Below are 57,671 nucleotides of genomic sequence, written 5' to 3' on the forward strand. Positions count from 1 at the left end.
CTAATAACTTTTAAATTTTCTATATGATTTGATTGGATGGATTGTGTTTGATTTAAATTAGTAGGTTCTGGATTCATGAATTTATATTTGGAATGAAATAGTGCTGATGACTTTAAGATTATTTTTTATAAAAGTAAATAATTTAGATATTTGAATGAACCACATAATCTATCTACTAAATTTTACTAAGATAGATTATGCAGTCTTATTCAAATAAAAAAAGCTTAAGCAAACTTTGCTAAAACTTCTAAAAACGGTGCTGATTGACGTGGGAATTTAGCAATCACGTCATGAATGCGTTCGCCTTCCGGATTAGTCGCATTAATATCTCGTCCATCTGCAACAAATTTAGTTAAAAGACGTTCATAGTCATTTGGACGCATATGTTTGAAAGCATGGTAGAGCACATGGAAGTCTGCGTTCACACCATTTGGAGGAAGTTGGTTGAGGTAGGCAAAAACACGCTCATCGGACCATTCTTCATTGAAAGTTGCTGGCTGTGATAATGCCATGACAATCTCCTCATTTTAAAAAAGGCAAAATAACTTGCGTTATTTTGCCTTGATTCTGTTTTATTGAATAGTCAGAAATAGAATTATCGTTCTTCAGGTAAATTGATATTCATTTCTAACATTTCGATGTTCGCCTCAGAACGAACTTGCATTTGGATATGCTGTTCGCCTACACCGCTAACATAACGACTGACCACCTGCATGATTTCTTTCTTCATTTGGTCAATCTTGTCTTGGCTTAAACGACGGCCTAAACCTTGTTCTGATGCAACAATGACTTTTAAACGATCTTTGGCAGTTTGAGCACTTGATGGTTTTTCTTCACTGCTAAATAATTTACTCCAGAATCCTGCCATATCTACGCTCCAAATAGTCGTGCTAACCAGCCTTTAGGTTGAGCTGTGATGTGTCGATAAGGGCGGTCTTCGCCAAGAAAGCGAGCAACCAAGTCATCATACGCTTGTCCAGCTTTAGTTTCTGAATACAGAATAACTGGCTTACCTTCGTTTGATGCTTGTAATACACTTGGACATTCAGGAATAACACCTAATGTCGGTACGCGTAAAATATCTTTAGAAATATCATCAATCGTCAGCATTTCCTGACGGTCAGCACGTTCAGGGTTAAAACGTGTAATACATAAATGTTTACGTATACGTCCTTCGTTGTGTTCAACTTTTTTAGTTTTGCTATCTAACATTCCGATGATGCGGTCAGAGTCACGTACTGAAGAAATTTCAGGGTTCGTCACAATGATTGCTTCATCTGCATGGTACATTGCTAAAATTGCACCACGCTCGATCCCCGCAGGTGAGTCACAAATAATGTAATCAAATTCTTGAGAAAGCTCATCAATTACACGAGCAACACCTTCGTCGCTCAAAGCATCTTTATCACGGGTTTGGGAAGCCGGCAAAATGTAAAGGTTTTCGATATCTTTATCGCGAATAAGGGCTTGTTGCAGACGTGCTTCATTATTAATTACATTGACGAAATCATAAACAACACGACGCTCACAACCCATAATTAAATCAAGGTTACGTAAGCCTACATCAAAGTCAATCACAACAGTTTTATGACCACGAAGGGCTAAACCTGTTGCAAAAGATGCACTCGTTGTAGTTTTACCTACACCACCTTTGCCTGATGTTACGACAACAATTTTGGCCACCGAATCCACTCCTATTATGGTCATACATACACCCTTAAAAGGGCTGTTTTTTGGTGATTTGCTTAATAAACTAAAGTTCTAGAGCTTCAAATTCAAGCTCTTGCTTTTCATTTAAATAAATATGTACTGGCTTTTTTACCACATGTTTAGGGATATCATCTGCGACACAATATGTTCCGGCAATGGAAACGAGTTCAGCCTCTAAAGATTGGCAAAAAATGCGTGCAGCAGCGTGCCCACCCGCACCAGCAATGACTCTACCACGAACCGTGCCATAAATATGTATATTTCCTGAAGCAATCACTTCGGAACCACTATTCATGCCAGCTTTTAAAATAATATCGCCTTGGTCTTGTACAAGAGATTGGCCTGTACGCAAAATTTCATCATGATAAGAGGTAATATGGGCAACTGCATTATTATTTAGTGGTTTTTTTGTTTCTACTGAAGCTTGTGCAGAGGTAGGCTTCTCTACAATTGCAACTTGCTCTGCAGTTGGTTTAATACGTTGTAATGGCTGATCTGCCGGTAATACAGGGAACTGAATGGCGCGTGCTTCGTCGCCTAAAATACCGTCAATGACAGCCATAGGCTGTAAGCCTATGCTGACTAACAGCTGAATTAAAGCAATAAGCTCTTGTTCAACAGTACTATCTATAATAACGACAGTTCCCTGATAGGAACCTTCATTTAATATATTTGATAATTGCTGGCGGATCACATCATGATCATTCGTATCGAAGGTTATCCTGCTAAAATTAACCATTCTGCCGGTAATCCGGATATCAGCCATAAGTCTTCCTTCAAGGCGTTAAAACGAGCTGTAATATCGTTAAGTTTATTGTAAATAGAGCAAATGCTAGAACAAATCGTACCAATTCTCTAGCGTGATTTATAAAAAAATAAATAAATGCTTATTCTTTGATTCGATCATACTCCGCGAGTGTTTGTTGCCACTGTTTAACTTTAACTTGTTTACGGACAGCTTCTAGCGTTTCAAAAACGACAGACTCAACCAGCTGCTCAAGTTCATGGTTATCAATATTTATATGGCTAATTTTTTGAGAAATTAATTGATAAGTTGAATTAGGGTGTGCGGCTGAACCTTCAATTAACGGCTCTATTAAACCAGCACTGATATTTTCACCAAGACGTTGACCAATACTTTGAATTTGTTGCTCAATACGTCCCCCTACAAGTGGAATAAGCCTTAATAATTGTGTTAATTCAGGCGTATCTTCTATTGCCTGATCTACAATTTTTCCGACAGCTCGGGTGATTACTGGCTTTTGTTCTTTTAAAGCAGTTGCTAAAGATTCTTGTAATAGGGCAGTTAGGGTTACGGTAAATTGTTCACGATGATGATTAACCAAATCATGAATAATTTGTTTATGGCTAGAACTCGTTTCAAGTTCGTATCGAATACCGTCAATTACGGTAATCACCACGCGGTCCGACAACTCTTCCATAACCACACGGTAATAAAAGAGACCTGTCTTTCTCCAGCTTTCAGGAATAACCGGGTAACCAAGTTCGTGTAAACGGTATGCAATAATCCCGGCACGGAATAAACGTAGAAAACGTAGCTGAGGAATAATAGCTAAAATTTCATACCAGTGAATGAAAGGGAAGAAGAACCAACGCTTATGATGTTTATAAACGATAGCAATTCCCCAACGGACCAGTAGTTCAATAATTAGAAAACCAATAAACCAGGCTTCAGAGGTAATAACCCACGGGTGTAAATGGGTACGGTAGAAAGACAATACTTGGGGCAAATGGATATGTTCAAAGAACCATGCCCCAATACTGCTCATTAAAAAGAAATTGGCTGCAAGACAGAACAGATTGAAAATGATAATAAACACCATAAAGATGTCGTAGACCAAAAACAGCTTAAATGAAAGGCTGCTTGAATCTACACGGTGATATTTCGTTTGCTTTCCGGAACTGTTTTGCATAAAAGTGGATTCTTTTTAAAGATTCGTAGTCACGTATTGAGCTTTCATTTTCTCGATGAGCTGATCTTTTTCAGTCCAGAGTTCATGTACCCATTGTTGAAAACGTTCACGGTAAACTGGGTCATCTTCATAATTACCCCCGAGAACCCAGTCTGGTATTTCAATTTTTCGAAGATTGACCGCAATTTTTGAAACGTCGCCTAGCCAGAAATCGCCATAACCTGGTACGCCATCAGGATAGACAATGGTCATATCAACTAAAGCATCAATTTTATCGCCCAAAATATTTAACGCCAGAGCCAAACCACCTGCTTTAGGTTTTAATAAATGTTTATATGGTGATTTTTGTTGGTCGTGTTTTTCCTGAGTAAAACGAGTCCCTTCCAAATAATTTAATAATGTAAAAGGTTGACTTAAGAGCTGTTCACACGCTTTACGTGCTTCCATCATATCGCGGTCTTTGAGTTCAGGGTTTTTCGCGATTTGCTCTTTTGTATGACGCTTCATCATTGGGAAGCCTAAGATTTTAAAAGCTTGACCCACGAAAGGAATAAAGATGAGTTCCCACTTGGTAAAAAAGCGGGTAAGCGGCATACGGGTTAACCCGAAATATTGGTTTACCGTGGTATCAACCCAACTTTGATGGTTACAAGTCATTAAATAACGACCTTGCATATTCAGATCAAGGCCTTCGTCAATGCTAATGTCCCATTTTAAATTAGGTAAAACATGATCAATGAGCCAATTATTGACACCAAGCCAGCTATTAGTAATTTGAATATTGGTTTCATCAATTTTTGAAGACTTTTTAAATAGCTTTGTTAAACCTAAAGCTAAGACAGGTGGTCCATGAAAAAAAGTGCTACCTGTGATGACTGTACCTACAGTGAGTCCACGTGTAATTTTTTTTAGCGCAGATTGCTTATTGGGTGCAGTTGACATATAAATGGCCCCGAATATCCAAAATCCATAGAAAGTTGTTCAACTATAACTATCGTGAAATGAAATACAACGGTATCTTAGACAACAATGAAGAAATTGTGATGAGTGCACACCTTAAAGTGCATCAAAATATTACAAAAAAATAACTAAACTGTTTATTATTAACAAAATATCAATGTTTTATACTTCCTTTTTGTTTCATTATTCATTCAACAACAAAACACTCAAAGTGAGGAGGCATGCAATGCGTGCATTAGTTATTTCAACAGTGGTAGGGGCAGCAGTAGTACTTTCTGGTTGTCAAACAACAGGTAATAACCTTGGTGGCGTTGAATACGATAAAGCCGCATTAGGTACTTTGATCGGCGCAGCAGCTGGCTACGGTATTTCTAAATCAAATGCAAACTCTAGCCGTCAAAACAACCGTGCTGCGGCAATTGGTGCAGTTCTTGGTGCAGCTGGCGGTTTATATCTTGACCAAAAAGAGAAAAAATTACGCGAACAAATGGCTGGTACTGGTGTAGAAGTAGGCCGTAACCCAGATGGTTCTGTTCAATTGATCATGCCTGGTAGCATTACTTTTGATACTAACAAATCAAACATCAAGCCAAACTTCTATGCAACTTTGGACAAAGTAGCTCAAACATTGGCTGAAGATAACAAGAGCGCGATTTTAGTTACTGGTTATACAGATAACACTGGTAATGACTCTATTAACATCCCATTATCTCAAGCGCGTGCTCAGTCAGTTAAAAACTATTTAGCTGGTAAAGGTGTTCCATCTAGCCGTATCGATGCACAAGGTTATGGTTCTTCTAACCCAATCGCAGACAACTCAACTGCTTCTGGTCGTGAACAAAACCGCCGTGTAGAAATCAGCATTTATGCTAAACAATAAGATCTAGTTTATTGTTTCAAAAACCACCTTCGGGTGGTTTTTTTATGGGTGAAGTATAAAAAATAATCACGACATTCTGCGGCGCATAAATCGCATTATTAGACATCATTTATACATATCCGTAGATTTACTATTGGGATTCTAAAAAAGAGATGACTATAATCATGCTCGAAAAATTAAGAGGTAATACACGATGTCATCTGCCAGTCAACTGAACAACAAGCAAGAAGAAGCCATGAAATATACTCAAGGCCCTTTATTGGTGCTTGCTGGCGCTGGTTCAGGTAAAACATCGGTAATTACGCGTAAAATTGCCTATTTGGTGCAACATTGCCGTATTCCTGCACATCGTATTACAGCGATGACCTTTACCAATAAAGCTGCACGTGAAATGAAAGAGCGTGTCACTAAGCTTTTATCACGTGAAGAAGCAAAAGGTTTGTCCGTTTCGACCTTCCATACTTTTGGTTTAAATCTTTTACGTTTAGAACTTAAAAATTTACCTTTAAAAGCTAATTTTTCGATTTTGGATGCAGATGACTGTAAACGTATTTTGATGGATTTGATGCATCGCGATAATTTATCGGGTGCAGAGAGTAAAGAGCTAATTGCCAAGGCAATGAAGAAAATTTCAGATTGGAAAAACGATCTGATTTTGCCTGAACAAGCACATTCGACGTGCGAAACTCCTGAAGATGTGCAGTTTGCTCACCTTTACCAACTTTATGAACGTAATTTACGTGCCTACAATGCTGTCGATTTTGATGACCTCATTGTTATGCCAACCCGCTTATTGCAAGAAAATGCAGAAGTGCGTGACAAGTGGCAAAACCGTGTTCGTTACCTGCTAGTGGATGAGTATCAAGATACCAACACCGCGCAATATATTTTGGTGAAATTACTAGTTGGCGTAATGGGGCAGTTTACTGCCGTAGGTGATGATGACCAGTCAATTTATGCATGGCGTGGGGCTAAGCCTGAAAACATGGCTTTGCTTAAACAGGATTTCCCAAATCTTCATATTATTAAGCTTGAACAAAATTACCGCTCGACCAGCCGTATTTTGAAAGCTGCGAACTGTGTGATTCAAAATAACCCGCATATTTTTGATAAAAAATTATGGAGTGATAAAGGCCATGGTGAAGTCATCAGAATTATTACCTGTCGTAACGATGATGATGAAGCAGAACGTGTAGTCAAAGACTTACTGACTCACAAACTTATGAATGGTAAGAACTGGAAAGATTACGCTGTATTGTACCGTGGTAACTTTCAGGCGCGTGTATTGGAAACACAACTTCGCCAAATGCAGATTCCGTACAAACTTTCTGGCGGTACATCGTTCTTCGCTCGTGCAGAAATTAAAGATGTAATGAGTTATTTACGTCTTATTATTAACCCAGAAGATGACAGTGCTTTCTTACGTATTATTAATACGCCTAAACGTGCGATTGGTCCAGTTACTCTTGAAAAACTAGGTTTATTTGCACAAGAAAACAATTTGTCTTTACTTGGTGCTTCTTCTGACCAGCGCTTAAGTATGGTGCTTCCTAAAAAGGCAGAAACTCAATTGCATGAGTTTGCTGACTTTATCTCGACGTTTACACGTGAGCTGTTGGAAGATGATGAGCCTGTGCCTAAAGTTCGTCAAATGATGAATGAAGCGGGTTATATCGACTATATTCGTGAACAATCCGCAACGCCTGCTCAAGAGAAAAGTAAGCTCGATAATATCGAGAACTTGTTTAGCAGTATTCAAAACTTAATTAATCGTGCTGAAGATGTTGATGAAAAGAACATTGAAAGTGTGATTCGAAAACTAGTCTTGCTTGATATGTTAGAGCAACAGCAAGAGGAAGAAGACACTGATAAAGTGAACTTACTTACTCTACATGCCGCTAAAGGTTTGGAATTCCCATATGTCTATATTATGGGTCTTGAAGAAGAGCTGTTGCCGCATAAGAACTCGATTGCTGCTGAAACTATTGAAGAAGAACGCCGTCTTATGTACGTGGGAATTACCCGTGCACGTCAAGGCTTAACTTTGACTTTGGCAGAGCAGCGTAAAAATGGTGGTCAAATGAAACAGATGACCCCAAGCCGTTTCCTCGATGAGCTTCCGCAAGATGAGCTCGAATGGTTAGGGCGTAAAAAGAAAATTGCAGCAAATGTTGATCCTAAAGAACAGGCTCAACAATATTTGGCAAATTTAAAAGCTTTATTAAAGCGTTAATTTTTTAATTTTTAGGAAATCCCATGAAAGTTCAAGTTAAATTGCTCGATCCGCGTTTAGGTAAAGAGTGGCCTTTACCTTCATATGCAACAGCAGGGTCAGCAGGTTTAGATTTACGTGCCTGTTTAGATGAAGCAATTGAGATTGAACCAGGCCAAACTGTTTTGGTTAAAACAGGTATGGCAATTTATATTCATGATGTGAATTTTGCTGGTTTAATTCTACCGCGTTCAGGTTTAGGCCATAAACACGGTATCGTGCTTGGCAACTTAGTTGGTTTGATTGATTCGGACTATCAAGGTGAGTTAATGGTTTCAGTGTGGAACCGTGGTCAAACCACCTTCCGTTTAGAACCGGGTGAGCGTTTAGCACAGTATGTTTTAGTTCCAGTAGTTCAGGCTGAATTTGAGCAAGTAGAGGAATTTGAAGAAACTTTACGTGGCGCAGGCGGTTTTGGTCACACTGGTAAACAATAATTAATTTATAAAAAATAATGAAAAGAAACGCTTGTTTTACAAGTGTTTCTTTTTACACCTTGAATGTTACAATGAATTATATTACAAAACGCTTTACTCATATTCTTTTAACTTTTTTTAGCAAATACCCATTTTTCAGATTTTGAATACTCTATGTTTTTGCGATAGATCAAATTGATCTTTAAATAGAAGATACGCTATGAATGTAAGACACTCATTTCCAAAAAATATTTTCCGTGCTTACGATATTAGAGGCAAACTTTCTTATTTAACTACGGACGTCGTCCGTTCAATTGCCTATGGATTGGCACAACAATATAAACAAGCAGAACAAACTCAACTGATCATTGGTTATGATGCGCGCTTAACGAGTCCGGCTTATGCGCATTTAATCGAAGAGATATTAGTAGAGCAGGGTTTAAATGTTACAAATATTGGTTGTTGCTCAACCCCGATGATGTACTACATTGCACGGGAGTTTGGTGGTAATGGTATAATGGTAACAGCTAGCCATAACCCTAAATCAGATAATGGTATTAAATGGATTTTAAGAGGTGAACCTCCATCTCCTGAAATGATCCAGCAAGTAGGTGAATTTGCGCAAACTTATGTAGCTACTCATACAATTTCATTATTAGAATTATCAACTCCTCAATTTAATTCAGAATTTTGTAAAAAATACCAACAAGCAATCTTTAACGATATTCAACTCAAGCGCCCTTTAAAAGTTGTATTAGATGGCCTACATGGATCGGCAGGGCATTGCTCAAAACTCGTACTTGAAAAAATGGGTTGTGAAGTCATTGCTTTACGTACGACTCCAAATGGTGAGTTCCCTGATCACGCACCAGACCCTTCACATGCTGCGCATTTAAAAGAACTACGTAAAACGATTATTGAACAGGGGGCAGATATTGGTATTGCCCTTGATGGTGATGGCGACCGTGTCGTATTGCTTGATGAAAAAGCTAATATACTTACTGCTGACCGTTTATTGTCACTATTTGCACAAATGTGTCTGGAGCAGCAACCAGACAAAGAAATTGTATTTGATGTGAAATGCTCGCTCATGGTTCAAAGAACCGTAGAGCGACTTGGTGGTAAACCCAAAATGATTCGCACGGGAAGTAGCTTCCTGCGCGCGTATTTATCCCAATCAAATGGTAACGCTATTTTTGGGGGCGAATACGCGGGTCATTATGTATTTAATGATGGGCGTGGTTTTGGGTATGATGATGGTTTGTACGCTGCATTACGTGTAATGGAATATTTCACCGAGTCGAGTGCGACAACAATTTCTGATTTATTTTCTAATTACCCTGAAAGATGCTGTACCGAAGATACTTATATTGGTACCCATCAGTCCGACCCTAAACATGTACTACAAGATATTGAAATTTTAAGCCATCGTTTAGGTGCTCGAATTAGTAAAATTGATGGCGTACGTCTTGATTTTGATGATGGTTTTGGCATTATTCGAGCATCAAATACAGGTGAGTATTTTACCGTAAGATTTGACGCTGATAATCCTTTACGTTTAAAGGAAATCCAGCAAAAATTTATTGATATGTTGCAAGAGCGTTATCCGCAAATTGCACAAGAACTTTCTGAGGCCTAATAAGGAGAGGCGCAATGCCACAAGATCAGCATCTCGGCGTCGACAAAGCAAAAATCTTGATTGAAGCTTTGCCATATATTCAACGTTTTTCTGGTAAGACGCTGGTGGTGAAATACGGTGGTAATGCGATGACTGATCCTGAATTGGAAAGTTCATTTGCCCGCGATATCGTTTTACTTAAAACTGTGGGTTTAAACCCGATTGTTGTGCATGGCGGTGGCCCACAAGTTGACTCTTTCTTAAAGCAATTAGGACGTGAGTCTGACCGTATTGATGGTATGCGTGTGACCGATGAAGCTACGATGGAAGTGGTTGAAATGGTCCTAGGCGGTAGCGTAAATAAATCTATTGTTAATTTGATTAATAAACACGGCGGCCGTGCAATTGGCTTGACTGGTCAAGATGGTAACTTATTACGTGCCCGTAAATTATTAATGGAAAAACAAGAAGAGGACGGTTCTATCAAACATATCGATTTAGGTATGGTTGGTGAGGTGACCGGGGTTAAAACTGACGTATTAGAGATGTTTACTCAAAGCGACTTTATTCCTGTTATTGCTCCATTAGGTGTTGATGAAAAAGGTAATACTTACAATATTAATGCTGACTTGGTGGCTGGGAAGGTCGCAGAAGCATTAGGCGCAGAAAAATTAATTCTGCTGACTAATATTAGTGGCGTATTAGATGAAAACAAAAACCTTTTAACCGGTTTAACGACACAAGAAGTTGACCGTTTAATCGAAACAGGCGTAATTTACGGTGGAATGATTCCTAAAGTAGGCTGTGCCCTTGACGCTGTAAAAGGTGGTGTTGTGAGCGCACATATTGTTGACGGTCGTGTACCGCACGCAACATTACTTGAAATCTTTACAGATCACGGGGTTGGTACGCTTATTTCTAACCGTACACAAACAACTCACTAAACCTTATTATTTTTTATTGAAAGATCACGCTAAGTGGTCTTTTTTTATGCCATTTAATTTTGGTCATTTTTTTGTCATGAGCTTTGACTAGTGTAGTGGGTGTCACTAGGAGCGTTCATTATGCTGGAAAAATTTAATCAATATCGCCAAACCTGGACTTTACCTTTAAATCGCCATAAGGCTAACAATCAAACACAATTCCGCTTTGAATGGGTTGATAATTTAAAAGAATTACAAGATGTACAACGGTTTCGTGCACAACAATTTAGTAAACAATTCGGCATTCAATTTGAAGATAATTTAGATCAAGATATTTACGATTTTGGCTGTGAGCATGCTGTATTAAGAGAAAAATGGACAGGAGAGATAGTTGCTTATACACGACTTAAGCTCTTCCAAGGCCATGAAATAGGGCAAAGTTACAGTGCTAATGAGTTTGACATTGTTCCACACTTGTCGCATTTGCCAAATGTATTAGAGATAGGGCGTACTTGTGTACATCCACGTTTTCGTAATGGTAAGGCACTTTCAACATTATGGCTGAATCTTGCACCTAAAGTATTGTGGTCAATGCGTGCTAAATATTTGATGGGATGTGTCAGTATTCATCTGCAAGATAATTTGGCTAGAGCGTACTATACGCACCGTCAAATTCAGCAGTTACCGGATACTAAAACCATCGATATTCGTTCTAAGAAAATCTATGAACCTGAATATCCGGAGTTTAGTTTCCCTCAAGATGAGCGGATGCCGAAACTATTCCAAATGTATTTGAGTATGCAGTCTAAATTATCCAAAGATGCTTTCTTTGATGCTGAATTTAACTGTCTCGATTACTTTGTATTTTTAGAAGTGAATAAAATTGCCACTTCGTTTGTAATGAACAAAATGGCTCAGCGATAAAGTTATCTTATATTTTGTAATAGCGAGCGCATATTGGGATTTACAAGCCAATTTACTCTCATGCACAATAGTACGCATGGGGTAATGAAGTGAAAGTTTAAAAACAATATGTGCCAGCTATTAGGAATGAATTGTGCAACACCAACGGATATCACTTTTTCTTTCCGTGGTTTTTCACAACGCGCAGGAATTACCTCTGACCATAGTGATGGTTTTGGTATTGCCTTTTTTGAAGATAAGGCATGCCGTTTATTTGTAGATAACCAGTCTGCAGTTGAATCACCAATTGCTGATCTTATTCGTAATTATCCCATTAAATCACGTAATGTAATCGCACATATTCGTAAGGCGACTCAAGGAAAAATTACGCTTGAGAACTCACATCCTTTTATTCGGGAGTTATGGGGACGTCACTGGATTTTTGCCCATAATGGCGATTTACATGATTTTAATCCACCCTTGAGCGGACGTTTTACGCCGGTAGGGAATACCGATAGCGAAAGAGCATTTTGTTATTTATTAGATCAACTGGTCGAAGTATTTGGTTATGAAGAACCAACGCTTGAGCAGATATTTGAAGTATTAGAAAAGATTTCTCCTCAAATTGCAGAATATGGGACATTTAATTTCTGTTTATCGAATGGACAAGCTTTATTTAGTTATGCGATTACTAAATTACATTGGTTAGTTCGAGAATATCCATTCAATAATGCACATTTAATTGATTTAGATGTTGAGGTTGATTTTAGTCAGGTGACGACTCCTGAAGATCGAGTTGCAGTAATTACCACTGAGCCTTTAACTCATAATGAAACATGGATTGCTTATCAACCTGGTGAAATGATTTTATTTCAACATGGTAAACCTATAAAAAAAGCGATCACTCAAGTTGAAAGATTAATACGTGAAGAGAAAAATCCTGAACTTAAGCGTATTACTCGTGCTGACCAATATTAATTTTTTATTGAATGAAATGTAATTTCTTAAGAAATATATATTTTTTTTATTTAATAATAAAGTATTTTGTTTAAAAAATACTTTATCTTTTTAGTTGGTTAATATTAATTAATTTTTTAAAAATCAAAATCTTAACTATTTATTCATTTTTATTTATTTAAAGCCGACAAAATAGCTTTGTTTTTATTTATACCCTTTAAAGATAAGATGCGGTTTATGCAACAGTCATTAAACATCATTGGGGGTGATGTATGAAAATGAAATGGGCTTCAGAATATAATACTGGTATTGACGTTATTGATGAGCAACATAAACGAATACTGGATTATATTAATGAGATTGATGATGTAAAAGATGATGAGGATAGACGTCGTATTAAAGATGTTTTAGATAATATTATTGATTATACACAATCACATTTTACCTTCGAAGAAAGTTTACAAGAGGAAGCGGATTATAAATATAGAGTGCCTCATAAACGTGTACATGACTTATTTATTAAAAAAATAGAGTTATATCGTGAACGTTTTGAAATGGGCCATACGATTGAAGCAGAATTACAAGAGATCTTGGCTAAATGGTTAATTAACCATATTCAACATGATGATGCCGATTATGTGGGGGCAGTAAAAGAAAATATGATGGGGATTATTAGAGAAAAAGAAAAGAAAAAAGGAAAGAACTGGTTCGCCCGTTTTTTCTCATAACCTTAACTAAAAAAACTCTAATATATAGTTAGCGCGGCAAACTATCGTTTCGGTGGTTTGCTTTTTTTATTGTGCAAACTTTGATTTTCATGCATGAGACGGGCAAAATATCTATAGACTTTTTCAAGGAATGCATAATGCAGGACATACCTATGTCACGATGGTTATCGCCTCTTATGGCGTTTTGCTTATCTTTTGTCATCATGGCCACTTTAGCACCAACCATGGGAATCCAGATTGATCGTCAAATCGATTTCTGGTTATTGTGGTTTGGCACTATGTTGTTATTGGCATTACCAGTTTGTTATTTGGAAATTGCTTTAGCAAAACGATCAAAAACAACCGCTTTAAATGCGTTATCGAGTTTAACTCGTGAAGCTGATAGTTCCCCTAAATGGCGTGTGGTTGGCTGGCTTGCTGTTGTTTTTATTCCTTTCTTAGCGGGTAACGTTCTAAGTACTGCGAGCAATATATTAGTTGCACAGTTTGCCCCAAGCATTTCCGGTCAAATTATTTTTGCAGGCCTTGCAGTTGTTGCCTTGGTATTATCTTTTATTCCACGCCAAATACTCATTTTATTAATGACCTTAGGAGTAATCGCTTCTATTGTGTTGGCAAATATGATGGGCTCGACTTTACAACCTTGGCATTGGACCAGTGTTGAGTTTAAGGAGTGGGGTAATGCAACTGTACTTGCACTTGTCGCGAGCGGGTTAGGTTTAGGGCTTTACTGGCAAAATAGTGTAGGTGCTGTTCAGGCGCAAGAAGGCGCAACGAAAACTGTTCTTCCAATTTGGTTAGCTCAGCTCATTGCTGTGGTTGCTTTTGGCTTTTTCTCGCTTCAGGCTCAATTACCTGTTTTAACGTGGATATTTACCGGAGTAATGACATCCGCGTTATTTGTGCAGTTGGCTAGAGAGCAATTTGCTCAGCGTCAGCTTATGCCTGTTTTACAATGGGTGATTATTGTTGTCGCAATTGCAGTTTGGGCTGTGCCGGAAGTTCATAATTTATTCACGCTCATTCTTATGCTGTGGGGCTTACTTATTTGCTTAATCTATGCAGTTTTTGCAGGTTGGATTATGAAAATTAGCCACTTGCGTAAATCGATGAATTTCAGCAATGAGCTTTTTTATAACCTATGGCGTATTGCTGTACGTATCGTATTGCCGCTTTCAATTATTGTGGCAATGATTGCTGTAATTGGACAAAGTATCTAATGGAACGCACACAACAAGTTTGGGTCGCTTTTGCGGTACCGGAACAACAGTTTTTAATTTCAGTTCCATTTGAAGAGGGAATGACTGCTGCACAGGCAGTTCAAGCAAGTGGTTTATCAAATCAAGTTGATTTGCCTGAACCACTTCAGCTCGGCATTTTTGGAATAAAAGTAGAAACTGATGCGGTATTACATGCAGGCGATCGAGTTGAGGTTTATCGACCATTAACGATTAATCCAAAAGATATTCGCCGGAAACGTGCTGCGAAAAACCCTGTAGGCAGATACATTAAAGGCAATCGCTTTAAGCAATCAGCTCAATAAGCAAAACCCCTCAAGTATTTCACTAGAGGGGTTTCTTTTTATTAGAAAAAACGATTATAGTGGTGGGGCAGTTAAAATTGCTTCTTTGGAAGCAGGTAAACCTGGTTGCGATTCTGGAATAGTCTCTAAACCTTCAATTTTAGTTACGGTTCCAGTTTCATCAAAGTAAATTTTTAAATGCTGACCATGTGCTGCGGGGATTTTCGCTTTTTTAGCATATGTTCCCGGGATATAGTTGTAGATATAGTCCCAACGTTGTGGATTGAGGGGATCAGTCACTGTTGGGCTACCAAGCAAAAAGCGCACTTGCTGGAAATTCATGCCGACCTGTACTTGAGAGGCTTGAGCTTTAGTCAATGGAGTCCCTTGAGGAATATCAACCTTATATACACCAAAGATTGAACAACCAGCTAGGAGTGAAGTGACGAATAACGTCAGCACGAGTTTTTGCATTTTGCTACACTATCCCAATAAATTATGATGCATTTGATCAAAGGATAGATCATACTTCATCTAAATTCTATTGCCTATTCCAACTTGAGATTTGTTGAGAGACCTTTTTTCATGCCTATTTCCAATCAAGATTTGCGCAAAGCTGGACTTAAAGTTACCCTTCCACGAATTAAGATTTTGGAATTATTAGAAAATTCAAAACAACATCATCTTAGCGCCGAAGATATTTACAAGACTTTGTTAGAGCAAGGGGAAGATGTCGGACTTGCGACAGTTTACCGTGTGTTAACACAATTTGAAGCTGCGGGTATTATTCAACGTCATCATTTTGAAAATAACCATTCTGTTTTCGAAATCATGCAAGAAGATCATCACGATCACTTAGTATGCCAAAACTGTAACAAAGTCATTGAATTTACTAATGATGTTATCGAGAAAGAACAGCATTCTGTAGCAGAGCAACATGGGTTTACCTTAACGGGTCACTCATTAAATCTCTATGGTTACTGTAATGAACCTGAATGTCAGGAAGCACTGCGCAAGAAATAATCGTTTTCACATAAAGAAAACAAATAAAAAAGGAAGGTTACGTTTAACCTTCCTTTTTTTATGAAGAAATTACTGACGATCAAAAGTTAAATGCTGTTTCCCGTCTGATAATTGATCGGGACCTTCATCTGCAAGTTTAATGGTTAAACGCAAATCGTTCGGTGAATCAGCATGTTTAAGCGCATCTTTGTAGGTAATTTGACCAGCTTTATATAAATCAAATAAAGCTTGGTCAAAGGTCTGCATACCAAGTTCACGTGAGCGTTTCATCAAATCTTTAATTTCATGAATTTCACCTTTACGGATGTAGTCTGAAATTAATGGTGAGTTAATTAAAATCTCAATTGCTGCACGGCGTGAATTACCATCTGGTGTTGGAATGAGCTGCTGCGCAATCATTGCCTTTAAGTTAAGTGACAAGTCCATGTAAAGCTGACTATGACGGTCACTTTCAAAAAAGTGAATAATACGGTCGAGCGCTTGGTTGGCGTTGTTAGCGTGCATGGTAGCTAATACAAGATGGCCTGTTTCAGCAAAGCCAATCGCGTAGTCCATGACTTCACGAGAACGGATCTCACCAATTAAGATCACATCCGGCGCTTGTCGTAGTGTATTTTTCAAGGCAATTTCAAATGAGTCGGTATCGATCCCGACTTCACGCTGAGTAATGATGCAGCCTGCATGTTCGTGAATAAACTCAATCGGGTCTTCAATGGTAATGATATGGCCTTTAGAGTTATGGTTACGATGGCTGATCATTGAAGCCAATGAAGTGGATTTACCTGTACCTGTCGCGCCTACGAAAATAATAATGCCGCGTTTGGTCATCGATAAATCTTTAAGTACAGGTGGTAACTGTAAGTCATCAATTGAAGGAATCTTGGTTTCAATACGACGTAGTACCATGCCCGGCATGTCGCGCTGCTGAAAAGCACTGACACGAAAACGCGCCGTTTTTTCACGGTTCATAATGGCAAAGTTACATTCACGAGTTTCTGCAAATTCTCTGCGTTGTTTTTCACTCATGATGGAATGTAACAGTTGACCAATCACTTCCCCAGAAAGACTGTTTTTTGAAATTGGAACAATTTGCCCATTAATCTTCATAGAGGGCGCAACGCCATCTGTAATAAAGAGATCCGATGATTTTTTTTCAACCATCAGGTTGAGCAAGTCATTAAAATCCATAATTGTATTCTCGCTATTTTGTTATTTTTATAGGAATGATTCAGGCTGTTTTGCCGCAGTACGTGCGGTTTGTGGACTAATCACACCGCGAGCGACTAAGCCTTTTAAGCTTTGGTCTAGTGTGGTCATGCCATGATTGGCACCAGTTTGAATGGCTGAGTACATTTGCGCGACTTTGTTTTCACGAATTAAGTTACGAATAGCCGGAATACCAATCATGATCTCATGCGCTGCGACACGGCCACCACCATTCTTTTTAAGCAGGGTTTGTGAAATAACCGCTTGTAAAGATTCTGACAGCATGGCACGAACCATGTCTTTTTCTTCGGCAGGGAATACGTCAATCACACGGTCAATGGTTTTTGCTGCCGACGTGGTGTGGAGTGTACCAAACACCAAGTGACCTGTTTCGGCAGCGGTTAATGCCAAGCGAATAGTTTCAAGGTCACGCATCTCACCGACTAAAATAATATCTGGGTCTTCACGCAGTGCTGAGCGAAGTGCTTCATTAAAGCCGTGTGTGTCACGATGCACTTCACGCTGGTTAATGAGACATTTCTTAGACTGGTGTACAAATTCGATTGGATCTTCCACCGTTAAAATATGGTCATAGCGGTTTTCGTTAATATAATCGAGCATCGCTGCAAGCGTAGTTGATTTACCCGAACCTGTTGGTCCCGTCACCAGTACAATGCCGCGAGGATAGTCGCAAATATCTTTAAAGATTTGCCCTAGACCTAGATCTTCCATGGTGAGGACTTTAGATGGAATAGTACGAAATACTGCACCAGCACCACGGTTTTGGTTAAATGCGTTAACACGGAAACGCGCAACGTTAGGTACTTCAAAAGAAAAGTCAGTTTCGAGTTTTTCTTCATAGTCACGGCGCTGTTTATCATTCATGATGTCGTAAACAAGACGGTGGACATCTTTATGTTCTAAGGCTGGTAAGTTAATACGACGAACTTCACCGTCAACACGAATCATTGGTGGCATGCCAGCAGAGAGATGTAAATCGGACGCGCCATTTTTCACAGAGAAGGCGAGTAGCTCTGTAATATCCATAATTTCCCCAAGTAAATCAAAATATGTCATTATTTTGTAGAATAATATACGGCTTTCACCGAGGCTTACCAACACCTCGCTTTAGGTGAAAAGCAAAAAAGTTTTTTGAAAATGAGAACCTTGTCAATGAATTACCTGCAAGATGCGCGACAGCACGTATTACAGCAAATCAGAACAGCTTGTGAACTTGCTCAGCGTGCGCCTGAAACTGTGCAACTTTTAGCCGTATCGAAAACTCATCCGAGTGAAAGATTGCGTGAAATGTATGCAGCAGGGCAAAGGGCATTCGGCGAAAATTATTTGCAAGAAGCTTTAGATAAAATTGATGCTTTACAGGATTTGGATATTGAATGGCATTTCATTGGTCATGTTCAGCGGAATAAAACTAAGCATTTGGCCGAGCAGTTTGATTGGGTTCATGGGGTAGATCGTTTAATTATTGCAGAACGCCTATCTAACCAACGTGGTGATGACCAAGCTGCGCTTAATATTTGTTTGCAAGTCAATATTGATGGGCAAGACAGTAAGGATGGTTGTGCACCGGAAGACGTTGCCGAGTTGGTTGCTCAAATGAGTCAACTACCGAAAATCAAGTTACGTGGTTTAATGGTGATTCCGGCTCCTGACAATACAGCTGCTTTTGCAGATGCCAAAAAATTATTTGATGCGGTAAAAGTCCAACATGCTCACCCAGAAGACTGGGATACATTGAGTATGGGAATGTCGAGTGATTTAGAAGCCGCAATTGCCGCTGGTTCAACCATGGTACGTGTAGGCACAGCTTTATTTGGGGCTAGAGACTATTCGCAAAAAGGCTGATGTAAGCGATTTCTTACAGAAATTGCGGCCTTTTGCGGCTATGGCAGACAATGCTTTTTTTGTACTATGAACTCATCAGGAAACAGGATGTTTCTAAGAATAACAATAAAAAGTCATGAATGGATGCAGACAGGTACGACAGGAGTCATACCAACGCAGAATCTAAAAAAGCCCCGACAGGATGTCGGGGCTTTTTAGTTTTAACCCACTATTTCAATGGTACTTGCACCAGCGCCAAGTGGTTTCACTTGAATTTGTACAGGAATGCGTTCATGCATTTCTTGAATGTGTGAGATGAGAATGACCTGACGTCCCTGATTTTGCAGTTGGTCTAAAGCATTCATGACCATGTGCAAAGATGAGGCATCTAAAGTACCAAAACCTTCATCAATAAACAGTGATTCAATTTTCATTGAACCCGATGCCATATTGGCAATCGCTAAAGACAAGGCAAGGGCAGTTAAGAACGACTCACCGCCAGATAAAGAGGCAACTGAGCGGGTTTCTCCATCCATGTCGTGGTCAATAATGGCAAGACTTAATGACTGATCAAGACGTTTTAGCGTATAACGCTGAGAAAGCATCGCCAGTTGTTGGTTGGCATGTTCAACTAAAATATCTAGGTGATATTGCTGAGCATAGTCACGGAACTCTTTACCTTTGGCATCACCAATCAAGCCTGAAATTTTGCTCCAGCGATGTTCTTCTTGTTGAATGTTTTGAATTTGCTCAGCGTATTTTTGCTGTTTGGCAAGGTTTTGCTGATGTAATTCAAGCTTCAGCTTTAGTCCATCACGCACTTCAAGCTGTGCTTTGAGCTTTGCCATATTGTCTTGAATGAGGGTAACGAGCTTTTCGTATTCAATATCTGGCTGAGTTTGTAAGTGCTCGCTTAATTGCTCTTGCATCGTTTTAAGGGCAGAAGAGGCTTCACTTAATAAACGCTCGGCATGATTAAGACGGTTACGAATGTCTTGCTCTTGTGCTGAATTAATCTGTATGAGTGCCGTAAGATCAGATGCCTGAAAATCAGTATGGGCTTTTAACCAGTTTTGAATTTGCCCATCAATCTGTTGTTGATGTTGTTCTGTGTGTTGATACTGATGTTTAAGTTGATCGAGCGCCTGTTTTTGCTGCTCAAAGTGTTGTCTGGTTTGTTCGAAACGTTGTTTAGCCTCATGATACGCCGTTTGTTGGTGCTGACGTTTAGCGTCATGCTCAATTAACCATTCATGCGGCTTAATATCCGAACGGCCCGTCATTTGCTGAATGAGCGATACCGCTTTTTCATTATTTTGTTGACCTTTAAGCGTAATCTCTTGGAGATTTTGATCGATCTCATCAATTTGCTTGGTCATTTGCTCAAGGTTGGCAGACAGCATTTTAAGTTCTTGCTGCTGTTGTTCAAAACGCTGTGAAAGCTGTTCTTGTTGTTCAAGTTGCTTAGCACGTGCATCCAGAATAGCCCAAGTCTGCTTAGCTGTTTGGCTACTTGCTTGCTGCCATGCGTGCTGTTCGGCTTCAGATAAACACTCAACAATATGTTGAACTTGTTGTTGCCATTGCTGTGCTGTATTAAGCAAACTTTCATTACGCTGAATAGTTTGAACAAGTTGATTGTGTTGTTTAATGGCTTGGGTTAAACGTAAGTTTTCTGAATCAAATAAACTTATGGCAGTTTGTGTCGCTTGTCTCAGCTCATTAAGTGTTTGTAAGATTTGTTCAGGAGCTTGATTAAGCTCAATGTGTAATTGATTGAGGTTAAACGCCTGCTCAAGTTCTTGCTGTAAGTGCGTCTGTTTTACTTGCAGTTGAGCTAGGTATTTCTGAACTTGATCAAGCTCGGCCCGGCACTGAGTAAGTGCATGTTGCTGGGTTTGCCATGCATTAAACTTAGTTTGCTCGAGTGCAATAGCTTGTTGCTCTTGCTGTTGCTGCAAATCGAACAAGGCCTTCGATACCGCACTGTCATCAATACGGTAGGGGTGGTGGGTACTTCCACAGACTAAACACGCTTCACCTTCTTTAAGATTGGCACGTAACTGTTCAATATTTTCGGTGTGTAGTAAACGTTGCTGTTGCAGGATGTGCTGTAACTTTTCACGTTCAGTTTTTGCTGTTTGGTAGTCTTGTTCAGCTAACTGGCAAACGGTTTTAAGTTGCTCTTCTTGCGCGGAGGCTTGAGTATGTTTTTCGGTGAATTGCTGAAGCTCAGCATATAGCTCATGATAAATTTTTATTTTCTGTTGAATCAGATCTAACTGCGTGACTTGAGCAAGTTTCTGATCTTTATCTTTACGCTGTTGTTCAAGCTTTAACTCAATCTGTTCAACGGTGCCTAGTGAAGCTGTGAGTTGTTCGAGTTCACTTTTAGCTTCCGATAGCTTTTGGCGAGCAAGGGTAGGGTTACCGAGCTGTTCTTCAATCGTTTGGTAATTTTGAATAAATTGCCCAAGCTGATGTAGATGTGCTGAAAGGCCCTTATCTAATTCAGCATATTGCTGAGTTTGGATCAGCTGCTGTTGTAGATGAATTTTGTTCTGCTCAAGCTGTGCAATATGCTGTTGTACAGCGTTTCGCTGCTGTTGTAGTGGGCTTAGGTTTTGCTCAAGTACCTGTCTTTTTTCTTTGCACTTTTTATATTCATCGGCAATAAAAGCGCGTTCTTGAATGGACTGTCGAACTTGATTTAAAGCATGTTGATGCTGTTGCTCAAAATCGAGTGTTTGTTTGAGCTGTTGTTCTGCAAGTTGATATTGTTTTTGTCCCGTTTCAAAAATTTGCACCAACTCATTAAACTTGGTTTGAGCTTGCTGAATTTGCGGCTCAACTTGTTGTAGGGTCTGTAAATTTTGAGCTTGCTGAAAAACTTGTGGGCGTATTTCAGAGAAAATTTCGAGTCGTTTTAATTGCTCACGTTCACTAGCCAGTTGTTGATGGTGATTTTGCTGGGTTTGAAACTGTTGCTGTTTCGCTTGAACTTCTTGCTCAAGTTTTGCTTTGCGTTCAAACCATTGTTGCTGTTTGTCTAAGACATGTTTTTGCTGTTCTAACTGTTGATAGTTTTGTTCGGCTTGCTGGTATTGCTCGGTAAATGCAGCAATCTCTTCATCAGACAAAATTTCAATGTGACCTAAAAACTCTTCCAGCTGTTTACGCTGCTTTGCAATATCAGCTGTTTTACGAAAAGCCAGTTCACCGATTTTGGCGAAAATGCTGGAGTTGGTCAGGTACTCAAGTAATTCACCACGTTCACTGTCTCGAGCTTTTAAAAATGCAGTGACTTCTGACTGGGCAAGTAATACAGCACGAGTAAACTGCTCAAATGAAAGCTGGGTAATTTGTTTAACTTTTTCATCAACTGCTTTGGCTTTGTCGGCAAGCACGACACCATCGGTCAAGCATTTTAAGTGGCGCTGCACACTTTGCAATTTACCATTTGGGTTTTCACGTGCACGTTTAATTTCCCAACGAGCCAAATAGCGCTTTTGATCTTGCGCAATAAAGCAAAGCTCAGCAAAACCATGTCCTGTACCACGGCGTAAAACAGTTAAAGGAGAGTTGGTTAGTAACTCGGAACCATCGACATCTTTTAATTTGCCATCGCTGTCTTTAAGGCGAGGGACTCGATTAAACAAGGCCAGACACATCGCATCTAGAATAGTCGACTTACCTGCGCCAGTTTTCCCCACAATTGCAATGAGACCTGCATGGGCCAGAGGTGCGCTTTCAAAGTCAATAAAATGTTCATCAGCAAGCGATGCCAGATTTTTTATTCGAATGGATAAAATTTTCATGGCATATCCTTAATGGCTTGCATCATTTTCAAGATGTTTTTGTGCTTCTTGTACCAGACTCAGAAAATCTTTTAAGACCGCATCATCGGCGTTGTAACCTTGTTTTTCCCAAATATTTTGAAAGAGTTTTTCCGGTGTTGGCGGTTCAAGAGCAATGTGCTGGGTGGTATTTGAATTAGTCGCGTCTTTGTTTACGTATTGACGTGAAATACGCACTAGACGATAGCGGTCAGGTGGTAGAGCAGCTTCAAACTGCTGACGTAAATTCGGCTGTGGTGGCGTTAAACTATAATATTCAATATCGACATATTCACGGTGGTCAATATTTTCAATCACGCCGTGAGGCAAGGCTTTGAGTTGTTGCAGTACCTCGTTTAGCTCACCACGAATGCGGTGCAATTGTATGCAACGCGGAATTTCGACAGCTTCAAATTGCAAACGGCTGTCAGTGTCTTGAGAAGGGTCAATTTTGACCTCAACCACTTGGTGCTTATAGTTAATTTCGCTAAAAGAAAGCGGAATGGGTGAACCGCTATAACGAATGTGCGGCTGACCTACTTTTTGTGGTTTATGTAAGTGCCCTAAAGCGACATAGTCGACCGCATCTTCAAATAACGTCGTTGAAAGCGCCTCTTCATTACCAATAATAATGGGGCGTTCAGAGTCGGATGTTTCCCCACCTTGCATATGCGCATGCGACATCAAGATAAGCGCTTGGTCTGGTGTCTTACGACGTTTGGCTTCGGCAATGAGTTGCTGGTGCAAATAGGCAATCGCGTTTTTGCTATTGGTGGTATGTTCGTTAAAGCCCGTAATTTCGGCCGAACGTAAAAAAGGCAGGGCAAGGCACCACGCCACAATATCTTGATTTTGGTTATAGATAGGTAAAAGCAGTCGATCGAGATCTAGGGTTTTATCTTCATTCCAGCGAACCACACCCACAGTTTTTGCATTGTATTTTTCTAAAAGCGGTTCGACCTGTTCAATACGGTAGCCTGAGTCATGGTTACCCGCAATCATGAGTGTTTGCATGTGCGGTGCAATACGATGGGCATCTGCTAAAAATTGGTAGAGTTGTTTTTGTGCTTGAGAACCCGGGTTAATGACATCAAAAATATCGCCAGCAATAAGCAGGGCATGTGGTTGTTTTTCTTGGATTTGAGTGAGCAACCAGCTTAAAAATTGTTGGTGTTCGTAGTGTCGTGAGTGATTATAAAAAAACTGCCCCAAATGCCAGTCAGAAGTATGTAGAAAATGTACGGACATAGAAACAGACATCAAGCCAAGATAAACACAGATACGTTAGCATAAATTGGCAGGAGATTTTATCAAGACATTTTAAAGTGTTCGTTATTTAAGCCAGCAATGAAATCTGAATTATTTTGTCTCCTTAAGCTCTGCTTTGTTACTATCAGGTCAAACCATGAACTTTGAGAACAAAATGGCTATTCATAAATACGAAGTAAAAATACAGTGGGAAGGCAATACGGGTACAGGCACTTCCTCTTATCGTTCATATAAACGCGACTTTAGTATTCAGCATCCTCAAAAGACCACTATTCAAGGTTCATCAGACCCTGCCTATTTGGGCGATGTGACCAGATGGAACCCCGAAGATTTATTGGTTGCATCAGCTTCAGCTTGTCATAAGCTTTGGTATTTACACCTATGTGCAGTCAATCATATTCACGTTGTGAGTTATGTCGATCATGCACTGGGATTTATGGAAGATACAGATCCGGTCAAACGTGGTCATTTTACCCAAATTATTTTAAGGCCCGAGGTTGTTTTAGAAAAAGGTGCTGACCAAGAGCTTGCAGCAAAACTGCATGAAGAAGCACATCATGAATGTATGATTGCCAATTCGGTAAATTTTCCAATTACATGTGAAGCCAGCTTTAGCTTTGCTGAATAATTCATATGAAATAGCCACCGATAAAAGCGGTGGCTATAAATTAAAATAAATAGGCTAAATAAAATCTTTAAGCTGCATTTTCATCGACTTGAAAAATACCAAAAACGTTGTGGTCTAAATCGACAAAGTAACCATGCCAAGCGCGGCCCGGAATAGCGAATTTATCCATTGCCACAATGCCACCTTGCGCTAAAATTTTTGCAGCCACTTCATCGAAGTTTTCCACCTGAACCGAACAGGTAAATGCATTGGTGCCATATTCCATTGGCGGTGTTTGAGCAGGGCGTTTTAATAGTCCACCCATAATTGAAGGTGTTTCTATGCGGTAATATTCAATAGGTAAGCTTTCATCGAGTTTAAATTGCCAACCAAACACAGCTTGATAAAACTGCGCATCGCGGGCAGGGTTTGAAGACTGGATTTCAAAATAGGCAATATTGTTCATATTATTTAAATCATATTTTTATGGTGTAAAAAGTATACGCATAGCCTTTATAGCCACGAAAGCACTATTGTGTATGGTGAGCGTAAAATAAATGACAGTGCTAGAAAATAAAAACCGACGATTCGAGTGATGAGAGAATCGTCGGTCAAAAACTTCATCAAGGGTTTCGGCTGCTAACAAAACCTAATCCGAAGGAAGAAAGAGTCGTAATGAAAGGTCACCGAAACAATTTTGCGGATGCCGTGCAAAGGAAGTATTCGGTTGCTGCGACCTTGTTACCCTATATAACGTCAAGAGATCAGGATTGGTTGACAGAAAAATGAAAAAAAATCGAAAAAAATTTATAATTATTTTTTGAACCCATAAATTAGGCAAAAATATGACCAAATTACGTTCTTACTTTCTCTGGTTTTTTGCTTTATGCATCGTGCTAACCTTAATTGTCGGTGTGATTGCAGCACTATTACCAGCGAGTGTAGGCGGTATTTTAACAGCCGTTCCATATTTAGGCGCAATGATTTTTGTCTTATTTAGATTTTTAAAGAAAGAACGCCGTGCACCGACAGTACCAGAAAAAAAGAAATTTACTTTAGGTTTTACTCTCATATTTTGGGGCTATAACTTGTGTGGTGTTTTATTTGGTCTGTTTTTATTTTCAAGAAAAGACCCTGAGATTTTGCAAAACTTTATGCTTTACCTCAAACAGCCTCAGTTCTTAAGCATTATGGTCATTATGCTTTTAATGTTAGCTATTCCGCTTTATTTAATTACCTATTGGTTTTATGGCAAACAAGCCCAGCGCATGGCAAACAAAATGTTTAATGCGTCATAACTCACCACAAAAACTGATACGATTAGATCGTTATTAAATTTTATAACTATATCAATTAAAAACTGCTGTCCTCGGTTTTGGAGGAAATATGAATAAGAATGTATTAATCACAGGTGCCAGTGGCTTTATTGGAACGCATTTAATTAGGTGCCTGCTACAAAAAAATTATAACGTGGTTGCTGTGACACGGCAGGCTGGAAAGAAATCTGACCATCCTGCCTTGCAGTGGGTACAAAAGTTCGAAGATATTTCGACCCGTCAAATTGATTATGTGGTGAATTTGGCCGGTGCAAATATTGGTGAGAAACGCTGGACTGAGTCACGTAAAAAACAACTCATTGAAAGCCGTGTAAATACGACCCAAAAACTGTATGCATGGCTCAAGCAATCTCAAATTTTTCCTGAAGTGATTGTCTCTGGTTCTGCAATTGGTTATTACGGTATAGATGCTCAAGAAAAGTGGACAGAGGTGTGCACTGAACAAAGCTCGCCACAGCCCATTTTCATGTCTCAGCTTTGCCAAGAGTGGGAACGCGCAGCGTTAGCAGACGCTCAGCAAAACACTAAAATTATTCGCTTAGGCGTAGTGTTTGGGCAGGGCGGTGGCATTTTGCCTAAAATGTTGCTTCCTATTCGACTCAATTTAATCGGTCAAATTGGTCACGGACGTCAGCCTGTAGTATGGGTACATATTGAAGACGTATTAAACGCAATTGAGTTTATATTCAAGCATCCTCAATCTGCTCAAATTCACAATGTGGTGGCACCAGAAAATGTGACCCAAAAGGTATTTGTTGAACAAGCTGCCAAAGTTTTGAATAAGAAACCAATGTTGTCGGCGCCTAGTACAGTTTTTCGCTGTTTGTTAGGAGAGCAGTCGCAATTGATCTTAAATGGGCAATACGTCAAACCCGCAGCCTTACAAGCAGAAGGATTTGAGTTTGCTTATCCTCAATTAAAAATGGCTTTAGAGAATATACTCGCCTCAGGCTAAGATTTTATTTTGCAAACGCTCTGGTGAATATGCTTTGGCATCAACTAAGGTCGGTTGACCGAGCATAAGCTGACGGAGCAATTGCGCAGAACCTGAGCCCATACACAAACCATTTCTAAAATGACCAAAGTTTGCCCAGAGGTTGCCCATTTCAGGCATTTTGCCAATATAGGGAACACCATTTGGTGAACTTGGTCTGAGACCTGCCCAGCGATGTACGATCGGGAAATCGGCCAGTTCAGGTACCATTTCTAAACATGCTTCCAAAATATTGTGCTGGGTGGTTTCGTCAGTAGACGTGTCAAAACCACGATGTGCCATGCTTGACCCGCACACAATATGACCGTCCATACGTGGAATCAAATACATGACTCGATTCATACACATGGTCGGTAGCCAGTGAGCAGGGGTTTTAAACAATAGCATTTGACCTTGAACAGGTTCGACTGGAATTTCGAGTTGTAATTGTGAGTTCCAGTAGTGGCTCCAAGCGCCCGAAGTTATTACAAAATGGTCTGCTGTATGTTTGCGGCCATCTTCGGTTTGGAGCGCCTGTATCACATCACCTTGTTGAATCAGTTTTTTAACAGGAGTGTGCTCAAAAAACTCAACGTTTGGGTGTTGTTTTAAATAGCGAATCAGGGACTGTAATACGCGTGGATTACGAATATTAGACAGTTCAGGGAAATAAATGGCTTCTTGAAACTGATCGGAAATATGTGGATTAACTTGTTCTAGCGCATCTCGCTGTAAATATTCACAGCGCTGCATCGGCTCTTGATGCTGCTCGGCGTAGGAAAGCCCGATGTCAAAATCTTCTTCATCAAAAATTAGCATGCCTGTGTCATGAATTTCAAAATCAATCCCTGTAACAGGGTAGAGCTTTTGGTTCCATGCTTGATAAGAGGCTTTGCCAAATTGGGCAAGTTGGTTCACTGCATGCACATAGCGCCACGGGTACATCGGAGAGAGAATACCTCCACCAGCCCAAGAGGCTGCTTGTCCCGCTTGTTGTTGATCAAAAATGCTGATGGTACAGCCTTGTTCAACCAACTCCAGCGCAGACATTAGTCCACTTATGCCCGCGCCAATGATTGCAATATGCATGCAGTGTTATCCTTTCTCTGCGAACTTAGTTCATTTCCTTGAGTTTTTCAGCAGCGGTTTCTGCAAAGTAAGTCCAGATTCCGTCTGCACCAGCGCGGCGGCAACACATGAGCGATTCTAAAATCACTGAGTCTGATAACCAGCCATTTTGAATTGCGCCAGCTAACATTGCGTATTCGCCACTCACTTGGTAAATGAATGTCGGAATACCAAAGGTATCTTTCACTTCACGTACCACATCCAGATATGGCATGCCCGGTTTTACAATCACCATGTCAGCGCCTTCTTGAATATCAAGCGCGATTTCATGTAACGCTTCGGCACGGTTGGCAAAGTCCATCTGGTAGTTATATTTATTACCACCTTTTAGGTTGGATGCAGAGCCAACAGCATCACGGAACGGACCATAGAAGCTAGATGCGTATTTTGCAGAGTAGGCCATGATGTTGGTATAGATGTGACCATTGGCTTCTAAAGCTTGACGAATTGCGCCAATACGGCCGTCCATCATGTCACTTGGTGCAATCACTTCGGCACCTGCTTCTGCGTGACTTAAGGCTTGTTTAATCAAGCATTCTACAGTCTCGTCATTTAGCACATAGCCAGTTTCATCAATAATGCCGTCTTGACCATGAGTCGTGTATGGGTCGAGGGCACCATCGGTAATTAACACCATTTCTGGTAATTCTTTTTTAAGCAAACGGCAGGTGGTTTGTACTAAACCATCTTCACGCCATGCAGCTTCTGCGGTAAGGCTTTTATCTTCTTGAGGTGTTACAGGGAAAAGAGCCAGTTTGGATACACCTAATTCCAGAAGTCTTTCAGCTTTTTTCAGTAATAAATCTGCCGACAAACGCTGAATGTTTGGCATACTTGGAATATCTTGGGTTTGATTTTGTCCCGGTAATACAAATACTGGATAAATCAAGTGATTGGTAGTGAGCTGTGTTTCGCTGACCATCGCACGCAACTGGTCATTTTTACGGATACGGCGCATGCGAGTAGCTGGAAATGCAGGACGATTGAACGTATAAGTCATAACAATCTCGATGTTCGGTATTACACTAGGATAGGTTGGCGGATATTCCATTACTGTCAACCGACTGCTGTATTGTAGCCCCATAATGCTGGATTTGTACAAAATTATGGGTGTTTATCATGCTTTTAAATTTAGGCAACGTATGAGTGATGAAAAGAAAAATTGGACGGGGAACATACAATTAGGCGCCAAAACCGACCTAAATGTGGTTCTCAACCAATTGTGTAAGGCGTTTAATAGCTGTCCATTTTTTAAGCATAGTGGAATGATTATGCGTGTGGTAGATGGGCACATTGAAGGCTATGTTGAAATGCAACCTGACCTCATTGGCAATTTGGCTTTTCAGGTTTTGCATGGTGGTGTGGCTGCAACTTTGCTCGATAGCATTGGTGGAATTGTGGCAATGGAACATCTCTATCGCCGTTCAACCCCCGAAACCCTGCCTGAAACCATTAAACAGGTTACGCGCTTGGCAACTGTCGATATGCGTGTAGATTATTTGGCACCAGGGCGTGGTAAATATTTTATTGCACGTGCCGAAGTACTACGTTTAGGCCGCAAGGGCTGTACCATGCGTATGACCATGGTCAATGATGAAGATAAGCAGATTGCTGCCGGCATTGCCTCATATGCCTATTAATCTAGGCATTTTAAGCATTTAAAAAGCGCTCAGGGCGCTTTTTTTCATATTAAAAAAGATAAAAATTTCACAAAAACTTTGAGATAAACATTAATTTAATTAGAACGAACGCATTAGTTATATTTTTTTATTCTCATATCATGAGGTTTTAGCGTTAAAATTGTCTCCTTTGACAATGCGGTATGTCTTGTTTATAGAAAAATAAAAACTCTATAACAAGGTGTAGTGCGAGATTGATGGCAAAGCCAACTCATCTTTAGGAACATACCATGACTGATGCACAAAGCAATGTACAAGAAACAGTGCCAACAACATCTGCCTCGGATGACAACATGCAAAACAAGCGCAAAAAATTTCTTGGTTTCTTTGCGCTGATTTTATTGATCGCCGCTATTTTATATGCAATCTGGGCATTATTTTTAAATCACTCGGTGAGTACGGATAATGCTTATGTCGGTGCAGAAACCGCGCAAATTACCTCAATGGTTAGCGGACAGGTCGCTCAGGTTTTGGTAAAAGATACTCAAACAGTACACCGCGGTGATGTGCTGGTTCGTATTGATGACCGTGATGCCAAAATCGCGTTGGCACAAGCCGAGGCAGAGCTTGCCAAAGCAAAACGCCAATATAAACAAACTGCGGCAAACAGTAGTTCTTTAAACTCTCAAGTGGTGGTTCGTGCTGACGAAATTAATAGTGCTAAAGCACAAGTTGCTCAAGCACAGGCCGACTATGACAAAGCTGCTTTAGAACTGAACCGCCGTGCACAGCTTGCTGCCTCTGGCGCTGTGTCTAAAGAAGAACTCACCAAAGCACAAAGTGCAGTTGAAACAGCTAAAGCAGGGCTAGAGCTTGCTAAAGCCGGCCTTGCACAAGCGACTTCTAGTCGTAAGGCAGCCGAAAGCACCTTAGCTGCAAACGAAGCGTTAATTCAGGGTGTAAGCGAAACCTCGACTCCGGATGTACAAGTTGCCCAAGCGCATGTAGAACAAGCTCAGCTTGACTTGGAACGTACCGTGATTCGTGCACCAGTTGATGGTGTGATTACACGCCGTAATATTCAAGTTGGTCAACGCGTTGCACCAGGTACAAGCATGATGATGATTGTGCCACTCAATGATTTATATGTAGATGCTAACTTCAAAGAAAGTCAGTTGAAAAAAGTTCGCCCAGGTCAGCCAGTCACATTAACCTCAGATTTATATGGTGATGATGTTGAATACCACGGCAAAGTGGTGGGCTTCTCTGGTGGTACAGGCTCTGCCTTTGCCTTAATTCCGGCTCAAAACGCAACAGGTAACTGGATTAAAGTGGTTCAACGCTTACCGGTTCGTATTGCACTTGACCCGAAAGAACTTGCTGAACACCCATTACGTGTTGGCTTGTCGATGGAAGCAAAAGTCGACTTATCTGCGAAGTAAACGCTTATGAAAACGCAAACACCTTTTGCCGAGTTAAGCGGTGGCCGTTTACTACTGGCAGCGTTTGTTATTGCCTTGTCGAACTTTATGGTCGTACTTGATACGACCATTGCCAACGTCTCTGTACCGCATATTACCGGTAACCTTGCTGTTTCAAGCACACAAGGAACATGGGTCGTTACTTCATATGCAGTTGCAGAAGCGATTTGTGTACCTTTAACGGGTTGGTTGGCAGGCCGCTTTGGAACGGTGCGGGTCTTTATCTTTGGTTTAATTGGCTTTACGGTCTTTTCTTTCCTATGCGGTTTGGCAACATCGTTAGAAATGTTGGTGTTTTTCCGTATTGGGCAGGGTCTTTGTGGTGGTCCACTTATGCCACTCAGCCAAACCTTGCTTATGCGTATTTTCCCTCAAGAAAAGCATGCGCAGGCAATGGGCCTATGGGCAATGACCACAGTCGTCGGGCCAATTTTAGGACCAATTTTGGGTGGTCTGATTAGTGACAACCTGTCTTGGCACTGGATCTTCTTTATTAACTTACCGGTTGGTATTGTCTGTGTATTAGCAGCAATGCGCTTGTTAAGAGTAGCCGAAACAGAAACCATTTCTTTAAGAATCGACACTGTTGGTTTAGGGCTGTTAATTCTGTGGATTGGTGCGTTACAGCTTATGCTTGACTTGGGGCATGAACGCGACTGGTTTAATAGCACCAGTATTGTGGTTTTAGCTTTAACTGCCGCCATTGGCTTTGTGGTGTTCCTGATATGGGAACTCACTGATAAACACCCCGTGGTAGATGTCAAAGTCTTTAGGCATAGGGGCTTTGCCATTTCGGTACTGGCCTTGTCGCTCGGCTTTGGCGCATTCTTTGGCAGTATTGTACTGATTCCGCAGTGGCTGCAAATGAACCTTTCCTATACCGCAACGTGGGCCGGATATTTAACTGCAACCATGGGCTTTGGTAGTTTGACCATGTCACCAATTGTGGCAAAACTTTCGACCAAACATGACCCGCGTGCACTGGCGAGCTTTGGTCTAATTTTGCTGGGTATTGTGACTTTAATGCGGGCATTCTGGACCACAGATGCCGACTTTATGGCACTGGCTTGGCCACAAATCCTGCAAGGTTTTGCAGTACCGTTCTTCTTTATTCCACTGTCTAACATTGCACTTGGTTCGGTGTTGCAGCAAGAAATTGCATCTGCTGCGGGCCTCATGAACTTCTTAAGAACCATGGCAGGGGCGATTGGCGCTTCAATTGCAGTCACAGTATGGGATGACCACGCCAAAGTTGCCCGTAGTGAAATGGTGTCAAACCTACATACCACTGAAGTACAAAACACACTTTTGCAAAACGGTTTTACGGCTGACTCAACGCTCGGAATTATTTCAAATCTAGTCGATAAAGAAGCCATTACCATGTCGGCAAACCATGTGTTTCTGCTATTTGCGATTGTGTTTGTCTTTGCAGGGCTGGTGATTTGGCTGTGTCCAAAACCCAAACAGGTCAGCGGCATGCCTTCTCACTAAATATCAAAAGGCATCTCTTCGGAGGTGCTTTTTTTTAGGCCTACTACAAAATGAGCGAGTTTATAAATAACAGATTTTGCCTGTATTTAAAGAAATAAAGCATGCCAGAATTGGGCAAATCAGTTATAAAAGAGTGTGATAACAAACAAGGAGACATCACACAGAGCATAAAATAAACACCCTTAATCATTTAATATTATTAAAACTTTATTTTTATCAAAGATTAAAAAACTGAAGACCTGAAAACAAAGAAGCTTGCATGGCAATTGCATGGATAGGCAGGCGTATATATTGGAGTTATCACGTGAATAAAAGATATTCATTTTTGTTCAGTAGTTTATTAGCAGTCGGTTTATTACAAGGATGTGGAGATGACTCCTCGTCAGATCAGCCCAAGGATGATTCAAATACAACCCCGCCCAATTTAATTGTAGATAACGACCCGACCAGTTGTAGCAAACTGGCACAAGACGGTTCAAGCGTGGTGGTCGGTTCAAACCAAAATGGTGACCCCGCCGCGCCAGAGGGTGCATCGGGTTATAGACTCGGTAACACGGTTAAATACGCAGATAAATATATGGTGGTGGCAAACACGCCACTTGCAGTAAAAGCAGGGTGTGATGTTTTAAAAGCAGGCGGTAGTGCAGTTGATGCAGCCGTAGCAGTACAAGCCGTACTTGGTTTGGTCGAGCCACAGTCGAGTACCATTGCCGGTAGTGGTTTTATGATGTATTACGATGCCAAAACCAAGCAAGTCACTGCTTATGATGGCCGTGAAACCGCACCTGCTGCAGCCAACGAATATTATTTAATTCGCCAAAATATATATGACCCAAATTCACCTGCACCTGTACCAAGTGCCCGCCGTAGCGGTCGCTCGATTGGTGTGCCGGGTGTGATGCGTTTATTGGAACAAGCACAAAAAGAGCATGGCAAACTTAAGTGGAACCAACTTTTTGGTGAAGCGATTGGTTTGGCTGATAACGGTTTTCGCATACCGGGGCGTTTAGCAGATGCCATTGCAAGTAATGCAAGCAATTTAGCGCTCGATGCAAATGCAATGGCGACTTATTTCTACCCAGATGGATCACCACGTAAAGTCGGCGAGACCATGACCAATAAAGCCTATGCCAGAACACTTGAAGCACTCGCTTCACAAGGGGCAAACGCACTGCACACTGGTCCAATTGCGCAAGCCATTGTGGCAAAAGCAGGGCAAACCGTGGGTGACGACCAAGCACGGACTCCAATTACCCCAAGTTTGATGACCTTGCAGGATTTATCGAACTATCAGGTGAAAAAACGCGACCCGATTTGTACGACGTACCGTGACCGTTACTATGTATGTACCATGCCACCTCCATCTTCGGGAGGGATTGCAGTTGCGCAAACGCTAGGTATTTTAGAAAACTTTGATATGTCGCTTTATCCACCTAAAAACCCTGAAAATGAAGGCGGTGTACCCGATGTCATGGGCGTGCATTTAGTATCTGAAGCAGAGCGTTTGGCCTATGCCGACCGTGACAAATATGTCGCAGATACCGACTTTGTTCGTTTGCCGGCACAGGGTATTCCAAGTTTTATTGATAAAAATTACTTAAAGCAACGTGCAGCATTGATTAACCCGAACCAAAGTATGGGCGTTGCTCCAGCAGGTAATTTCAACCCAGCTTCGGGTGTCGACACCACTGTTGAACACGGTACAACTCAGTTCACGATAGTAGATGCCTATGGCAATGTGGTTTCAATGACATCGACTGTTGAATCGAGCATGGGTTCATTCCACATGGTGGATGGTTTCTTGCTGTCAAACCAGTTAACTGACTTTAGCGCAAACCCTTATGACAGCACTGGGGCGCTGGTTGCCAACCGTGTAGAAGGCGGCAAACGCCCACGTAGTACTATGGCACCAACTTTAGTATTTAAGGGCACCACGCCAGATGAATTTTATATGGCAACAGGTTCACCAGGTGGCGGTACCATCATTCAATATGTGGTTAAAACTTTGGTAGGTGCATTGGACTGGAACTTAAACGCACAGCAGGCCACTTCGCTTGTTAACTTTGGCGCAACCAATAGCAAAAACACCAATGTAGATAGCTCGAATGTACAGCTTTCCTTAGTTGACCTAATTGAAGGCTTAAAAGCAAAAGGGCATGGCATCTCTAACACTGCGCAAACCAGTGGTATTTCAACGATTATGAAAGTAAATATAAATAATCAAAGTAAATACGCAGGTGGGGTAGACCCACGCCGTGAAGGGATCGTGTTAGGCAATGGTGCCTTATAGAGCAAACTTAAAAAAGCTGTCATTTTTGGCAGCTTTTTTTATAAAGGGCCTTGAAAAAAACAAAAGGCACTCAATTATGTAAGTATGTTCATCAGTGGCAGAATGTTGATAAAATGCACAGCATTTTATTTTAGTTATGCTATGATGTGCAGACATTCATGGGGATGTTATTGGCTTCGACGCCGGTGATGAAACTCATAGATGCATGCCGAGAGCGCATTTTCTCTCGTAAATAAAATTTGCATTTAAATAGTCGCAAACGACGAAACTTACGCTCTAGCTGCCTAAGGGCCGCTTGTCCGCTTCCTAGAATACTTGTGGTCTGGGAACCCGACTGAAGCGCACGCACACAAGTCCGTATAGAGTCAAGCCTCGGGGCTTTATACCAAACTTAGAGGATCGCACCTTGTACCCTGTTCGTCGGGTCACTTGGTGTTAAAACAATAGACGATATCTAAGCATGTAGTATTCTCGAGCGTAGTGCTGGCGGACGCGGGTTCAACTCCCGCCATCTCCACCAAGATTCGTGAAAAGCCCTGAAACGAAAGTTTCGGGGTTTTTTGTTTTTATAAGTAAAATAATTTTATATTTGGGTAATAAGTAGATAGATATTATTTTTTTAGTAAAAGTATGTAAAATACTGTGTTGTATTGGTAATTTTTTATATATGAGATTATTATGACAATAGAAATTCTAAATGCAGTTATTCATGGTGTAAAAAAACAAACTAATAGTAGTATTGCAGAGCCTAAATATAAGCCTGGATGTTTTAACACAAGTGATCCATGGCAGAGTAAAACTTGAAGTGCGACATAAACCACCTAATTAATTTAAAGGGTTTATGGAGTATATAAAATTGTCATACCATCATCTTAACTTTGAAGATCGTACTGCATTAATGCTTGAGTCAAGAAAAGAAGGCTTTTCAGCCAGAAAATTTGCTGAACTTATTAAAAGACATCCTAGTACGATCTATCGTGAGCTTAAAAGAAATAGCATCAATGACGTTTATCAAGCTCAATATGCTTCTGATAACACTTTTGCTAGACGTAGACGTGGTCACAGAAAACTCAAAATCGATTCAATCCTCTGGAAATTTATTGTTGAAGCGATCCGTTGTTTATGGTCTCCTCAGCAAATAGCAAAGCGTTTAAAGACATTTCCTGATTTGGATCAAACAATGAATGTAAGCCATACAACGATTTATTCAACGATACGAGCATTACCCAAGGGTGAGTTGAAAAAAGACTTATTATCCTGTCTACGTCATGAAAATAAAAAGCGAAAAGCTAACGGTGAACCTAAAAAAGATTCTATATTACAGGATATTAAAACTATTCATGAGCGCCCAGCCGAAGTTCAAGAAAGAAAAATACCGGGTCATTGGGAAGCTGATTTAATTAAAGGTAAAGACAATAAAAGTTCGATAGCAACACTTATTGAACGAAATACACGGCTCTGTATCTTGGCAACATTACCTGATGCAAAGGCAGAATCAGTGCGCAAGGCTTTAACTGAAGCTCTGAAATATTTACCTGCAGAACTGCGTAAAACGTTGACCTATGACCGTGGACGTGAGATGTCAGAACATAAAATACTCGAAGAAGATTTAGGCATAGATGTATATTTCTGTGACCCACATTCACCCTGGCAAAAAGGCACATGCGAAAATATGAATGGTTTAATTAGGCAATATTTACCTAAAGGGATTGATTTAAATCAGGCAGATCAGCATTATTTAAATCAAGTTGCCATGTCACTGAATACTCGTCCTAGAAAGGCGTTAGATTGGCTTACACCATTAGAGAAATTTGCTCAGCTTGTTGATTATCATATGGCTTTTGAAACTGTCGCACCTCATGTTTGAATTCGCCCATTATTGGTAAAATTTACGAATGATTTATTAAAAGCATATTCAGAAGAAGCTAATACTTGGGCGGATATTGCGAGTGCAGATATTAATATTTTTCATCAGAACCTTATAAAATGTTTTAAAGAAGATGAGAAAACTATTGATTTTTATAATTTTTCAAAAAAAGTTGTCGACCAGATAGTTGGTGAAATAAAAAGAAAATATAAAGCTACAGGTGGTTATGTATTACTGATTAATTACAAATATAATATTACTAATTACTTATTAGTTGTAATGCTTAAATTAGAGACAAGATTTGGCATTGACGAAAAAGATTTATCTTTCTTTGAAACTGAATCTTTTACCATGAAGAACTTTCATGAAGCTGTACGTATGAATCTTGATACATGGCTAGCAAGATCAGTAGGAGAAGGGATCGATGAAGATGGATTACCTGAGAGATGTTTTGCTTTTGTCAAGAAAAGGGGGGTAGATGAAGATATTACACAATATTTTAGATTAGCTCTAGGTTGTGAAAACTTTGCAGAATCAACAGCAAATACTTCAGCTTTAATTAGAGCATTAGATGCTTATGTAGAAAGTAAAAGTTTTCTAAATGAAGATAGCAAAATGGAGTTTCGAGAACAAAAAAGAGATATTCTCCATAACTATTTATCTACTAAAATTAAAGAGAAACAGCCTGTTAGTTTGCGTGACATCACAGCATTAATTTCACCTACTGATGAGAAGATAAAGGAAAATGAATTTTTAGAATTTATTAAATCTAATGATAAATTTAAGATTGATGAAACTTTTAATCCTCACAAAGGTAAAGTCAAAGATCTTGAGCGTGTATCAGGAAAAATCAAAGGAGGGTCGGTAAGTTTTCCTATCACAGAAATTGGTGAAAGTATCTTTTATGATCAAGATATTAGAGAGTTAAAAATTCAAAAAGTACCTGATGAATTACATCAGAGGATTTTAAATGCAAAAGGTTCATAAATTTGTTTTTTATAAAGTATATCACTTATGAGTGAGTATGAAGAAAAAAAGCTATTTATTGAGAAAATAGCTCAGGCATGTGATTTGTTATACGATTTGTCTATGGAAGGCAGTCGTATAACTGGACGTGCGAAAAATAATGATGACTTAATAAAAGTTACAAATTTACTTCGCGATGCAGAAAAAATAGAAGAGGAATTATCGTTTAGTAGTAATGGTTTAATTATTACTTTTTATAAAGTTTTAAATATATTTAAAAATTTTGATAAATTACTTAATGATTCTAATTATAGAAGGGATGTACCAGCACAATTTTTTTATTTAATTGAAAGTAAAAAAGCATTTTATTTTGATAGAGTTGACTCTTATTTTGAGAATTACCTTAATATAATAAAAATATATAAATTTTTTGAAGAAAAATCAGATCATAAAAGTAGTGAGCATGGAAATCAAAATTTAATATTTCTTGGAAATAAAAAACTTGTAGTTACAGATGAGTATCATTCTCAAGATTTGATAGAAATACCTGATGCTATTAAGTTCATGTCTAAGTTTTTAACTGAAGATTTAAGTAATGGTATAACTAATAAAGAAAAAGATCAAATATTAAAGAAAACATTAGTTAATTTTTTTAAAGATTGTGAAACTATTAAATTCTCACAAATAATTAATGATTTTAAGAAATTAAACCATTGTGTTGATAGTGAATTAGACATATATATGTCTAAATTTTCATATGAAGATATAAAAAAAGAAGTTGAAAAAGAAAAAGTAGATTTTATAGTAAGATTAAATAAAGTTTTTTCAGATATACAAACTCAATTAATTGGAGTGCCTGTATCTGTAATATTAGCTGCAGATAAGCTTAAGCTTGGAAAGCTTGCATTAGAAGATCCAAATAAATTTTATGGGATAAGTTTAACAAATTTATTAGTTATATTGGCTATAGGATTTTATGCAATTATTTTAGCTATGCTCATTAGGAATCAAAGTAATACTTTGGCAGCTTTAAAAGATGAAATTGATCATCATGAAAGCCTTTTTAAGAATAAACATAAAGGCATAGCTCAAAAGTTTATTAACTCATTTGTTCAAGTTAAAAACAGATATGAACATCAAAAGAAAATGTTGCTATGGGTGGATGTTCTAGTTTGTATAGCATTTGGGATAATATTTCTTATGGCTTATGTAAGTATGTTTTCGCATTTAGAAATATTATTGCCATTTATGGGTGGATTGTTGCTTATAGGTATTTTTATATTTTATAGAAGTTATGAATAAAATGAATATTTTTGAAATGCTTTTGAAATCAATTCCTTTTACTCCAATATTTTATTGGTTTTTCTCCGAAGCTTTTAGATTGGCAAAAAAAAGAAAGTTCTATGATATGCAAATAGATATTTTAAATGACTATATCCAAAATTACTTTAATAATACATCGATAGAATTTTCTTTAAAAGATTTAAAGGCACGTCAAGTTACTTGTAATTATAAGGTAGGAGCAGATATTTTAGATTTTTTAATTAAAAATAAATGTAGGGATATTTTTAAAGCTATTCAAGATTTTGATCAATCTTTATTTTATGTAAAGGTAATTAATTCAGATACAGAGGATTGTAAACTCGTTTCTAATTTTTATAAAAATAGAATTATATTGCTAAGAAGACTTTGTTGGGGGATTTATTTTGTTACAGGAGGTTTTTTATTTTTTAATTATTTTATTTTATCAATGTCTGAGTTTTTAAATAAACCGCCATTATTTAGTAATGTAGAGAATAGTCCTTCTTTATTTTTATTTTTAATTATTTTGCTAATAATTTCATCCTTAGGTATATTAACTTTTGGTAGGTGGATAGATGCTTGTATCTCACTCTCAAAAAAGGTGCCTGTAATCTTTAAAACTTAATTGATAAGATTACATATTGCTGATTTTATTGGTGCAATGAACTAAGAGAAGTAATTTCAGTTTTTTACACAAGTCAAAAAACACTCTAATCCTCCGTAATTTTTAGGGAAAAAATGAAGCAATATTGAATAGGGGTGGGGTGAAGATAAACATTTAAATTGGGGGAAATTTCAAAAGATGATTACTTCGCTGTGGAGCGGTTGATGAAAAAGGTAATCATCTCTTTCTAAATAATTTATAAAATTTGGTTAGATCAAATGAACAACTTAATAACAAGATATTTAAATAATCTGGGGCAGTGGCATGAAACAGCACTCACAACGACTAAAGCCATTATTGCTATAGGTGTATTATGCTTAGTCGCATATTTAGTGACGATTAGCTATATCCCTTCGGAAATTAGCTTTGGTGATACGCTCATTTTTTTACTGATTTTTGCAGCATGTTCTATTATTTATGCGGGGCTAAGCACGATATTGTTTTTCTTTGGTATTTCCTTAGTTCCAGTAACATATATCATCTTTAGTGTAGTTGATAAGTTTTTACCACCTCATATCAGAATTGGACAAAAACTGCCATTTCCAAAGATTAGTATTACCACATTGGCTGCATCCCTTTATCTGTTATATGTTATTCATAGTTTGTTTTTACTACATTGGAAAATCAATCTTTACATAGGCATTACCGTATTTTTTATTGCCTTTACTTATTATCCTTTTTACATCAACCGACAGAAGATTAAAGAATTTCGTATAAAGTTTGAGAATTTGCAAGATATTATTGATGACCCAGAAGCAAGTGATCATCTTAAAACATTTGCGATAAAGAAATTCAAAAGATTAGAAACGCATATTAATGATAGCTTACAAGTAGCCATTATTTTGATTTTGATACCACTTGCACCTATGTTTTTTATTGAAGAAGTTGGTAACACATTTCTAAACTACGCCATGCAAAAAATTGGTGTAAGAATAGAAAAGGCAACCTTATATATTAAAGAACCTTATGCAAATTTAATTGAATTACCAAAAACAACTACTAAAGAACTGAGCCAGTATCAAACCTTTATTTTTAAAGAAGTTAAAGTGTTATTTCAAGGCATTGGTAAAAGCACTTTAGTTTCTTACAAAGTGAAAGATATAGAAAAGCAGTTAGTTATTCCCAATGACTATATTACTGTAGAGCGAGCTCAGAAGGCCGATAAGTAAAGTTATATATCACTCGTTATTAATTAGTTATTTTGGTATCCCCCAGACCCCCGTGCCACAACAGAACTTTAATTCTTTCTAGAAAAAGCCCTGAATAATCAGGGCCTTTTCTCGCTTAGATTAATTTTTTACATTCAATATCATTTAACGGTGAATCAGTTTTCATAATGATTTTTTCAATTTTCGGTTGAAGTATCAAAGCCTCTTTTGAAAGTTCTTTCGCTTTAGCTGATATCTCACTTCCGCTTTTTTCTTTGAGTTTTATATATTTTTCAATGTATTTATTACTTACACATAATGAATCTAAAGCATCAATTGACATCTTACTTTTTTTGCCAGAAGCCATTAAATCTAGATCATCATTAAGCTTTATGTCTAAAGAATCGTAAGTTGTATTGACTGCATACATTAAAAAAGTGGCATAACTTAGCAACTGATCATTAGTTTCAGTTACCTTGTTAACTTCATTGTATGCTGCTTTATATAAGGATTTTGTGTAATAAAGCTGATTAAACTGGACATAGAGTGATGCTTCATTTGCTTGGGTTATATCAGCTTCAGTAATTCCATGTTTTTGAGGGCGGACTTGGCTACATGCTACCGTTAAAAGAGACAATAAAATAATACAAAGTTTAGATTTCACAATTAATTAACCATTTCTTATTCAGGCAGGGAATAACTAGATTTAGCTATAACTAATTTATAAAATTAGCTATATAAAGCTCCTTTTAATGGGAGCTTTATATATTAATATTTAATTAATATTTTCAACTATTTACAAACTTGCTGAAAAGTTGCTAGAGATTTGTCTTTGCTATCTCTTAGCTTGATAATTTCATTTCTTGCTTCGTATAGTTGCTTAACACTTTTCTTGGTGTCTTCGGTGATATTGGCTCTATATCGCTCATCCATATTATTTATATAGTTTTGCATGTAGACGGTCAGCCAACAGACATCGTTGAGGTCGGTATAATCAAACTTATTTTTATCTAAGCCAGTTAACCAATTACCATACTCTTCGTTAAGTAGACTTTGTGCAGTTCTTACTTTTACAAAAGTATTTTTGAAAATAATCTCTTTTAGAGCTGGCTCTTGTTTTACATCTTTATTGGCTTCCAAAATCAACTTTCTATTATCAGTAACGTAATTCTTAAAGTCCTTTTGAATAAATGTATCTATATCCTCTTTTTCAGATGCTTTACATCCATTGAAGCCAACCAAAAGAAGCGGTGCTAAAAATATTAATATCGTTTTCTTCATATTATTACTCGTGACTAGAAACTACTAAGTGGCGGTGTATATTGATATTGTCGTATAAACTGCGATACGGTAGCACTATCATAAGGACGGCCAAATACTTTCTTATACATATTCTCATTAATTAGATATGGTCCATTATTCTCATGGATGGCAATAGCATTTCCCGCTAAAACAGGCTTGTTTGCATTGGAAAGAGCAAGATCAATAACTTCACCAAAATTTTTCTTAGCAATTGCCATGCGTGCTGTAAAAGAATCTTTGGCAAGCTCCCTGATAAAAGTTGAGCCTTCATTTAAGGAATGCTTTTGAGCATACATCGTGAACTTAAGATACATCATTGTATGAAAAGAATATCTTTCTAAAACTGATTCACTAAACTGACGTAAATCATACTCAAGCCCAAAACGAATTGCTAAATCATGTTCAAAAGGTATTCTGTTTTTAACACCATCCCATTGACCTTGATTCATCATAAAGGTGTAAGGCACTGTAGTATGATAATTAAGAATTTTAACAATACTATTGCATAACAATGGGTCTAATAATTCATCTGCATGACAAACTTTAACTTCATTATCTAAAGATGGAATTAATGTTGGTGAGAAAACTCTATCTTGTGCCATTTTAAATCCTTAAAGTGGAGGTAACGGTTTAGAAGCATCAATGGTCTGAAACTCTACTTCATCTGGTGAGTCAGCATTGATGACATGGGTCTTACCTTCTTTATCCGTCCAACCGGTTTCTACTTTTCCATCCTTTTTGTAAATAATTGAATAGGGGATTTCACTAAAAACTTTTTGGGTCTTTTCATCCTTTAATTGGAACTGAATACCATATTCTTTAGATTTGTCTTCTACAAAGCTATCTTGAGTTTGGGCTTTACTCGCTGGCAAACTTTGAGCCGAACCACCACCATTGTCTTGAACTACTAAGTTCTGTTGTGGAAGTAACTTACAGCCACAGGAAAGAGAGTCGTTAACACGCGCAGCAGCTTTACCAAAGATTTGCATATACGGGTCGCCAGACACAATAGTTGCAACAACTTTATGAGTGGGGCAGGTAGCTTTGTCACCGACACAGGCAACGGGAATACCGTCAATTAGGAACATACTGTTCCCAGAAATTACTTGACCACCGCCACTAGTGGGGCAGCCTATTGTTATATATGGTGTTGCCAAATTTATTCCTTCTTATCTTTATGAAGTGCCAAAAGCATAACAAATAGGGGGTAGACAGTACTGTATATTTTTATTGTTCAGTAGAGTTGACTTATTTCCCTCCAAGGCCCCCGTGCCACAACAGAACTTTAATTTTTTGCGCTGATTTAAAGTTATCCACCATTGCGACACAGAGATAAGGGAGCTAAGCCAAACGCTTAGCCCATGTCGTTTTTATCGCACCGCCGCATCACGCTAAAAAAAGTAGGGGCAAAGTCCTGTGGGAGAGCAGGACTTTGCAAACTGACATGTTCTAGGCGTTGCATGAGCTGAGGCGAATACACTTGTTCAAGCCGTTGGTAAATACAGTCGCAACTGGCTTGGGTGTGTCCACCCGACAGGCAAATTTTTTCAAACTCCTGCTGAGTGTGTATGTCACAACCTGAAACGCTGTAATCGCCGACAACGAGGCCTAAAACCAAAATAGTTTTATAAAATTTCATATTATTCTCGTGATGATTTGGGGATATCTCAATGAGAAAAAATAAACCGCTATATTTTAAGTTTTAAAATCATTTTTAAAGGCAATAGTTAACCCGCCTATAAAAGCAATAAAATAAAATGACTTAAATTTTAAAATAAAAATAATTTATAAATTTAAAAAATTAGATAATAGAAAACCTAAATTTTAAATAAATAAAAAGTTTATAAGTGAGAGGGGATAAATATATATAGTGGCATGGTCAACTCCTTAGAATGTATGGAGTCCTACCACCGAAAATCACCGTCAATTGATTAGGGTGGTAGAACGAAAGAGGGTTGACAGACCGGACATACAGAACCAGCACACCCGAAGGTGTCCCCCTTCCGCCCTACCGCAACGTGAGGGGGACGGTGGTTTTTACACACAGATCTCCCCCTCAGAAGGAGCAAATCTGATGCGCTGTATGTATAGCGGTCTGTCAAAACCGACTGGCAATGTAGGCCAGCGAGACCATAATAATCATAAGTTTTTAACAGGTCAATTCAATTTAAATAAAATATTATAAAAATTTTAATTATAATTTTATATTTTAATTAAACTCAAAAGTTAATATCTCTAAAGCTATAAATTAATAAAAATAATAAAGCTAAACTAAACGTTTAGCCTGCTCTTAAAATGTATAACGGTAATTAATAAATACACGGTGCTGGTCCCAATCTTTCCGAGACATGCCATTTATTTTTTCACCTAGGTTTGCATTTAGAAAAAATTCAAATCAAAAATAAAAGTTTAAAAAAATCTTGATTGAAGCTTTGTAGGCGTCTGTAGTCGTTTGCTTAATTTCTCCTCTAATTCAATCTATCGAAATACAGCTTTAAAAATAAGCAAAAGATTGAGAGGGACGACATGTATTGCCGCTGAACATGTATGGCTATAGCATTTCAAAGGTATTTCTAACACAATACGCATCGAAGAAATTTGAGGTTCAACATTGTGATTACGGGCGAGATTAAAAGTAAAATTGACCAAATTTGGAATGCTTTCTGGAGTGGTGGAATTTCTAACCCTTTAGAAGTCATGGAGCAAATGACATATTTACTGTTTATTCGCCGTCTTGATGAAATTCAAACTACAAAAGAAAAAAAGGCGAATCGTCTCAAAATTGCTGTTGAACAACCAATTTTTGAACCAGAACAAGATCACTTACGTTGGTCTAAACTCATTCATTTAGGTGATCCAGCTAAGTTATATAAAACGGTTGCAGAGGAAGTCTTTCCTTTTATTAAAAACTTAGGCCGTGATGATGACACTACTTATAGTCATCATATGAAAGATGCCCGTTTTACTATTCCTAATCCTGCATTATTAACTAAAGTGATTGACCTTTTGGCAGATGTGCCAATGGATGATAAAGACACTAAAGGTGATGTTTACGAGTATATGCTCGGTAAGATCGCTTCAGCGGGTCAGAATGGGCAGTTCCGGACACCTCGTCATATTATTAAAATGATTGTAGAGCTTATGCAGCCTAAGCCTACCGATACCATTTGTGACCCAGCTTGTGGTACGGCTGGTTTTCTTGTGGCAGCAAGTGAATACCTTAGCCAACATTATAGTACTGAGATTTTTGCTAACTCTGAAGTTGCAAAACGCTTTAGTGAAGAAACTTTCTTTGGTTACGATTTTGACAGCACCATGCTTCGAATTGGTTCAATGAACATGATGCTACACGGGGTCGAAAACCCAAGTATTGAAAACCGTGATTCATTAAGCGAAGCACATTCACATATTGAAAGTAAGTACAGCCTAATTCTTGCTAACCCTCCATTTGCGGGTAGTTTGGACTACGAAAGTTGTGCCAAGAATATTCAGGCGATTGTTAAAACCAAAAAGACTGAATTGCTGTTTTTAGCTTTGTTCTTACGTTTGCTTAAAACAGGTGGGCGCGCTGCGGTGATTGTGCCTGATGGTGTGTTATTTGGTTCATCTAAAGCGCATAAAGATTTGCGCCAAAAAATTGTAGAAGAGCAAAAGCTCGAAGCGATTATTTCGATGCCGTCCGGTGTGTTTAAACCGTATGCAGGTGTTTCCACTGCAATTATGATTTTCACTAAAACTGAATCTGGTGGTACAGATAAAGTTTGGTTCTATGACATGCGGGCAGATGGTTATTCACTAGATGATAAGCGTAATGAACTAGATGCGTCTAAGCATGAAAATAACAATATTCCTGACATCATTGCCCGTTTTAAAAATTTAGATGCTGAAATAGACCGTAAAGCGACTGAACAAAGTTTCTTGGTAGATAAAGCCGATATCGCTGCCAATGGTTATGATTTATCAATTAACCGTTATAAAGAAGTGGTGTATGAGCAAGTGCAATACGAATCACCAAGTAAAATTTTGGCGGATTTAGAACTTCTTGAGCAGGATATTCTAAAAGGAATGAATGAGCTTAAGGAGTTGCTGAAATGAGTTACCCTTTAGTTTGTTTAGGTGATATTGCTGATTTTATTAATGGCGTTGCTTTTAAGCCTGAAGATTGGGGAACAGAAGGTAAACCAATTATTCGTATTCAGAACTTAAATGACCCTTCAAAAGAATATAACTATACAGAACGTGAAGTTAAAGATGCTAACATCGCGCGTAAAGGTGATTTATTAGTTTCATGGTCAGCTAGTTTAGGTGTTTATGAGTGGCACGGACAAGATGCTTGTATTAATCAGCATATTTTCAAAGTTGTACCCAACAATGAAAAAATTGATAAAACTTATTTAAAACGTGCTCTTGAACTGTCTATAGTTGAAATGGAGAGCCAAGTTCATGGTGCCACGATGAAACATATTACTCGTGGAAAGTTTCTAGCAAATAAAATCCCACTCCCACCACTAGCAGAACAACGCCGAATAGCCTCTATTTTAGATCAAGCGGATGAACTACGCCAAAAACGTCAGCAAGCGATTAAAAAGCTAGACCAGCTTTTACAAGCCACGTTTATTGATATGTTTGGTGATCCTGTGAGTAATCCAAAGGGGTGGCGTTCAGACAAAAATTTAGGTGATGTTGCTGATATCGTTTCAGGTATCACCAAAGGGCGAAAAATCACAGGAAAATCGCTAAGAGAAATTCCTTATTTAGCAGTATCTAATGTTCAGGATAAATACTTAAATCTTTCTATAATTAAAACAATTGAAGCTTCGGATGATGAGATTAAGCGTTATAAACTCAGACAAGGAGATTTACTTCTAACGGAAGGTGGTGATCCTGATAAATTAGGACGAGGAACTTTATGGAATAATGAAGTCGATGAATGCATTCATCAAAATCATGTCTTTAGAGTTAGATTAACATCAAAAGAATTTACACCTAATTATTTGAATTGGATTATTGGAAGTGAATATGGGAAAAGATATTTCTTAAAATCTGCCAAGCAAACAACAGGAATTGCATCGATTAATATGGGACAATTAAAAAAATTACCTTTATTAATACCTCCTATTAATTTGCAAATTCAATTTGATGAAAGATGTATTAAAATTCATCAGATTAAGAATAAACTTGTGGACTCATGTAAAGATATCAATAATCTATTTTCATCATTACAAAACCAAGCATTTAGCGGAACTTTATAAATAATTAATTTAAAATTTGAGGGTATATACATGAGTAACTTCTCGTTTTTAGAACCTGACTTTAGCAGTTTGGCAGCTACTGCTAAAGAAGCTGAAAAGCTCGTGTATATTTCGCCTCAAGCTTCTTTGATGTTTGCCCGAAACTCTTTAGAAAACTTGGTGTTTTGGTTATATCAATATGATAAAAAATTAAACCAGCCTTACGATGCTTCTATTTATAATTTACTAAATGACGTTAAGTTTAAAGATCTTATCCCACCCTATATTTGGGATAAAATGGACAATATCCGCATGGTCGGCAACAGTGCTGTGCATGGGAAAAAGTTTAAACAACTAACAACCGAAGAAGCTGTAAAACACATCAGCCATTTATTTTTAATTTATGTCTGGTTCGAACGTAATTATGGTTCACCTTCAAAAGATCGTTCACAGCAGATTTTATTTAACCCAAAATTAATTCCAAATACTGACAGCACTCAGCAAATTGCAGCTAATAAAGAGCAATTACAAAAAGAAGCTGAAGCGAAAGAAAAGGAGTTTGCTGAAAGACACAAGGCATTACGTGAACGTGAACAAAAACTCTTTGAGCAATCTGCAAGTTTAGAAGAACGTGAAAAATTACTTGCTTATATTGATGCTGACCTTGCTCAGAAACGAGCTGAAGTTGAACAAGCCAAAATTGCGAATAGTCAGATTCTAGACAACACCGACTATAAAGAAAACGAAACCCGTAAACTTAAAATTGACTTACTTCTTGAAGAGGCTGGTTGGGAAATTGGCAACACCGTACGCGAAGAAGTACCAGTTACCGGTATGCCAAACTCATCAGGTAAAGGCTCAGTTGATTATGTGCTTTATGATGCTGATGGCTTACCCTTAGCGCTTGTTGAAGCAAAACGTACATCTGCCAATCCTGATATTGGACAGCAACAAGCAAAGCTTTATGCGGACTGTTTAGAACAACAAACAGGGCAACGGCCTGTAATTTTCTACACCAATGGCTACAAAACTCGAATTTGGAACGATGTGCAGGGTGGCCCGCCCCGATTAGTCCACGGATTTTATACTCAGGCAGAGCTTAAACGGCTTATTGAGCGACGTAAGAATAATCCTGACTTAAGCAGCTTCCCCATCAATACAGAAATTGTAGAACGCTACTATCAGACTCGTGCAATTAAAGCCATGCTGGCAGCATTCCAACGTAAAGAACGTGCTGGTTTGCTCATCATGGCAACAGGTACAGGAAAAACTCGTACATCGATTGCCTTAGTTGATGTATTGATGAAAGCTAATGTAGTGCAAAAAGTACTGTTCCTTGCCGACAGAACATCATTAGTCAATCAAGCGACCAATGCTTTTAAAGCCAATTTACCCGATGCTGCACCAGTAAACTTAGTCGATAGTAAGAACCAAAACGGACGAGTTTATCTTTCTACCTATCACACAATGATGGGCCTGATTGATGAAATGAATGCAGATGGAACCCGTAAATACGGTACAGGTATGTTTGACCTGATTATTGTTGATGAAGCACACCGTAGTGTTTATCAAAAATTTGGTGAGATTTTTAACTACTTTGACAGTTTATTAGTTGGTTTAACTGCAACACCGCGAGATGAAGTAGATCGTGATACTTATGCATTGTTTGGTTTAGAAAGTGGTGTCCCAACCGATTACTACGATCTCGATCAAGCTATTGCTGATGGTTATCTAGTACCACCAAAAGCCTATTCAGTTCCTCTTAAATTCATGCGTGAAGGCGTGAAATATGATGAACTTTCAGAAGAAGAAAAACAGCATTGGATTGAATTGGACTGGGAAGGGGGAGATGCACCGGAAGAAGTTTCTGCATCCAAACTTAATAAAGAACTCTTTAATACGGGTACAGTCGATAAGATGCTTCAACACTTAATGGAAAATGGCATTAAGGTAGAAGGTGGTGATCGGTTAGGAAAAACAATTATTTTCGCCGTAAATCAAAATCATGCTAATTTCATTGCCGAGCGCTTCGACAAAAACTATCCGCAATATGATGGTAAATTTGCACGTGTAATTACTCACGCGACTAAGTACGCGCAAAGTTTAATCGATGGTTTTAGTAAAAAAGACCTACCAGACCCACAAATAGCTATATCTGTGGATATGCTTGATACAGGCATTGATGTACCTGAAGTGGTTAATCTGGTGTTCTTTAAGGCGGTACGTTCTAAAGTCAAATTTATGCAAATGATTGGGCGAGGTACACGACTGTGTAAAGAGCTATTTGCACCAGAACAAGATAAAAAAGAATTTTATATTTTCGATTATTGCTCAAACTTTGAATATTTTAATGAAAACCCTGAAGGTGCTCCAGTCTCTACGACTGAACCGTTGGGACAGCGATTATTTAAAGCTCGATTAAATATTTTAAGTTTATTGAATACCAAAGATTTTGAGACTGAAGAACTAAAAGCAGTACAGCAAGATATTCGTCAAAGCTTACAGACAGAAGTGAGATCGATGAACAATGAGAATTTCATTGTGAGGTCTGAACTCGAATATGTTGAACATTTCAAAAATGATGATGCTTGGAATAATTTAGATGACCTAGCTATGGGCATATTACGCGAGCATATTTCAAAATTACCAAATGAGCTTGAGGCTGAAACCTTAGAAGCAAAGTTATTTGATATGTTGTGCTATAACCTTGAACTTGCAGTATTAGCAAAGAACAATAAAGCAATTCAAACGTATGCTAATAAAGTGATTGAAGTTGCATCTAAGCTAGAGACTAAAGAAAATATTCCTGTTGTTGCTGCACAAATCACTTTAATTCAAGAAATTCAAACTGCTGAATATTGGAAAGATATTACACTTCCAATGCTTGAATCGATGCGTAAACGTATTCGTGGCCTAGTAAAACTGATTGAGAAATCCACCTCTACCATTGTTTATTCCATGCTAGATGATGAAATTGGTAATGCAGTAGAAGTTGATATTCCTGTCGTCTCTAGTGGTGTCAATCTTGCACAATATCGTAAGCGCGTTGAAAATTTCATTAAGGCGAATGAAAACCATATTACTATCGCAAAATTAAAACGTGGCCTAGCATTAACCCCGACTGACTTAATTGAGTTAGAGCGTTTTGTCTTTGAAGCGCAAGAAGTCGAGAGTAAAGAAAAATTTGAAAAGTGTTTTGGCACAGAAAAGTCTTTAACTCTTTTTATCCGTTCTCTAGTGGGTTTAGATCGGCAGGCAGTACAAGAGGCATTTTCAAATTATTTACATGGCACTACATATAACGAAAAACAAATCCGTTTTGTAGAGATGATTATTGACCATTTAACTATGCGCGGAACTTTAGAAGCGTCTCAACTTTATGAACCACCGTTCAATCAAATTCACTATGAAGGTATTGATGGCGTGTTTGCTGATAGGGATGCTGACAAGATATTTGGCGTTGTTGAAGCATTTAATCAAAGTGCGGTAGCGTAATATTTTTAGTTAAAAAATCATGATTACGACCAGTGCTTTTACATAGTTATAATCATGATTTTGCAACCTAAATGTTTAGCCTGCTCTTAAAATGTATAACGGTAATTAATAAATACTCGGTGCTGGTCCCAATCTTTCCGAGACATGCCATTTATTTTTTCACCTAGGTTTGCATTTTCAAAATTTGACTCATAATGCAAAAATGAATAACGCACATCTAAGTTTTTCACCCATGGCAAGGCATAACTCACCGTAAAGTCAAAGTAATGCTCTTTACCTTCAATATCACTGCTAATGTTACTTTGGTGAGCGCCAAAGCCATAAATATACTTCACTTCAGTTTTTAAACCTTTCACATAGTCTTTCCAGTTATATTTCAAGCGAAGGGCAACGGCGGTTTCATCGTTGTTGGTAAAGTCGGGGCCAATGGTCGCAGAGGTCGGAAACGGGTTGGTGCCATGGTCTTGCGTTAAAATCGAGTTGCGGGCGGAGTGCACGGCAAAGTTATCTTCAATCCAAAAACCATCAAACTTTGAAACGGCAATGCCACCTTCGAGATTATTCTTGGCTACATTTGCATCGACAAAATAACCATTACCACGGTTGTTAATGTCTTGGCCTTTGACACAGTCCAGCTCAGTTTCGGCACCACATTTAAACAGCTTGCCATCATCACGCGAGAAAAAAGCACCTGTGTTGAATGTCCACATAAGGCCATGCAAGGGCAACTTATATTGAGCAATCGCCCCGTACTTTTTTAAATAATCTTTGCTATTTAAATATTCGGCATTCACGCTCCAGTTTTTGTACTGATACTTGGCACCAAGCAAACCGACATAATCGATTCGCTCGTCATTTTCAGTCACCAGTTTTTCAAAAGAGTCCATGCTGCGCGGTTTCCAGCGGTCATAGTAGGCGATGTAAGTCTGTAGCTGATCATTCAATTGAAACTGGCCACTCGCACCCGAAAAAGTATCGGGCACTGCACGGTTATTGGTGCTTTTAAGCAACAGTGAATCGTGCAACTGACGGCCTAATTTAATTTCGCCTTTGTCGCCGAGTTTTGCCTTGAGGTAGAGCTGCCCTAAAGTCGCAAAGTTTTGGTCAAGCTTGCCGTTATTTTCGACTTCTAAAAGCTGAGCGCTAGGCTTGCCAGAGTCAAATAACTTGGTGACTGCATAGAGTGAACCATCCACCCCAAGCCAGTCCCACAAGTAAGGTGACTGATAATTTAACTCAAGCCCTAACGCGCTTTGTTCATATTCACTCGACGAAGGCGAAGGGTTAGCGAGCGTGGGGTGGGCGGTGCCTTCATCGTTCCAGTAACGGGTGTTGAGTTTTAATTCTAACTTGCCAAATTCTTGAGGAAGCTCTGCATAAGCGTTGCTCACGCTGCCTAAACCAATACAGCCCCATAGCAAATATTTATTCATTTTAAATTCCTTTTTTAAGCATGAATAAGCCCTTTGCCTAACGCTTAGGTTAGGCAAGCTTTTTATGAAATGGATGAATTAAGGAGAGAGTTTTTCGAGCACTTGGCCTTTGGTTTCAATGGCAAACAAGAAGGTCACTAGGCCACCAATGAGTGCCACAACGGCCAGCACACTAAACACATATTGAATGCCGTAACCACCAACCACGAGGCCGACCATAACAGGTCCAATCGCAGAGCCAGCACGTAACCAAGCGGTACTAAACCCGATGCCCATCGCACGTAGGCGAGTTGGGTAAAGTTCTGCAGCGTAAAGGTATAAAGAGAATGAAATGGTCTGCAAAATGGCATAGCTCAGCGTTGCTAAAATCACAACTTGCATGGCCGATTTTGCACCTAAAACCGAGAGGCTCATGAGTGGAATGATCGCCAAGAAAAACGCTGCACTGTACCAAGGACGACGACCGACTTTATCAATCATTAATGCACAGATAATAGAGGCAATCACACCCATGCCCGAGGTAATCCAGCCATAACCTAAACTGGTTTGCAGCGACAAGCCAAAGTGTTGTTTGTAGAGCGATGGCAGCCAAGTCACCATGGCATTGTTCACCATATACACGCAAAACCACATGCCCCACAGGGTAAAGGTACGTTTGCGGTAAATGCCACGGAACAGTTCGCGCCAGTCGGTTTTTGCCAAGCCTTGCGGGTTAATTTCTTTAACTACAGGTTCAGCCAAAGTTTTACCGCTTTTGATGGCACCATCTTCAAAGCTTTTGACGACTTGATCCGCTTCTTTAAAACGGCCTTTTGAAGCAAGCCAGCGTGGTGACTCAGGTAAGAAAAACCGTAAAGGAATGACTAGTAAAGAGGGAACGAGGCCCACAATAAACATGACTTTCCAGCCGTAAATTGGCATGAGGAAAAATGCTGCCATGCCTGCAAACATAAGACCAAGTGGAAATAAAACTTCATAGAGCAAGAAAAACTTACCGCGCTTTTCTGCACCAATAAACTCATTAATGTAGGCACTCGCAACAGGCACTTCACCACCTGTTCCCACACCTTGTAAGAAACGGAAAATTAACAGCGACATTCCGCTCCACGCAAACAAACAAGAAATGTCCATTGCCACAAACAGTAAAATGGTAAAAGACAGCACTTTTAAACGACCGACTTTTTCGGCAAGAGAACCAAAGAAGATTGCACCGACCAGTTGCCCAACATAGCCCGCGGCAATGATCGCACCGACATAGGCAGGGGTCAGGTGCCATTCGGTAATGAGTTGGGGTAAAGCAAAGGCAATCGCAAGAACAGTATAAGCGTCAAAAAAGGTCGCGATACCGATGGTAATTCGCATAAATTGCAATCGTCCGGTGACGGGTAGTCGTTCGAGTCTTGCAATAATTTCCGCATTTTTTTGATGATGACTAATTTGTTCTACATCCGCTAGATTTGTCATCTTATATCTCCTTATCACTACATTCCTCGTAGTTTTGTTGTTCTATTTCGCACTACCTGTTCACCACAGTTTGCATGCTTTTTATTATTGTTTTTAAGAGACATGCCCGATGTTTGGCCTCAGGCAGCGTACAGGAAAAAAAGGCTAGCGTATATGCTAGCCCGAATGGAATTTAAGCAACGGCTTGGGTTAAATCGACCTTGCCAATTCCGGCTTGACGCATTGCATCATGAATTTCTTGCTCAGCACCATCTGCCAGTGGAAGCAGAGGTGAACGCACAGTGGCATGGTCCAAAATTCCGCGAGCAACCAGTGCATGTTTCAGCGCGACCGTACCTTCCATGTGTGAACCACGGTGATAGACATTGCGAGTTACTGGTAATAATTGGTCGTGAATAGCACGAGCTTTAGCATAATCTTTGGCTTTACCTGCTTTAATCATTTCAATTAACAATTCAGGGGCAATGTTGCCATAGCCAACCAAAGCGCCGTCTACATCAAACATGGTGTGAAGCAAATATTCATCGTGGCACGTCAACACCTGTAAGTCTGGACGTTCACGGCGAATAATTGGAATTTCGACATCCCAGCGGCGCATGTTACGCACACCATTTTTCATGGCAAATACACCTGGCTGTGCAGAAATATCGAGTAAAGTGTCTAGGTCGTAAGTGGCCTTCGTTGCATCTGGATATTGGAATAAAATAGATGGCAAACCACTTTCTTCATAAATCGCTTTATAGCGGTCTTGTGGTGCGCCTTTTTGATAGCCAAAACGCAACCAGCCATGTGAAGGGTAAATCAAACCTGCCGAAGCACCTGCGCTGACTGCACGTTTTGCTTCTTCTGCTGCAACCGAAGTACCTTCGAGTGTAATCCCTGCGATTACCGGAATTTTATCATCTACCGATTTAACAAAGCTTTCGATGACCTGCATTTGTTCTTTTTGCGACAAGAATGTTCCTTCACCTGCATGCCCAAGAACAACCAAGCCTTTCACACCATCAATACTACCTAACCATGAACCTAAACGTTGAATTGCATCATGGTCTACTTGTCCGTCACGGGTAAAAGGAGTCACAGGTGCTGGGGTTAATCCACGTAAATCTAAACTCATAATCGTACTTCCTATACAGTGTAATTAAATATTCTCTGGTTCTTAATCTGACTTAAATCGTGTTGTAGAGAACATGATTGGAGTATAGAAATAGGTGAGCTATGTAGGAATTACCAATTCTTGAATTTCAGTTATACTGAAAATGTATGGCTCAAAAAGCTGTCTATTACGGTTTAGGAAGAATCGATGAATTATGAATTATGGAAAATATTTTTAGACGCAGTGGAGCTGGGTAGCTTAAGCAAAGTCGCCATGCTACATAACACCAACCAACCGCAAATCAGTCGGCAAATGAACGAGCTTGAAGCGCAGTGTGGCGGACGTTTGTTTAACCGAACTGGCCGTGGTGTAGAACTCACCGATTTAGGCCAGCATTTACTTCCTAAAATTCGTTCATGGCTGAACGTGACCGATCAACTCAATAATGAAATTCTGCACTCGACCGATACCCCAATTGGTACGGTGCGTATTGCCAGTTTGCCGTCTACTGCACATCCGTTGTTATCGACCCTGTATAAAGTGCTTCAAGAGAAATATCCCCTAATTAAGCTGTCGGTGCGTGAAGGGCAAGGGGTACATTTAGAAAAATGGCTTGAAGATGGCAGTGTTGATTTAGCTATTCTTTATCGCTTTAACCCGACACCTAAACAAGGCGATATTTACCTTACCCAAGCCGATACCTATTTGGTCGGCTGCGAAGGAGATGCACTCACTCAGGCCAGTGAAGTCGACTTTAAAGCAATCAATCAGTTGCCGCTGGTCACGTTTTGCAGGCCAAGTAACTGGCGCAATTTTTTAGACCACATGGCTTATGAAAATGGGGTAGAGCTAAATATTGTGTTTGAAGCCGACTCGATTAGTTTACAAACCCATTTGGTTTCCGAGTCTCGCATGTATACCATGCTGGGGCCGCAAGCTTTAAAAAAAGCCAGCCAATACACCTCAATTCAAGCCGCAAAAATTATTAACCCCGCACTCAAGCGCTATATTTCTTTGTCTATTTCTAAACACGGTTATTTAACGCCTGCATGTAAGGCAGTGATGGAAGAAATTAGAAATTTGGCCGATTTGCTTTAAGAAAAGTGCAGCAAAGCGAGTGGGCAATTAATTCAATTTATTAAACAGTGGTTTAAGTTTTACTTGAATTATTGCTTGACTTTTTTAAATGATAATTATTATCATTTGTGGGTTCCTTGTTTTGAGTCCAATTGCTGTGAACAAAACTTCTTTGCTTGTAGATCAGTTATATAGAAGTCACCAAAGCTGGCTTCACCAATGGTTGAGACAAAAATTAGGTAATACTGATCAGGCTGCAGATCTGGTTCAGGACACATTTATTAAACTGCTACAAACGCGTGACGAGCTATTCGGCATTAAGGAACCGCGTGCCTATTTAACCTCGATTGCTAAAAATCTGCTCATTGACCAAGTGCGCCGTAAACGTATTGAACAAGCTTATTTAGATGGCTTGAGTCAAATGGAATATATGCTTGATGCAGTGGCGTCACCCGAAGACCAAATGCAAATTATTCAAGCAATTAACCAACTTTGCAAAGCACTCGAAGGGGTTTCTGAAAAAGCACAGCAAGCTTTTATTTTGCATTACCTTGAAGGCTATACCCATAAAGAAATTGCCGAGCGTTTAAATGTGTCGACCAAAATGATTCAAAAATATTTGGCGAGCTGTTTAATTCAGTGCTACCAAAACCGACAAGACATGGACGCTTGCATTTAAATGGCCATGGATAAAAGCAAATATCACCAGTTGGTTGAAGAAGCTGCACATTGGATTGTTCAACTGAGTTCGGATGATGAAAGCTCACGGAAAACCGCCAAACAAAAATTTGAAGAGTGGAAAAAAACCAGTGAGCAACACCGCCAAGTGGCTGCCGACATTGAACAGTGCATTGGTTCAATTCAAAAACTTTCTCAAACCAGCGGACATAAAAAAGTCACTAAAGTTGCTCTTAAAGCTGGCCTAAACTCAGGCAAAGCCTATAAACATTTACGTGCAGGAACAGCTTTTGCCGTTGTGTTTGTTGCCATGAGTGGGGCGTTATTTTATTTAACTGACACCACAGTGGCCTATGTGACTGCTGACATTCAAGGGCAATCGGGGCAGTGGACTACGCAAACCTTACCAGATGGTTCACGTTTAATTTTGCGTGGGAAAAGTGCGGTCAATCTTGATTTTAAAACCAACCAGCGAGTGGTTGAGTTGGTGCAAGGTCAAATTTATGTTGATATTGCCAAAGATAAGACTAGACCGTTTTTGGTCAAAACCAGTCATGGGCAAATTCAGGCACTCGGCACAGCTTTTAGCGTCAGTTATGACCCTTCGGCAACCGAACTCAAAATGTTGCACTCAAAGGTAAAAGTAGAAGCCACACAGGTTAAAACCACCCAATTGCATGCGACTCGTCAGGCCATTGTTGAAGTAGGGCAAGCCATTAAAATGGACCAAAATGGCGTACAAAAATTGCCTGAACTGAATGTTTATAACGAACAGCAAAAATGGCAAAAGCATCAGCTTATGGTGGAAAACTTGCCGCTGAATCAAGTGCTACAAGAGCTAGACCGTAACTACAAAGGCAAAATTATTTTTAATGATGTGGCGTTGCAACATGTGCGGGTCAATGCGGTGTTGCCTTTAGACCAAACCACAGAATCGCTTAAGCTTTTGGCTACGGTTTTTCCAGAGCTGAAAATTAAGCAAATCACGCCGTTTGTGGTCATGGTTTCTTTAAAATAATA

Annotated in this window: 52 protein-coding genes, 1 other RNA gene and 2 pseudogenes (1 of these 55 cut by a window edge); 31 read left to right on the forward strand and 24 right to left on the reverse strand. The window is 39.1% G+C overall.

Annotation, left to right across the window (positions count from 1 at the left end; genetic code table 11):
- The 7 genes and pseudogenes from EGS71_RS22815 to EGS71_RS17640 form a co-directional block, all read right to left on the reverse strand.
- Positions 1-77: pseudogene (locus EGS71_RS22815) on the reverse strand (hypothetical protein) (its annotated part extends 37 nt beyond the left edge of the window); the annotation flags it as partial.
- A 147-nt stretch (positions 78-224) separates the two neighbouring features.
- Complete coding sequence (locus EGS71_RS17615; protein ID WP_001218560.1) at positions 225-512, reverse strand: PA4642 family protein; 288 nt, start codon at positions 510-512, stop codon at positions 225-227.
- An 83-nt stretch (positions 513-595) separates the two neighbouring features.
- Positions 596-868, reverse strand: a complete 273-nt coding sequence (gene minE, locus EGS71_RS17620; RefSeq protein ID WP_000896934.1) for a cell division topological specificity factor MinE — start codon at positions 866-868, stop codon at positions 596-598.
- A 2-nt stretch (positions 869-870) separates the two neighbouring features.
- The gene (gene minD, locus EGS71_RS17625; RefSeq protein WP_001074362.1) at positions 871-1,683 is read right to left on the reverse strand and encodes a septum site-determining protein MinD; all 813 of its coding nucleotides are present in this window, start codon (positions 1,681-1,683) and stop codon (positions 871-873) included.
- Positions 1,684-1,753: 70 nt separating this feature from the next.
- Entirely contained in the window at positions 1,754-2,476 is a 723-nt protein-coding gene (minC, locus tag EGS71_RS17630) for a septum site-determining protein MinC (RefSeq protein ID WP_000763670.1), read from the reverse strand.
- Between the two features lie 121 nt (positions 2,477-2,597).
- Positions 2,598-3,644: a hypothetical protein gene (locus EGS71_RS17635; RefSeq protein ID WP_001181640.1), complete on the reverse strand. Its 1,047-nt coding sequence runs from the start codon at positions 3,642-3,644 to the stop codon at positions 2,598-2,600.
- Positions 3,645-3,659: 15 nt separating this feature from the next.
- Complete coding sequence (locus EGS71_RS17640) at positions 3,660-4,586, reverse strand: acyltransferase (protein WP_000100974.1); 927 nt, start codon at positions 4,584-4,586, stop codon at positions 3,660-3,662.
- Positions 4,587-4,830: 244 nt separating this feature from the next.
- On the opposite strand from EGS71_RS17640, the gene EGS71_RS17645 reads away from it, so the two are divergent.
- The 10 genes from EGS71_RS17645 (at position 4,831) to EGS71_RS17695 (ending at position 14,844) form a co-directional block, all read left to right on the forward strand.
- A complete protein-coding gene (locus EGS71_RS17645) occupies positions 4,831-5,484 on the forward strand; it encodes an OmpA family protein (RefSeq protein WP_001202415.1) in 654 nt (217 codons plus the stop codon).
- Between the two features lie 193 nt (positions 5,485-5,677).
- Positions 5,678-7,717: a DNA helicase Rep gene (rep, locus tag EGS71_RS17650; protein WP_000093035.1), complete on the forward strand. Its 2,040-nt coding sequence runs from the start codon at positions 5,678-5,680 to the stop codon at positions 7,715-7,717.
- Between the two features lie 23 nt (positions 7,718-7,740).
- Positions 7,741-8,193: a dUTP diphosphatase gene (dut, locus tag EGS71_RS17655; RefSeq protein WP_000868152.1), complete on the forward strand. Its 453-nt coding sequence runs from the start codon at positions 7,741-7,743 to the stop codon at positions 8,191-8,193.
- Between the two features lie 199 nt (positions 8,194-8,392).
- Complete coding sequence (locus EGS71_RS17660; protein WP_001102836.1) at positions 8,393-9,811, forward strand: phosphomannomutase/phosphoglucomutase; 1,419 nt, start codon at positions 8,393-8,395, stop codon at positions 9,809-9,811.
- A 14-nt stretch (positions 9,812-9,825) separates the two neighbouring features.
- Positions 9,826-10,734, forward strand: a complete 909-nt coding sequence (argB, locus tag EGS71_RS17665; protein WP_001135419.1) for an acetylglutamate kinase — start codon at positions 9,826-9,828, stop codon at positions 10,732-10,734.
- 120 nt (positions 10,735-10,854) lie between these two features.
- The gene (locus tag EGS71_RS17670) at positions 10,855-11,637 is read left to right on the forward strand and encodes a GNAT family N-acetyltransferase (RefSeq protein WP_000890283.1); all 783 of its coding nucleotides are present in this window, start codon (positions 10,855-10,857) and stop codon (positions 11,635-11,637) included.
- A gap of 108 nt (positions 11,638-11,745) precedes the next feature.
- Positions 11,746-12,594 (forward strand): class II glutamine amidotransferase, encoded by an 849-nt coding sequence (locus EGS71_RS17675; RefSeq protein WP_000336554.1) that lies wholly within the window; start codon positions 11,746-11,748, stop codon positions 12,592-12,594.
- Positions 12,595-12,845: 251 nt separating this feature from the next.
- The gene (locus EGS71_RS17680; RefSeq protein WP_000782976.1) at positions 12,846-13,301 is read left to right on the forward strand and encodes a bacteriohemerythrin; all 456 of its coding nucleotides are present in this window, start codon (positions 12,846-12,848) and stop codon (positions 13,299-13,301) included.
- 152 nt (positions 13,302-13,453) lie between these two features.
- Positions 13,454-14,521: a hypothetical protein gene (locus EGS71_RS17690; RefSeq protein ID WP_004736014.1), complete on the forward strand. Its 1,068-nt coding sequence runs from the start codon at positions 13,454-13,456 to the stop codon at positions 14,519-14,521.
- Entirely contained in the window at positions 14,521-14,844 is a 324-nt protein-coding gene (locus tag EGS71_RS17695; RefSeq protein ID WP_000442582.1) for an RnfH family protein, read from the forward strand. Before EGS71_RS17690 ends, EGS71_RS17695 begins: the two co-directional genes overlap by 1 nt.
- A gap of 54 nt (positions 14,845-14,898) precedes the next feature.
- On the opposite strand, the gene EGS71_RS17700 is transcribed toward EGS71_RS17695, so the two are convergent.
- The gene (locus tag EGS71_RS17700) at positions 14,899-15,297 is read right to left on the reverse strand and encodes an outer membrane protein assembly factor BamE (RefSeq protein ID WP_001170993.1); all 399 of its coding nucleotides are present in this window, start codon (positions 15,295-15,297) and stop codon (positions 14,899-14,901) included.
- A 111-nt stretch (positions 15,298-15,408) separates the two neighbouring features.
- Between EGS71_RS17700 and fur the strand changes: the two genes are divergently transcribed.
- Positions 15,409-15,846, forward strand: a complete 438-nt coding sequence (gene fur / locus EGS71_RS17705) for a ferric iron uptake transcriptional regulator (protein ID WP_001122847.1) — start codon at positions 15,409-15,411, stop codon at positions 15,844-15,846.
- A 69-nt stretch (positions 15,847-15,915) separates the two neighbouring features.
- Here the strand turns inward: fur and EGS71_RS17710 are convergent, their stop codons facing one another.
- A complete protein-coding gene (locus EGS71_RS17710; protein WP_000347039.1) occupies positions 15,916-17,034 on the reverse strand; it encodes a PilT/PilU family type 4a pilus ATPase in 1,119 nt (372 codons plus the stop codon).
- 27 nt (positions 17,035-17,061) lie between these two features.
- Positions 17,062-18,099, reverse strand: a complete 1,038-nt coding sequence (locus EGS71_RS17715) for a type IV pilus twitching motility protein PilT (RefSeq protein WP_000355489.1) — start codon at positions 18,097-18,099, stop codon at positions 17,062-17,064.
- 126 nt (positions 18,100-18,225) lie between these two features.
- Here EGS71_RS17715 and EGS71_RS17720 point away from each other — a divergent pair, with 126 nt between their 5' ends.
- Positions 18,226-18,918 (forward strand): YggS family pyridoxal phosphate-dependent enzyme, encoded by a 693-nt coding sequence (locus tag EGS71_RS17720; RefSeq protein WP_001108513.1) that lies wholly within the window; start codon positions 18,226-18,228, stop codon positions 18,916-18,918.
- 200 nt (positions 18,919-19,118) lie between these two features.
- On the opposite strand, the gene EGS71_RS17725 is transcribed toward EGS71_RS17720, so the two are convergent.
- A complete protein-coding gene (locus EGS71_RS17725; RefSeq protein WP_000698789.1) occupies positions 19,119-22,715 on the reverse strand; it encodes an SbcC/MukB-like Walker B domain-containing protein in 3,597 nt (1,198 codons plus the stop codon).
- A gap of 9 nt (positions 22,716-22,724) precedes the next feature.
- Positions 22,725-23,993, reverse strand: coding sequence for an exonuclease SbcCD subunit D (locus EGS71_RS17730; protein ID WP_002011272.1), 1,269 nt, complete (start codon positions 23,991-23,993; stop codon positions 22,725-22,727).
- Positions 23,994-24,156: 163 nt separating this feature from the next.
- Here EGS71_RS17730 and EGS71_RS17735 point away from each other — a divergent pair, with 163 nt between their 5' ends.
- Positions 24,157-24,630 (forward strand): OsmC family protein, encoded by a 474-nt coding sequence (locus EGS71_RS17735; RefSeq protein ID WP_000974355.1) that lies wholly within the window; start codon positions 24,157-24,159, stop codon positions 24,628-24,630.
- 67 nt (positions 24,631-24,697) lie between these two features.
- On the opposite strand, the gene EGS71_RS17740 is transcribed toward EGS71_RS17735, so the two are convergent.
- Positions 24,698-25,075: a VOC family protein gene (locus tag EGS71_RS17740; RefSeq protein WP_001059437.1), complete on the reverse strand. Its 378-nt coding sequence runs from the start codon at positions 25,073-25,075 to the stop codon at positions 24,698-24,700.
- A gap of 379 nt (positions 25,076-25,454) precedes the next feature.
- Here EGS71_RS17740 and EGS71_RS17745 point away from each other — a divergent pair, with 379 nt between their 5' ends.
- On the forward strand, positions 25,455-25,907 hold the full coding sequence (locus EGS71_RS17745) for an ABZJ_00895 family protein (RefSeq protein ID WP_000164152.1): 453 nt from the start codon (positions 25,455-25,457) through the stop codon (positions 25,905-25,907).
- Between the two features lie 88 nt (positions 25,908-25,995).
- Positions 25,996-26,901 (forward strand): TIGR01777 family oxidoreductase, encoded by a 906-nt coding sequence (locus EGS71_RS17750; protein ID WP_001039352.1) that lies wholly within the window; start codon positions 25,996-25,998, stop codon positions 26,899-26,901.
- Here EGS71_RS17750 and EGS71_RS17755 read toward each other — a convergent pair.
- On the reverse strand, positions 26,893-28,008 hold the full coding sequence (locus EGS71_RS17755) for an NAD(P)/FAD-dependent oxidoreductase (protein WP_000546685.1): 1,116 nt from the start codon (positions 28,006-28,008) through the stop codon (positions 26,893-26,895). The genes EGS71_RS17750 and EGS71_RS17755 overlap by 9 nt on opposite strands.
- A gap of 25 nt (positions 28,009-28,033) precedes the next feature.
- On the reverse strand, positions 28,034-29,047 hold the full coding sequence (gene hemB, locus EGS71_RS17760; RefSeq protein WP_000222569.1) for a porphobilinogen synthase: 1,014 nt from the start codon (positions 29,045-29,047) through the stop codon (positions 28,034-28,036).
- Positions 29,048-29,189: 142 nt separating this feature from the next.
- Here hemB and EGS71_RS17765 point away from each other — a divergent pair, with 142 nt between their 5' ends.
- The 10 genes from EGS71_RS17765 (at position 29,190) to EGS71_RS17810 (ending at position 40,896) form a co-directional block, all read left to right on the forward strand.
- Positions 29,190-29,687 carry a thioesterase family protein gene (locus EGS71_RS17765; RefSeq protein ID WP_002156418.1) on the forward strand — a complete coding sequence of 166 codons (498 nt, stop codon included), beginning with the start codon at positions 29,190-29,192 and terminating at the stop codon, positions 29,685-29,687.
- 269 nt (positions 29,688-29,956) lie between these two features.
- Positions 29,957-31,108, forward strand: coding sequence for an EmrA/EmrK family multidrug efflux transporter periplasmic adaptor subunit (locus EGS71_RS17770; protein ID WP_000128703.1), 1,152 nt, complete (start codon positions 29,957-29,959; stop codon positions 31,106-31,108).
- 6 nt (positions 31,109-31,114) lie between these two features.
- Positions 31,115-32,638 (forward strand): DHA2 family efflux MFS transporter permease subunit, encoded by a 1,524-nt coding sequence (locus tag EGS71_RS17775; protein ID WP_000857095.1) that lies wholly within the window; start codon positions 31,115-31,117, stop codon positions 32,636-32,638.
- Between the two features lie 304 nt (positions 32,639-32,942).
- The gene (ggt, locus tag EGS71_RS17780; protein WP_001042938.1) at positions 32,943-34,928 is read left to right on the forward strand and encodes a gamma-glutamyltransferase; all 1,986 of its coding nucleotides are present in this window, start codon (positions 32,943-32,945) and stop codon (positions 34,926-34,928) included.
- 160 nt (positions 34,929-35,088) lie between these two features.
- Positions 35,089-35,448, forward strand: a transfer-messenger RNA (tmRNA) gene (ssrA, locus tag EGS71_RS17785).
- Positions 35,449-35,826: 378 nt separating this feature from the next.
- Positions 35,827-36,795, forward strand: coding sequence for an IS30 family transposase (locus EGS71_RS17790; RefSeq protein ID WP_012308653.1), 969 nt, complete (start codon positions 35,827-35,829; stop codon positions 36,793-36,795).
- Between the two features lie 12 nt (positions 36,796-36,807).
- Complete coding sequence (locus EGS71_RS17795) at positions 36,808-37,782, forward strand: nucleoid-associated protein (protein ID WP_002011311.1); 975 nt, start codon at positions 36,808-36,810, stop codon at positions 37,780-37,782.
- A 27-nt stretch (positions 37,783-37,809) separates the two neighbouring features.
- Positions 37,810-39,063 carry a hypothetical protein gene (locus EGS71_RS17800; protein ID WP_000005966.1) on the forward strand — a complete coding sequence of 418 codons (1,254 nt, stop codon included), beginning with the start codon at positions 37,810-37,812 and terminating at the stop codon, positions 39,061-39,063.
- Between the two features lies 1 nt (position 39,064).
- On the forward strand, positions 39,065-39,688 hold the full coding sequence (locus EGS71_RS17805; RefSeq protein WP_223234717.1) for a hypothetical protein: 624 nt from the start codon (positions 39,065-39,067) through the stop codon (positions 39,686-39,688).
- 257 nt (positions 39,689-39,945) lie between these two features.
- Positions 39,946-40,896: a hypothetical protein gene (locus tag EGS71_RS17810; RefSeq protein WP_001061232.1), complete on the forward strand. Its 951-nt coding sequence runs from the start codon at positions 39,946-39,948 to the stop codon at positions 40,894-40,896.
- A gap of 115 nt (positions 40,897-41,011) precedes the next feature.
- Here EGS71_RS17810 and EGS71_RS17815 read toward each other — a convergent pair whose 3' ends face one another.
- The 6 genes and pseudogenes from EGS71_RS17815 to EGS71_RS22945 form a co-directional block, all read right to left on the reverse strand.
- On the reverse strand, positions 41,012-41,539 hold the full coding sequence (locus tag EGS71_RS17815) for a hypothetical protein (RefSeq protein WP_000837435.1): 528 nt from the start codon (positions 41,537-41,539) through the stop codon (positions 41,012-41,014).
- Between the two features lie 128 nt (positions 41,540-41,667).
- Positions 41,668-42,156 (reverse strand): hypothetical protein, encoded by a 489-nt coding sequence (locus EGS71_RS17820; protein WP_000751019.1) that lies wholly within the window; start codon positions 42,154-42,156, stop codon positions 41,668-41,670.
- A gap of 14 nt (positions 42,157-42,170) precedes the next feature.
- Positions 42,171-42,779, reverse strand: a complete 609-nt coding sequence (locus EGS71_RS17825; RefSeq protein ID WP_000046085.1) for a hypothetical protein — start codon at positions 42,777-42,779, stop codon at positions 42,171-42,173.
- Positions 42,780-42,788: 9 nt separating this feature from the next.
- Positions 42,789-43,334, reverse strand: a complete 546-nt coding sequence (locus EGS71_RS17830; RefSeq protein WP_000235272.1) for a PAAR domain-containing protein — start codon at positions 43,332-43,334, stop codon at positions 42,789-42,791.
- Between the two features lie 197 nt (positions 43,335-43,531).
- Positions 43,532-43,816, reverse strand: a complete 285-nt coding sequence (locus EGS71_RS17835) for a hypothetical protein (protein ID WP_000675263.1) — start codon at positions 43,814-43,816, stop codon at positions 43,532-43,534.
- 651 nt (positions 43,817-44,467) lie between these two features.
- A pseudogene (locus tag EGS71_RS22945) lies at positions 44,468-44,563 on the reverse strand (hypothetical protein); the annotation flags it as partial.
- A gap of 227 nt (positions 44,564-44,790) precedes the next feature.
- Here EGS71_RS22945 and EGS71_RS17840 point away from each other — a divergent pair.
- From EGS71_RS17840 to EGS71_RS17850, 3 genes are read left to right on the forward strand one after another with little or no spacing between them, the layout of a single operon-like run.
- Positions 44,791-46,272, forward strand: a complete 1,482-nt coding sequence (locus EGS71_RS17840) for a type I restriction-modification system subunit M (protein ID WP_000627736.1) — start codon at positions 44,791-44,793, stop codon at positions 46,270-46,272.
- The gene (locus EGS71_RS17845; RefSeq protein ID WP_000121371.1) at positions 46,269-47,429 is read left to right on the forward strand and encodes a restriction endonuclease subunit S; all 1,161 of its coding nucleotides are present in this window, start codon (positions 46,269-46,271) and stop codon (positions 47,427-47,429) included. Before EGS71_RS17840 ends, EGS71_RS17845 begins: the two co-directional genes overlap by 4 nt.
- 30 nt (positions 47,430-47,459) lie before the next feature.
- Positions 47,460-50,903: a DEAD/DEAH box helicase family protein gene (locus EGS71_RS17850; protein WP_000064546.1), complete on the forward strand. Its 3,444-nt coding sequence runs from the start codon at positions 47,460-47,462 to the stop codon at positions 50,901-50,903.
- An 86-nt stretch (positions 50,904-50,989) separates the two neighbouring features.
- Here EGS71_RS17850 and EGS71_RS17855 read toward each other — a convergent pair whose 3' ends face one another.
- The 3 genes from EGS71_RS17855 to EGS71_RS17865 all read right to left on the reverse strand — a co-directional run bounded on the left by EGS71_RS17855 (position 50,990) and on the right by EGS71_RS17865 (position 54,917).
- Positions 50,990-52,336 (reverse strand): OprD family outer membrane porin, encoded by a 1,347-nt coding sequence (locus tag EGS71_RS17855; protein ID WP_001046203.1) that lies wholly within the window; start codon positions 52,334-52,336, stop codon positions 50,990-50,992.
- A 78-nt stretch (positions 52,337-52,414) separates the two neighbouring features.
- Complete coding sequence (locus EGS71_RS17860; RefSeq protein ID WP_000182792.1) at positions 52,415-53,800, reverse strand: MFS transporter; 1,386 nt, start codon at positions 53,798-53,800, stop codon at positions 52,415-52,417.
- A 172-nt stretch (positions 53,801-53,972) separates the two neighbouring features.
- Entirely contained in the window at positions 53,973-54,917 is a 945-nt protein-coding gene (locus EGS71_RS17865; protein ID WP_000050871.1) for a dihydrodipicolinate synthase family protein, read from the reverse strand.
- A gap of 186 nt (positions 54,918-55,103) precedes the next feature.
- Between EGS71_RS17865 and EGS71_RS17870 the strand changes: the two genes are divergently transcribed.
- The 3 genes from EGS71_RS17870 (at position 55,104) to EGS71_RS17880 (ending at position 57,669) form a co-directional block, all read left to right on the forward strand.
- Positions 55,104-55,994: a LysR family transcriptional regulator gene (locus EGS71_RS17870; protein ID WP_001105541.1), complete on the forward strand. Its 891-nt coding sequence runs from the start codon at positions 55,104-55,106 to the stop codon at positions 55,992-55,994.
- A 136-nt stretch (positions 55,995-56,130) separates the two neighbouring features.
- Positions 56,131-56,652 carry a sigma-70 family RNA polymerase sigma factor gene (locus EGS71_RS17875; RefSeq protein WP_003653184.1) on the forward strand — a complete coding sequence of 174 codons (522 nt, stop codon included), beginning with the start codon at positions 56,131-56,133 and terminating at the stop codon, positions 56,650-56,652.
- Positions 56,653-57,669: a FecR family protein gene (locus EGS71_RS17880; protein WP_001240510.1), complete on the forward strand. Its 1,017-nt coding sequence runs from the start codon at positions 56,653-56,655 to the stop codon at positions 57,667-57,669. It abuts the gene before it with no gap.
- The last annotated feature ends 2 nt before the right edge of the window (positions 57,670-57,671 follow it).

Source organism: Acinetobacter sp. FDAARGOS_559 (assembly GCF_003940475.1).
Lineage (GTDB): Bacteria > Pseudomonadota > Gammaproteobacteria > Pseudomonadales > Moraxellaceae > Acinetobacter > Acinetobacter baumannii.

What these genes read in the sequence shown, in the direction of transcription:
- EGS71_RS17615 (WP_001218560.1), bottom strand. Translation starts at nt 512, where the DNA reads ATGGCATTATCACAGCCAGCAACTTTCAATGAAGAATGGTCCGATGAG.
- minE (WP_000896934.1), bottom strand. Translation starts at nt 868, where the DNA reads ATGGCAGGATTCTGGAGTAAATTATTTAGCAGTGAAGAAAAACCATCA.
- minC (WP_000763670.1), bottom strand. Translation starts at nt 2,476, where the DNA reads ATGGCTGATATCCGGATTACCGGCAGAATGGTTAATTTTAGCAGGATA.
- EGS71_RS17635 (WP_001181640.1), bottom strand. Translation starts at nt 3,644, where the DNA reads ATGCAAAACAGTTCCGGAAAGCAAACGAAATATCACCGTGTAGATTCA.
- EGS71_RS17640 (WP_000100974.1), bottom strand. Translation starts at nt 4,586, where the DNA reads ATGTCAACTGCACCCAATAAGCAATCTGCGCTAAAAAAAATTACACGT.
- EGS71_RS17645 (WP_001202415.1), top strand. Translation starts at nt 4,831, where the DNA reads ATGCGTGCATTAGTTATTTCAACAGTGGTAGGGGCAGCAGTAGTACTT.
- rep (WP_000093035.1), top strand. Translation starts at nt 5,678, where the DNA reads ATGTCATCTGCCAGTCAACTGAACAACAAGCAAGAAGAAGCCATGAAA.
- dut (WP_000868152.1), top strand. Translation starts at nt 7,741, where the DNA reads ATGAAAGTTCAAGTTAAATTGCTCGATCCGCGTTTAGGTAAAGAGTGG.
- EGS71_RS17660 (WP_001102836.1), top strand. Translation starts at nt 8,393, where the DNA reads ATGAATGTAAGACACTCATTTCCAAAAAATATTTTCCGTGCTTACGAT.
- argB (WP_001135419.1), top strand. Translation starts at nt 9,826, where the DNA reads ATGCCACAAGATCAGCATCTCGGCGTCGACAAAGCAAAAATCTTGATT.
- EGS71_RS17670 (WP_000890283.1), top strand. Translation starts at nt 10,855, where the DNA reads ATGCTGGAAAAATTTAATCAATATCGCCAAACCTGGACTTTACCTTTA.
- EGS71_RS17675 (WP_000336554.1), top strand. Translation starts at nt 11,746, where the DNA reads ATGTGCCAGCTATTAGGAATGAATTGTGCAACACCAACGGATATCACT.
- EGS71_RS17680 (WP_000782976.1), top strand. Translation starts at nt 12,846, where the DNA reads ATGAAAATGAAATGGGCTTCAGAATATAATACTGGTATTGACGTTATT.
- EGS71_RS17690 (WP_004736014.1), top strand. Translation starts at nt 13,454, where the DNA reads ATGTCACGATGGTTATCGCCTCTTATGGCGTTTTGCTTATCTTTTGTC.
- EGS71_RS17695 (WP_000442582.1), top strand. Translation starts at nt 14,521, where the DNA reads ATGGAACGCACACAACAAGTTTGGGTCGCTTTTGCGGTACCGGAACAA.
- EGS71_RS17700 (WP_001170993.1), bottom strand. Translation starts at nt 15,297, where the DNA reads ATGCAAAAACTCGTGCTGACGTTATTCGTCACTTCACTCCTAGCTGGT.
- fur (WP_001122847.1), top strand. Translation starts at nt 15,409, where the DNA reads ATGCCTATTTCCAATCAAGATTTGCGCAAAGCTGGACTTAAAGTTACC.
- EGS71_RS17710 (WP_000347039.1), bottom strand. Translation starts at nt 17,034, where the DNA reads ATGGATTTTAATGACTTGCTCAACCTGATGGTTGAAAAAAAATCATCG.
- EGS71_RS17715 (WP_000355489.1), bottom strand. Translation starts at nt 18,099, where the DNA reads ATGGATATTACAGAGCTACTCGCCTTCTCTGTGAAAAATGGCGCGTCC.
- EGS71_RS17720 (WP_001108513.1), top strand. Translation starts at nt 18,226, where the DNA reads ATGAATTACCTGCAAGATGCGCGACAGCACGTATTACAGCAAATCAGA.
- EGS71_RS17725 (WP_000698789.1), bottom strand. Translation starts at nt 22,715, where the DNA reads ATGAAAATTTTATCCATTCGAATAAAAAATCTGGCATCGCTTGCTGAT.
- EGS71_RS17730 (WP_002011272.1), bottom strand. Translation starts at nt 23,993, where the DNA reads ATGTCTGTTTCTATGTCCGTACATTTTCTACATACTTCTGACTGGCAT.
- EGS71_RS17735 (WP_000974355.1), top strand. Translation starts at nt 24,157, where the DNA reads ATGGCTATTCATAAATACGAAGTAAAAATACAGTGGGAAGGCAATACG.
- EGS71_RS17740 (WP_001059437.1), bottom strand. Translation starts at nt 25,075, where the DNA reads ATGAACAATATTGCCTATTTTGAAATCCAGTCTTCAAACCCTGCCCGC.
- EGS71_RS17745 (WP_000164152.1), top strand. Translation starts at nt 25,455, where the DNA reads ATGACCAAATTACGTTCTTACTTTCTCTGGTTTTTTGCTTTATGCATC.
- EGS71_RS17750 (WP_001039352.1), top strand. Translation starts at nt 25,996, where the DNA reads ATGAATAAGAATGTATTAATCACAGGTGCCAGTGGCTTTATTGGAACG.
- EGS71_RS17755 (WP_000546685.1), bottom strand. Translation starts at nt 28,008, where the DNA reads ATGCATATTGCAATCATTGGCGCGGGCATAAGTGGACTAATGTCTGCG.
- hemB (WP_000222569.1), bottom strand. Translation starts at nt 29,047, where the DNA reads ATGACTTATACGTTCAATCGTCCTGCATTTCCAGCTACTCGCATGCGC.
- EGS71_RS17765 (WP_002156418.1), top strand. Translation starts at nt 29,190, where the DNA reads ATGAGTGATGAAAAGAAAAATTGGACGGGGAACATACAATTAGGCGCC.
- EGS71_RS17770 (WP_000128703.1), top strand. Translation starts at nt 29,957, where the DNA reads ATGACTGATGCACAAAGCAATGTACAAGAAACAGTGCCAACAACATCT.
- EGS71_RS17775 (WP_000857095.1), top strand. Translation starts at nt 31,115, where the DNA reads ATGAAAACGCAAACACCTTTTGCCGAGTTAAGCGGTGGCCGTTTACTA.
- EGS71_RS17790 (WP_012308653.1), top strand. Translation starts at nt 35,827, where the DNA reads ATGCTTGAGTCAAGAAAAGAAGGCTTTTCAGCCAGAAAATTTGCTGAA.
- EGS71_RS17800 (WP_000005966.1), top strand. Translation starts at nt 37,810, where the DNA reads ATGAGTGAGTATGAAGAAAAAAAGCTATTTATTGAGAAAATAGCTCAG.
- EGS71_RS17805 (WP_223234717.1), top strand. Translation starts at nt 39,065, where the DNA reads ATGAATATTTTTGAAATGCTTTTGAAATCAATTCCTTTTACTCCAATA.
- EGS71_RS17810 (WP_001061232.1), top strand. Translation starts at nt 39,946, where the DNA reads ATGAACAACTTAATAACAAGATATTTAAATAATCTGGGGCAGTGGCAT.
- EGS71_RS17820 (WP_000751019.1), bottom strand. Translation starts at nt 42,156, where the DNA reads ATGAAGAAAACGATATTAATATTTTTAGCACCGCTTCTTTTGGTTGGC.
- EGS71_RS17825 (WP_000046085.1), bottom strand. Translation starts at nt 42,779, where the DNA reads ATGGCACAAGATAGAGTTTTCTCACCAACATTAATTCCATCTTTAGAT.
- EGS71_RS17835 (WP_000675263.1), bottom strand. Translation starts at nt 43,816, where the DNA reads ATGAAATTTTATAAAACTATTTTGGTTTTAGGCCTCGTTGTCGGCGAT.
- EGS71_RS17845 (WP_000121371.1), top strand. Translation starts at nt 46,269, where the DNA reads ATGAGTTACCCTTTAGTTTGTTTAGGTGATATTGCTGATTTTATTAAT.
- EGS71_RS17850 (WP_000064546.1), top strand. Translation starts at nt 47,460, where the DNA reads ATGAGTAACTTCTCGTTTTTAGAACCTGACTTTAGCAGTTTGGCAGCT.
- EGS71_RS17855 (WP_001046203.1), bottom strand. Translation starts at nt 52,336, where the DNA reads ATGAATAAATATTTGCTATGGGGCTGTATTGGTTTAGGCAGCGTGAGC.
- EGS71_RS17860 (WP_000182792.1), bottom strand. Translation starts at nt 53,800, where the DNA reads ATGACAAATCTAGCGGATGTAGAACAAATTAGTCATCATCAAAAAAAT.
- EGS71_RS17865 (WP_000050871.1), bottom strand. Translation starts at nt 54,917, where the DNA reads ATGAGTTTAGATTTACGTGGATTAACCCCAGCACCTGTGACTCCTTTT.
- EGS71_RS17870 (WP_001105541.1), top strand. Translation starts at nt 55,104, where the DNA reads ATGAATTATGAATTATGGAAAATATTTTTAGACGCAGTGGAGCTGGGT.
- EGS71_RS17880 (WP_001240510.1), top strand. Translation starts at nt 56,653, where the DNA reads ATGGCCATGGATAAAAGCAAATATCACCAGTTGGTTGAAGAAGCTGCA.